Origin of the sequence: Ruminococcus albus AD2013 (assembly GCF_000526775.1) — a bacterium.
Taxonomy (GTDB): domain Bacteria; phylum Bacillota; class Clostridia; order Oscillospirales; family Ruminococcaceae; genus Hominimerdicola; species Hominimerdicola alba_A.
This window is the reverse complement of the sequence record NZ_JAGS01000001.1, coordinates 1,845,488-1,903,158: the sequence shown is the minus strand read 5'-3', so window position 1 is coordinate 1,903,158 and position 57,671 is coordinate 1,845,488. Positions and strand designations below refer to the sequence as shown.

50 protein-coding genes and 2 tRNA genes (2 of these 52 running past the window's edge) are annotated in these 57,671 nt (G+C 45.6%); 34 read left to right on the top strand and 18 right to left on the bottom strand.

The window, feature by feature from the left end:
* The 6 genes from hprK to murD all read right to left on the bottom strand — a co-directional run.
* Positions 1-57 carry the start of an HPr(Ser) kinase/phosphatase gene (gene hprK / locus N773_RS0108365; protein WP_024857370.1) on the bottom strand. 903 nt of this gene lie to the left of the window's left edge, so the window shows 57 of its 960 coding nt (coding positions 1-57); the start codon lies at positions 55-57; its stop codon lies off the left edge, out of view.
* A gap of 25 nt (positions 58-82) precedes the next feature.
* A complete protein-coding gene (locus tag N773_RS0108360) occupies positions 83-658 on the bottom strand; it encodes a hypothetical protein (protein ID WP_024857369.1) in 576 nt (191 codons plus the stop codon).
* A gap of 57 nt (positions 659-715) precedes the next feature.
* Positions 716-1,969, bottom strand: coding sequence for an aminotransferase class I/II-fold pyridoxal phosphate-dependent enzyme (locus tag N773_RS0108355; protein ID WP_024857368.1), 1,254 nt, complete (start codon positions 1,967-1,969; stop codon positions 716-718).
* A gap of 67 nt (positions 1,970-2,036) precedes the next feature.
* Positions 2,037-2,459, bottom strand: a complete 423-nt coding sequence (locus N773_RS0108350) for a hypothetical protein (protein WP_024857367.1) — start codon at positions 2,457-2,459, stop codon at positions 2,037-2,039.
* Between the two features lie 39 nt (positions 2,460-2,498).
* Positions 2,499-3,284 (bottom strand): hypothetical protein, encoded by a 786-nt coding sequence (locus tag N773_RS0108345; protein WP_024857366.1) that lies wholly within the window; start codon positions 3,282-3,284, stop codon positions 2,499-2,501.
* Between the two features lie 51 nt (positions 3,285-3,335).
* Positions 3,336-4,730, bottom strand: a complete 1,395-nt coding sequence (murD, locus tag N773_RS0108340) for a UDP-N-acetylmuramoyl-L-alanine--D-glutamate ligase (protein WP_024857365.1) — start codon at positions 4,728-4,730, stop codon at positions 3,336-3,338.
* Positions 4,731-4,925: 195 nt separating this feature from the next.
* Between murD and N773_RS0108335 the strand changes: the two genes are divergently transcribed.
* From N773_RS0108335 to N773_RS0108290, 8 genes are all read left to right on the top strand, one after another.
* The gene (locus N773_RS0108335; protein ID WP_024857364.1) at positions 4,926-5,885 is read left to right on the top strand and encodes a DMT family transporter; all 960 of its coding nucleotides are present in this window, start codon (positions 4,926-4,928) and stop codon (positions 5,883-5,885) included.
* A gap of 147 nt (positions 5,886-6,032) precedes the next feature.
* Positions 6,033-7,448, top strand: coding sequence for a sensor domain-containing diguanylate cyclase (locus N773_RS0108330; protein ID WP_024857363.1), 1,416 nt, complete (start codon positions 6,033-6,035; stop codon positions 7,446-7,448).
* 385 nt (positions 7,449-7,833) lie between these two features.
* Positions 7,834-8,298 carry a hypothetical protein gene (locus tag N773_RS0108320; RefSeq protein ID WP_024857362.1) on the top strand — a complete coding sequence of 155 codons (465 nt, stop codon included), beginning with the start codon at positions 7,834-7,836 and terminating at the stop codon, positions 8,296-8,298.
* Between the two features lie 406 nt (positions 8,299-8,704).
* A complete protein-coding gene (coaBC, locus tag N773_RS0108310; protein WP_024857360.1) occupies positions 8,705-9,895 on the top strand; it encodes a bifunctional phosphopantothenoylcysteine decarboxylase/phosphopantothenate--cysteine ligase CoaBC in 1,191 nt (396 codons plus the stop codon).
* 10 nt (positions 9,896-9,905) lie between these two features.
* Positions 9,906-11,981: a glycoside hydrolase family 36 protein gene (locus N773_RS0108305; protein ID WP_024857359.1), complete on the top strand. Its 2,076-nt coding sequence runs from the start codon at positions 9,906-9,908 to the stop codon at positions 11,979-11,981.
* A gap of 95 nt (positions 11,982-12,076) precedes the next feature.
* Entirely contained in the window at positions 12,077-13,414 is a 1,338-nt protein-coding gene (locus tag N773_RS0108300; protein WP_024857358.1) for a CCA tRNA nucleotidyltransferase, read from the top strand.
* A complete protein-coding gene (locus N773_RS20010; protein ID WP_024857357.1) occupies positions 13,404-13,898 on the top strand; it encodes a VanZ family protein in 495 nt (164 codons plus the stop codon). Before N773_RS0108300 ends, N773_RS20010 begins: the two co-directional genes overlap by 11 nt.
* A 336-nt stretch (positions 13,899-14,234) precedes the next feature.
* Positions 14,235-14,795 (top strand): GNAT family N-acetyltransferase, encoded by a 561-nt coding sequence (locus N773_RS0108290; protein ID WP_024857356.1) that lies wholly within the window; start codon positions 14,235-14,237, stop codon positions 14,793-14,795.
* 453 nt (positions 14,796-15,248) lie between these two features.
* Here N773_RS0108290 and N773_RS0108285 read toward each other — a convergent pair whose 3' ends face one another.
* Both N773_RS0108285 and N773_RS0108280 read right to left on the bottom strand, forming a co-directional pair.
* Entirely contained in the window at positions 15,249-15,986 is a 738-nt protein-coding gene (locus N773_RS0108285) for an ABC transporter ATP-binding protein (protein WP_024857355.1), read from the bottom strand.
* A 55-nt stretch (positions 15,987-16,041) separates the two neighbouring features.
* Positions 16,042-16,821, bottom strand: a complete 780-nt coding sequence (locus N773_RS0108280; RefSeq protein WP_024857354.1) for an ABC transporter permease — start codon at positions 16,819-16,821, stop codon at positions 16,042-16,044.
* Positions 16,822-17,318: 497 nt separating this feature from the next.
* On the opposite strand from N773_RS0108280, the gene N773_RS0108275 reads away from it, so the two are divergent.
* The 5 genes from N773_RS0108275 to nagA all read left to right on the top strand — a co-directional run bounded on the left by N773_RS0108275 (position 17,319) and on the right by nagA (position 22,892).
* A complete protein-coding gene (locus N773_RS0108275) occupies positions 17,319-18,551 on the top strand; it encodes an RNA-splicing ligase RtcB (protein ID WP_024857353.1) in 1,233 nt (410 codons plus the stop codon).
* Positions 18,552-18,559: 8 nt separating this feature from the next.
* Positions 18,560-18,724 (top strand): hypothetical protein, encoded by a 165-nt coding sequence (locus N773_RS22570; protein WP_196231614.1) that lies wholly within the window; start codon positions 18,560-18,562, stop codon positions 18,722-18,724.
* Positions 18,725-18,945: 221 nt separating this feature from the next.
* On the top strand, positions 18,946-20,580 hold the full coding sequence (locus N773_RS0108265; protein ID WP_024857352.1) for a hypothetical protein: 1,635 nt from the start codon (positions 18,946-18,948) through the stop codon (positions 20,578-20,580).
* Positions 20,581-20,682: 102 nt separating this feature from the next.
* Positions 20,683-21,747: an ATP-grasp domain-containing protein gene (locus N773_RS0108260; protein ID WP_242840367.1), complete on the top strand. Its 1,065-nt coding sequence runs from the start codon at positions 20,683-20,685 to the stop codon at positions 21,745-21,747.
* 11 nt (positions 21,748-21,758) lie between these two features.
* Positions 21,759-22,892, top strand: coding sequence for an N-acetylglucosamine-6-phosphate deacetylase (gene nagA, locus N773_RS0108255; protein ID WP_024857350.1), 1,134 nt, complete (start codon positions 21,759-21,761; stop codon positions 22,890-22,892).
* A gap of 100 nt (positions 22,893-22,992) precedes the next feature.
* Here nagA and N773_RS0108250 read toward each other — a convergent pair whose 3' ends face one another.
* Complete coding sequence (locus N773_RS0108250) at positions 22,993-23,238, bottom strand: AbrB/MazE/SpoVT family DNA-binding domain-containing protein (protein WP_024857349.1); 246 nt, start codon at positions 23,236-23,238, stop codon at positions 22,993-22,995.
* Between the two features lie 294 nt (positions 23,239-23,532).
* On the opposite strand from N773_RS0108250, the gene N773_RS0108245 reads away from it, so the two are divergent.
* Positions 23,533-24,093 carry a nucleoside recognition domain-containing protein gene (locus N773_RS0108245; protein WP_043537852.1) on the top strand — a complete coding sequence of 187 codons (561 nt, stop codon included), beginning with the start codon at positions 23,533-23,535 and terminating at the stop codon, positions 24,091-24,093.
* Complete coding sequence (locus N773_RS0108240; protein WP_024857347.1) at positions 24,094-24,612, top strand: nucleoside recognition domain-containing protein; 519 nt, start codon at positions 24,094-24,096, stop codon at positions 24,610-24,612.
* Here N773_RS0108240 and N773_RS0108235 read toward each other — a convergent pair.
* Genes N773_RS0108235 through N773_RS0108225 form a run of 3 tightly spaced genes read right to left on the bottom strand, consistent with a single transcriptional unit; the run spans position 24,605 to position 29,083 of the window.
* Positions 24,605-27,379 carry an AAA family ATPase gene (locus N773_RS0108235; RefSeq protein ID WP_024857346.1) on the bottom strand — a complete coding sequence of 925 codons (2,775 nt, stop codon included), beginning with the start codon at positions 27,377-27,379 and terminating at the stop codon, positions 24,605-24,607. The genes N773_RS0108240 and N773_RS0108235 overlap by 8 nt on opposite strands.
* Positions 27,376-28,509 (bottom strand): exonuclease SbcCD subunit D, encoded by a 1,134-nt coding sequence (locus tag N773_RS0108230; RefSeq protein WP_024857345.1) that lies wholly within the window; start codon positions 28,507-28,509, stop codon positions 27,376-27,378. Before N773_RS0108230 ends, N773_RS0108235 begins: the two co-directional genes overlap by 4 nt.
* Positions 28,510-28,537: 28 nt before the next feature.
* Complete coding sequence (locus N773_RS0108225) at positions 28,538-29,083, bottom strand: hypothetical protein (RefSeq protein WP_024857344.1); 546 nt, start codon at positions 29,081-29,083, stop codon at positions 28,538-28,540.
* 372 nt (positions 29,084-29,455) lie between these two features.
* Between N773_RS0108225 and N773_RS22220 the strand changes: the two genes are divergently transcribed.
* Entirely contained in the window at positions 29,456-29,623 is a 168-nt protein-coding gene (locus tag N773_RS22220; RefSeq protein ID WP_155250869.1) for a hypothetical protein, read from the top strand.
* A 484-nt stretch (positions 29,624-30,107) separates the two neighbouring features.
* Here the strand turns inward: N773_RS22220 and N773_RS22565 are convergent, their stop codons facing one another.
* A complete protein-coding gene (locus N773_RS22565; RefSeq protein WP_196231613.1) occupies positions 30,108-30,275 on the bottom strand; it encodes a hypothetical protein in 168 nt (55 codons plus the stop codon).
* Between the two features lie 265 nt (positions 30,276-30,540).
* Between N773_RS22565 and ymfI the strand changes: the two genes are divergently transcribed.
* The 4 genes from ymfI (at position 30,541) to ilvB (ending at position 36,207) form a co-directional block, all read left to right on the top strand.
* Positions 30,541-31,281, top strand: a complete 741-nt coding sequence (gene ymfI, locus N773_RS0108210; RefSeq protein WP_024857342.1) for an elongation factor P 5-aminopentanone reductase — start codon at positions 30,541-30,543, stop codon at positions 31,279-31,281.
* 267 nt (positions 31,282-31,548) lie between these two features.
* On the top strand, positions 31,549-33,129 hold the full coding sequence (locus tag N773_RS0108205; RefSeq protein WP_024857341.1) for an LCP family protein: 1,581 nt from the start codon (positions 31,549-31,551) through the stop codon (positions 33,127-33,129).
* Positions 33,130-33,286: 157 nt separating this feature from the next.
* Positions 33,287-34,405, top strand: a complete 1,119-nt coding sequence (locus N773_RS21825) for an ISAs1 family transposase (RefSeq protein ID WP_024856640.1) — start codon at positions 33,287-33,289, stop codon at positions 34,403-34,405.
* Between the two features lie 104 nt (positions 34,406-34,509).
* The gene (gene ilvB, locus N773_RS0108195; RefSeq protein ID WP_024857340.1) at positions 34,510-36,207 is read left to right on the top strand and encodes a biosynthetic-type acetolactate synthase large subunit; all 1,698 of its coding nucleotides are present in this window, start codon (positions 34,510-34,512) and stop codon (positions 36,205-36,207) included.
* Positions 36,208-36,302: 95 nt separating this feature from the next.
* Here the strand turns inward: ilvB and N773_RS0108190 are convergent, their stop codons facing one another.
* The 3 genes from N773_RS0108190 to N773_RS0108180 are packed head-to-tail and all read right to left on the bottom strand — an operon-like array spanning position 36,303 to position 38,943.
* Positions 36,303-36,947, bottom strand: coding sequence for a potassium channel family protein (locus tag N773_RS0108190; protein WP_024857339.1), 645 nt, complete (start codon positions 36,945-36,947; stop codon positions 36,303-36,305).
* Positions 36,948-36,982: 35 nt separating this feature from the next.
* The gene (locus tag N773_RS0108185; RefSeq protein WP_024857338.1) at positions 36,983-37,528 is read right to left on the bottom strand and encodes a hypothetical protein; all 546 of its coding nucleotides are present in this window, start codon (positions 37,526-37,528) and stop codon (positions 36,983-36,985) included.
* Between the two features lie 17 nt (positions 37,529-37,545).
* Positions 37,546-38,943, bottom strand: a complete 1,398-nt coding sequence (locus N773_RS0108180) for a TrkH family potassium uptake protein (protein WP_024857337.1) — start codon at positions 38,941-38,943, stop codon at positions 37,546-37,548.
* Positions 38,944-39,262: 319 nt separating this feature from the next.
* On the opposite strand from N773_RS0108180, the gene N773_RS0108175 reads away from it, so the two are divergent.
* The 12 genes from N773_RS0108175 to N773_RS0108120 all read left to right on the top strand — a co-directional run bounded on the left by N773_RS0108175 (position 39,263) and on the right by N773_RS0108120 (position 54,328).
* Complete coding sequence (locus tag N773_RS0108175; protein WP_024857336.1) at positions 39,263-40,309, top strand: ABC transporter substrate-binding protein; 1,047 nt, start codon at positions 39,263-39,265, stop codon at positions 40,307-40,309.
* 1 nt (position 40,310) lies between these two features.
* Entirely contained in the window at positions 40,311-41,819 is a 1,509-nt protein-coding gene (locus N773_RS0108170; RefSeq protein WP_024857335.1) for a sensor domain-containing diguanylate cyclase, read from the top strand.
* A 133-nt stretch (positions 41,820-41,952) separates the two neighbouring features.
* Positions 41,953-47,700 (top strand): DUF3320 domain-containing protein, encoded by a 5,748-nt coding sequence (locus N773_RS0108165; RefSeq protein ID WP_024857334.1) that lies wholly within the window; start codon positions 41,953-41,955, stop codon positions 47,698-47,700.
* A complete protein-coding gene (gene lepB, locus N773_RS0108160; protein ID WP_024857333.1) occupies positions 47,687-48,169 on the top strand; it encodes a signal peptidase I in 483 nt (160 codons plus the stop codon). The genes N773_RS0108165 and lepB overlap by 14 nt, the downstream gene beginning before the upstream one ends.
* Positions 48,170-48,310: 141 nt before the next feature.
* Entirely contained in the window at positions 48,311-49,111 is an 801-nt protein-coding gene (locus N773_RS0108155) for a transporter substrate-binding domain-containing protein (protein ID WP_242840366.1), read from the top strand.
* A 65-nt stretch (positions 49,112-49,176) separates the two neighbouring features.
* Positions 49,177-49,866, top strand: coding sequence for an amino acid ABC transporter permease (locus N773_RS0108150; protein WP_024857331.1), 690 nt, complete (start codon positions 49,177-49,179; stop codon positions 49,864-49,866).
* Entirely contained in the window at positions 49,853-50,581 is a 729-nt protein-coding gene (locus N773_RS0108145; protein WP_024857330.1) for an amino acid ABC transporter ATP-binding protein, read from the top strand. The genes N773_RS0108150 and N773_RS0108145 overlap by 14 nt, the downstream gene beginning before the upstream one ends.
* A 408-nt stretch (positions 50,582-50,989) precedes the next feature.
* A complete protein-coding gene (locus N773_RS0108140; protein ID WP_024857329.1) occupies positions 50,990-51,463 on the top strand; it encodes a glutathione peroxidase in 474 nt (157 codons plus the stop codon).
* 247 nt (positions 51,464-51,710) lie between these two features.
* Entirely contained in the window at positions 51,711-52,370 is a 660-nt protein-coding gene (locus N773_RS0108135) for an epoxyqueuosine reductase QueH (RefSeq protein ID WP_024857328.1), read from the top strand.
* A gap of 170 nt (positions 52,371-52,540) precedes the next feature.
* Positions 52,541-53,521 carry a dockerin type I repeat-containing protein gene (locus N773_RS0108130; RefSeq protein WP_024857327.1) on the top strand — a complete coding sequence of 327 codons (981 nt, stop codon included), beginning with the start codon at positions 52,541-52,543 and terminating at the stop codon, positions 53,519-53,521.
* Positions 53,522-53,611: 90 nt separating this feature from the next.
* A tRNA-Thr gene (locus N773_RS0108125) sits at positions 53,612-53,684 on the top strand.
* A 275-nt stretch (positions 53,685-53,959) separates the two neighbouring features.
* Entirely contained in the window at positions 53,960-54,328 is a 369-nt protein-coding gene (locus N773_RS0108120) for a hypothetical protein (RefSeq protein ID WP_242840365.1), read from the top strand.
* Between the two features lie 182 nt (positions 54,329-54,510).
* Here the strand turns inward: N773_RS0108120 and N773_RS0108115 are convergent, their stop codons facing one another.
* Positions 54,511-55,374 (bottom strand): phosphoribosylaminoimidazolesuccinocarboxamide synthase, encoded by an 864-nt coding sequence (locus N773_RS0108115; RefSeq protein ID WP_024857325.1) that lies wholly within the window; start codon positions 55,372-55,374, stop codon positions 54,511-54,513.
* 237 nt (positions 55,375-55,611) lie between these two features.
* Positions 55,612-55,700 (bottom strand) — tRNA-Ser (locus N773_RS0108110).
* A gap of 163 nt (positions 55,701-55,863) precedes the next feature.
* Here N773_RS0108110 and N773_RS21200 point away from each other — a divergent pair.
* Positions 55,864-56,343, top strand: a complete 480-nt coding sequence (locus N773_RS21200; protein WP_024857324.1) for a MarR family winged helix-turn-helix transcriptional regulator — start codon at positions 55,864-55,866, stop codon at positions 56,341-56,343.
* Positions 56,340-57,671 carry the 5' portion of an ABC transporter ATP-binding protein gene (locus tag N773_RS0108100; protein ID WP_024857323.1) on the top strand. The gene runs 396 nt beyond the window's last position, so the window shows 1,332 of its 1,728 coding nt (coding positions 1-1,332); the start codon lies at positions 56,340-56,342; the stop codon falls past the right edge of the window. Before N773_RS21200 ends, N773_RS0108100 begins: the two co-directional genes overlap by 4 nt.

Below are 57,671 nucleotides of genomic sequence, written 5' to 3'. Positions count from 1 at the left end.
TTCAAGCCCTAGCTGCTTTACTATCTCGCTGACTGTTACACTGAATATCTCTGCCATAGTTTATCAACTCCTTATTATTGTTTTATCTTGTTGGTTTAAGTTTGCTTTCAGGTGAAATAAACTCTCTTTTTGTCTTAATATAATATCTTGCTTGTAAAAGATGATCATCCCAATCCGCAACATAGTAATACTGATCACCGAGTTTTACCTGCAATGCTTCACCGAAACCGTCTTCTTCAGGATTTCTTCCTATCTTTAAATCCATTATTTTAGGATCTGAACTTTTCAATTCTTTATATCCCAAATTCTTAAACATAATCTCTTTGTTATAATATTTTTCAACGTTTTCATTATAAAAAGAAACTTCTAAATGATCATGATGAATACGTACTGATTTTATTGGCATATCATCATTAAATCCAAAACTAATTGATGCTGATTTGATTTCTGAATAAATATCTGCTAAGAACTGTGAAGATTCATATTCTTTAGCGATTCTTTTAACTTCTTTTTGATACGTTTCTTGATTTTGCTTAGAAAGTTTTTCATGATGCTTTTTTTTCAAATAATTAATTATTGAAGGAGAAAAATAAACAATCATGCATAATGAAATAAAACCGATGTAAAGACTTAATTCTATAATATCCATTTCTGTCATATCGTTTTCTCTCCCATCTTTCCATTATGTCAATAATTATGAATTATGCATTATGAATTATGAATTGATAAGTTCCTGCGCCGCCAGCATTATGCCCATCTTTCCGCTTGGGTAAGTTATGCCGCCCTGAAGCCATACTGCATAGGGTTCGCGTATCGGGGCATCGGCTGAAAGTTCGATGGAAGCGCCCATAGTGAATGCGCCCGCCGCCATGATGACCTTGCTCTCGTAGCCGGGCATATCCCATGCCTCGGGAGTAACATAGCTGTCAACGGGACTGCCTTTCTGTATGCCCTTGCAGAATGCGGTCAGGTTCTTCTCGTTTTCAAGCAGGATAGATGCGATGATATCCGTTCTTTTTTTACTGCTTTCTGGAAGGGTCTTGTAACCCAGCTTTTCAAAAAGTCGGCAGGCGAAAACGGAAGTTTTCAGGGCATTTGCTACTGTCTGCGGGCAGAGGAAGAAGCCCAGAAGTATCTCTCTGTTCATGTTCAGCGAACAGCCTACTTCTTTGCCCATGCCCACGCAGGTGAGTCTGTCAGCGCATTTTTCCACAAGGTCGGCACGTCCGCAGATGTATCCGCCTGTGCTTGCTATTCCGCCGCCGGGGTTCTTTATCAGCGAACCTACAATCAGGTCGGCACCAACGGCAAGAGGTTCCTTTTCTTCAACGAATTCGCCGTAGCAGTTGTCGGTGAGTATAATTATATCGGGATTAGCGTCCTTTGCCGCTTTGATAGCACTTGCTATCACATCAACGGTGAAAGAAGGTCTGAGGGAATATCCGCGCGATCTCTGTATGTAGCCGACTTTCGCGCCCTTTGCTGCCTTTGCAATGGCTTCAAGGTCGGGAGTTCCGTCCTCTTTCAGCTCGACAATGCTGCTTTTAACGCCGAAATCTCTCAGCGAACCGCTGCCATTGTCGCCCTCTTTGCCCACAACGCCCTCAAGGGTATCGTAGGGCGCACCTGTGAGAAAACACAGCTCATCATCGGGACGGAGTATACCGAAAAGCGCAGTGGAAAGCGCATGGGTGCCGTTTACAAAAGTGTGCCTTACTATGGCATCTTCGCCGCCCAGTGCCTGCGCGTAGACCTTATCAGCAGTATCTCTGCCGATATCGCCGTAGCCGTAGCCTGTAGTACCTTTCAGACAGCCCTCGCTCACACGGTTGTCGATGAATGCTTTCAGGACTTTCTGCCCGTTTATCTCGGCGATGCGGTCTATCTCCGCAAATACCTCCTTGCATTCACCCTCAGCCTCAGCAGCAAGGGTCAGTATTTTTTCATCTAATCCAAAAATGTTTGTCAATTATTTCACCTCATGTAGATCTTTCTCCGGCATAGGTTTCTCAACTTTGTATATCGCACCGTACCATCTAAAAATTATTGCGTCCGAAAGCTACTGTAAGAGCAGCGAAGATTGCCAGCAGAGTGAAGTTCACTCCACCTGTGCCCGGTACGAAATATTTTGACGGGTCATTAGGATCTATCATTATTTTTTTCTTGTACATATCAAATGCAGGACTTGAGGACGAGGAGTTTTTGAACTTCGCTTCGCAAGGATATTTTTTCCCTTTGTACTCGTATATGCAGCGAACGGTGAAGTCCCGTCTTTCGATGCCGTCGTCGTCCATATATTCATTCACATCATAGTCCACAGGCTGGACTTCAACTTCTAATGTACAGTTTTTAGGGCATTTTTTGCTCTGTATGCCGGTCACAAGCACTATTACCGTCAGCACGGCAAATATCAGTGCAAGAATTGTATTGATGTTAAATCCGGAACGTGTTTTTCTCATAAGATCCGCTCCTTTGAATTGATCTCCTGTTTTTGTTATTTAATGGCTGGGCTTTTCGTCCCGTCTTTCGAGAACTGTATCTATGCCCATGGCTTTGAAGCCTATCTCTTCATAATAGCTGACTCTGTGGGGTCTTGCAAAAAGCTTTACAGCTATGCCCTGCTGCCACAGCCTTTCGCCTATCCAGTACAGCAGAGTTCTCGCGTGCATCTTTCCTCTTTCCTCGGGGATAGTGCCTACCTGACCAACCAGTGCTATCTTGTCGATTATATATTGTATAGTCGCTGTGGTATAGTCTCCCATAAGGAATGACTGTGAAAGACCGCGTCTTATTCTGTGAGATGTATCCGTCAGCCACATCTCGTAGCTGTCTTCAAGTCTCGGAAAACACTTTGCAAGTATCTTGTACACATCGTCCAGCTTGGGAAGTTCGTCCACCTCCAGTGGGGGCAGCTTGCCTGTGGGAGAATATGTAAATTCGGTACGCTTTTCACTGCGGTACTCATCATCAAGGAGTACTGCAAGTTTTTCGCCGTACTGCCTTTCAAGTTCCACCGAGAAAGGTTTCAGCATACGCACGAAGCCCGAAAGCTCTTCCAGCATTTCCTCGGGCAGTTCTTTTCCATCAAATGTGGATATCATAAGCGCACTGTTGAACTCGGAGAACATACCGAGTCTTTCGCCTTTGTATTCCATGAAGAAGAACCGAAGAAAATCGTATTTCGTGCCGTATGCGAGAAAATGCGACTTTATTCGCCTGCTGTAATTATTGTCCCTGAGCCTGTTTATCAGCGCAAGGTCGATATCTTTTGTCTGATATATCATTATAAGTCCTCCGTTCGGGGGATAGGATCATTTTACTTTCCTATACTATACTCAGCTGAGTTCGTTTACCAGCTGTTTGAAATGTCTGCCTCTGTCCTCGAACATACGGTACATATCAAAGCTTGCGCAGGCAGGTGTCAGCGATACGATATCGCCCTCCTCTGCATATTCGCGGGCGGTGCGTACAGCTTCTGCCATATCCTTGACGGTGATTATCTTCAGTCCGCTGCCCTTGAAATTGGGTGCAGCTTCCACAGCGGCGCGTATCTTGTCCTTGGTCTGACCCATGAGTATCAGCACCTTTACCTTATCACAGATAGGTGCAGCCATAGGCTCAAAGCTTACGCCCTTATCGGAACCGCCCTGTATCATTATCTGCTTCTGGTCAAAAGCGGCAAGACAAGCCAGAACTCTCGTGGGGCTGGAAGCTATGGAGTTGTTGTAATACTTAACGCCGTCCAGTTCTCTTACAAATTCTATACGATGCTCAACGCCGCCGAATTCCCTGGCTATCTTAGCAACATTTTCGGGCTTGACCTCACCGTATGTCATAGCTATGGCAGTGAGATAATCCTCAACGTTGTGCATACCGGGTATCTTTATATCTTTCATATGTACATATTCGGTAACTTTTCCGCGCTCGTTGTAGCACAGCATACCGTCTTCACGGAGAAATGCGCCGTTATCGGGCTTTTCCTTGATGCTGAACCAAGCAAGGTCGCCGCGTACACGGTCTTCAAGACCATGGGTCACTTCATCGTCAAAGCTGAGGACAGCTCTTGAATATGCGTTCTGGTGGTCGAGAATATTGCACTTTGCAAGGGTATATTCCTCCATAGTGCCGTGAACGTTCAGATGGTTGGGGCGGATATTTGTAATGCCCGCAACATCGGGGCTCTCGCGCATGGAAATCAGCTGGAAGCTTGAAAGCTCGCAGACAGCCACATCTGTCTCGGAGATAGTCTCCACCAGAGGCAGGAGCGCCTTGCCGATATTTCCGCCCAGATGTACCCTCTTGCCCTCGGATTTGAGAAACTCGCTTACGAGAGTGGTTGTGGTGGTCTTTCCGTCAGAACCTGTCAGTGCATAGGTCTTGCAGGGGCAGAGGTCGAAGAAAGTCTCCATCTCGGAGGTGATGACAACACCCTGCTTTCTTGCCTTTGTGAGAACGGGGTCATTGTAGTACATACCCGGGGTACGGAAAACTATATCACAGTTGAAGAGTTCATCGAGATAATTCTCGCCCAGTGAGAATTCACAGCCCTTAGACCTGAAATCCTCTATCAGCATAGGGTCGAACTCGTCTTCTTCACGCTTGTCGCAGATAACACAGTTTATGCCTTTGGAAAGGAATACCTTTATAAGGTCGGTATGGCTCACTCCCACGCCGATGAAAGCGACTCTTTTATCCTTTATTGCATTGAAGTACTTTTGTGCCTTAGTCATTGTAATTTCTCCTTTATTTCAATGTCTTTATGTCACAGTCTTATCTGCAAACACAAATTATCTATTATATTATACACTATTTTCCCGCAAAACGCAAGGGGATAAAGAAAGAATAATGAAAAAAAGCGTCAGAAGGCATTTTTGAAGACCTTGATTTATACATAAATATGGTGTATAATCATTTCGGGTGATGAGATGAAAGGTTTAAAAAAGGAACTCGCAGTATTCGCGGGCGCATTGCTGTGCTGTTTTTTGTGGGCGAGCGCTGTTCCTTCGATAAAGATAGGATATAAGCTGTGGGATATCGGCGGGGACGAAACATGGAAGGTAATACGATTTGCTGGTATAAGATTTTTCCTTGCAGGGATACTTGTTATAGCTTTTGCGGGTGCTGCACGTAAAAAACTGCTTATACCTCGGAGAGATGAATGGGGCAAGGTAATGTTCCTGAGTCTTTTCCAGACCATAGGACAGTACGTTTTCTTTTATATAGGAGTAGCCCATACGACAGGTGTGAATTCGGCGGTAGTGGATTCCCTGACAAACTTTTTTGCCATGATGATCGCTTGTGTGGTAATGCGGATGGAAAAACTTACCATCAGAAAACTGACAGGCTGTCTGCTGGGACTTGCGGGAGTTATACTTGTGGAGATCCTGCCTGCGGGATTTTTTTTCCGCCCGGCCGGGGACGGGCTTGTGGCGCTTTCGGCGCTGTGCTATGGTGTATCTTCTTCGATGATAAAGAAATATTCCTCGGAACACGATACTGTCCTTTTCAGCGGCTGGCAGTTCATATTCGGCGGTGCGGTGATGACGGCAGTCGGTCAGTGCGGAATGATGGTATCGGGCGGCAGTGACGGGTCTTCGCCTGTTTCTTTCAAGGCTGTGGCACTCCTTGTCTATCTGGCGCTGGTATCAAGTGTGGCGTACACTCTCTGGGGGATACTTCTCAAAAACAACGATGTTTCAAAGATATCAGTTTACGGATTTATGAACCCTGTCATGGGAGTTATGCTTTCGGCGGTTCTGCTTGGTGATAAGCTTGGGATAAGATATGCGGCGGCACTTCTTCTGATAGGTGCGGGTATAGCAACTGTGAACATAAAAAAGCCTCACAAAATGGACGATGTGTCGAATACTAAAGACAAAGTGTGAAAAAATTATAGCTAAATTATCGGATAATACTTGAAATTTTTGTGACATCGTGATATAATATATGTAACACTCGACGGTAGGATCGCTGATCTGCCGTAAATTATTTGTCGGACATGATAGTAATGTCCGATGGAAATGGAGGGGCATATGGATTTCCAGAATGTTGTTGACAGTATATCCACAGCTGCCTGTGTAGTATCGGTTGAAACTTTTGAGGACGGCAGCTGCGGAAAGTTCAGGATAGTTACAGGTAATCGGGCTTATCTTGATACTATCGAACGTCCGATGGAAAACGTTGTGATGCTGACAAAAAAATTTGTACCCAACAGTGAGTATACGGAATATCTTAACCGCGACCTGAACTTTGAGGATTCATGCTATCGCGCGGCGGTGGAAAAAAAGCTGCTTCATTCTTACGCTCACCCTGCAAGATTTGATGTATGGTTCAATATGTCATTCCTGCCATTGGCAGGCGATGAGGGAAACCTGCATTACTGTATGTATATAATGGAAATAAACTTCAAGCCCGATGCAAAGAGGCTTTCTGCCATATCGGCGGATATCGCATCTGCGGTACTGGAGACCTGTATCAGGCTGAGAAGCGACGATGATTTCAGTACGATAATGAATGATATATGCGAGGATATCCGCGAACTTTGCGATTCGGAACACTGCTGTTTGCTTCTTATGGATAAAGCAAAGCGTTCCTGCTCGGTGCTTTGCGAGGCTTTTTCAAAGGACAGCAAGCTGCTGCCCATGGAAAAATATCTCGATGAAAACTTTTACAGTATTGCTGAATCCTGGAAGGATACCATTGCGGGAAGCAACTGCCTTATCGTCAAGAGAGAAAGCGATATGGAGGTCGTGAGAGAAAGAAACCCCGTATGGCATGATTCTATAACCAAGGCGGGCGGCAAGACCATTGTGCTCTTCCCGCTTGAATTCAAGAATGAGCTTCTGGGCTATATCTGGGCGTTGAATTTCAGTGCTGAAGCTGCTGACACCATCAAGGAGACGCTGGAACTTACTACATTCATACTGGCTTCAGAAATATACAGCTATAAGATGATGGATAAGCTTCATGTTCTCAGTTCAAAGGATATGCTGACAGGCGTGATGAACCGCAACGAGATGAACAACTATGTGGATGCGCTTATCAAGGGCAAGAAAGGTGAATCGGTGGGCGTTGTATTTGCTGACCTGAACGGTCTGAAAGTTATAAATGACACCAAGGGTCACACGGCAGGCGATGAACTGCTGAAAAAAGCGTCGGCGGCTTTGCAGGAGGTATTCAGTCCCCATGATATTTTCAGGGCGGGCGGCGATGAATTCGTTGTTGTGCTGACAGACGTTACGGAAGAAGAGCTATACCGGAAAACGGAGGAACTCAGGGAAACGGCGAAAAAATACAGCGATCTGGTCTTTGCGGTAGGCTACGCTTATGAGCCTGCTCTGGCTGAAGTAAGAACGGCATTACGCGTGGCTGACGAAAATATGTATCTCGACAAAAAGCACTATTACGAGATGCACCCCGAAAAGAAACGATCTTCTGTTGCAAAGTGATATTCGGATTAGCACAAATGTTCCATGTGGAACATTTGTACGATGATATGATGTAACACAGATCCAATGACGGTGAACGATGCAGTTTTCGGGAATAATAAACACATTCTGACGAACCTGAAAATGCAATAGATACAACAGGAAATAAGCTTTTGCCGCACTTACGGGTGCGGCTTTTTTATGCAAAGATCATTGACATATAATGCGTTAGATGTTATACTTAAATAAAAGTTTATATAAATTAGGAATGTCACTTCATACAGGGGTAATTATGATGGGTATATTACTTAATGTTAACCATATATTTAATACTGATAAGCTGACAAAAGACGAACTGCTGATTATCAAAAATGGAAAATTAATGAGAATTATAAGGTGATATACTATGTCTTTAGAAAAAAATGTTGAAATAAGAATTGATAGTGTGGATAATCTAATAGATTATTTGACTAACGATCTGTATTGCTCATCGAACAATTCTGTAAATCACATAGTTGATAAAAGAATAGGTGATATTTACACATTCATCAACGATAAGATAATTGCTACTATGTATTTTATGGAAAAGATTGATATTGAGCTATTGAAAAACGATTATGATGTTGATGTAAACTACTTTATTTCATTCGAAAGTTGCGAAGGTATTAATTCAAACGAAAGTATCCTTTACTTTATTGAAAGAATAATAAATGACTTTGAATCCGACCTGGTCTATATGTCAGGTTTCGAAAAGGCAGTAATAATTAAGCGAAACGGAAGCATTACGTTGGATGATTCATTTGATTATTACTGCGGTAAAGGAATGAAAAATGAGTTTCAGAAGCGTTTAGGAGTATTACCTTTTAACTAATCTGTTATGAAGCGAAGAAGCCGAAAAGAAAAATGCATCGAAGGATCATTTGAATTTGTATATGATAAAGAAGATCCCGAAACCATGAAAACTGCCGTTAAACAGTCGGTAGATTACATACTGAAATATGTGATACCTGTTTTTGATGAGATAGTTGATCTTAATTCTTTTCTTGAATATGGACGTAAAAATATATGTATTCCGGAGATCTGCTGCCATTATATGTTAAGCTAAATATAAGAACAGGGGTATCAAACTATTATACTCAAAAGCTGAAAGAGATAGATGAAGACGAGATATTGACCGACTGACAAAATGTCTGTTTGTTCTCTATTGCTAAAAAAATAAAAATGTGTTATAATAATAAACAATATATGGCGTGAAGCGGAGTGAAAGGAGATTTTTCATGTTACTTGACGGAAAATGCGTGGTCATCGGCGTTACAGGCTCGATTGCCGCCTACAAAATACCAAACCTTGCGCGTATGCTGAAAAAACAGGGGGCTGATGTGGAGATACTCATGACCCCGAATGCGTGCAATTTTATAAATCCCATAACTTTTGAAAGTCTGCTGGGGCACAAGTGTCTGGTGGAAACTTTTGACAGGAACTTCCAGTATTCGGTAGAGCACGTTGCGCTGGCGAAAAAGGCTGATGTTGTGCTGATAGCCCCTGCTTCGGCTAATGTCATAGGCAAGGTGGCTTCGGGCATTGCGGACGATATGCTGACAACAACGGTGATGGCCTGCACCTGTACAAAAATTGTCTCACCTGCTATGAACCACAATATGTTCCACAACCCGATAGTTCAGGATAATATCGAAAAACTGCGGAAATTCGGGTATAAGATAGTCGAGCCCGACAGAGGTATGCTGGCAAACGGTGACAGTGGTGACGGCAGAATGCCCGAGCCCGAGGTGCTTTACGAGTATATCCTGCGTGAGATAGCCTGCGAGAAAGACCTTGCGGGCAAGCGGGTGCTTGTGACGGCGGGTGCGACCCGTGAATCCATCGACCCTGTGCGCTTTATCACGAACCATTCAAGCGGAAAAATGGGCATCGCAGTGGCGAAAGCGGCGATGCTTCGCGGTGCTGAGGTAACTCTCGTTGCGGGTCATACGGAGGCGCAGTTACCGCCTTTTGTGAATTATGTGCCTGTTGAGAGCGCGGAGGATATGTTCAATGCGGTCACTCAACTGTCCGATAAACAGGACTTTATTATAAAGGCGGCGGCTGTGGCGGATTATACTCCAAAGACAACTGCGGATAATAAGCTCAAAAAGTCCGATAATGATATGAGCATCGAGCTGAAGCGCACTAAGGATATCCTCAAATATCTTGGTGAGCACAAGCGTGAGGGTCAGAAGATCTGCGGATTTTCAATGGAGACTGAGAATGTTATTGAGAATTCGTCCAAAAAACTTCACAGCAAAAATTGCGATATGATATGTGCAAATTCTCTCAGGACTGCGGGGGCGGGATTCGGCGTTGATACGAATGTCATCACAATGATAACAAAGGACGGCGCTGATGAACTGCCGCTGATGTCAAAGGAAGAAGCTGCCCACAGGATACTTGACAAGCTTCGTGACCTTTAAAGGCTGGATCATGAAAAGAATACAAATATTTGAAAATGGCATAAACGTCGTTTTTGAGATAACCGATGAAAAGCTGATAAAGCTTCTGCATTTCTCTGCACTGCCTTTTGATGAAAGCACAATGGCGTCAAAAGCAGGCAATACAGGGTTCAATTTGGTGGAAATGAAGATCAGCGGAATAGACAGTGCGGGAGAATGGCACGGCAATAAGTGCAGAATAAACGCATTGGGAAATCGGTTGAAATATAAGAATTTTAAAGATATTAACAACTCTATCGGACGCAAGCTTGAGATAGTCTGCTTTGATGAAGAAACGGGGCTTGAAACAGTTTCACATATGCAGTTCTACACAGGCACGCGTGCTGTGAGAGTGTGGACTGATGTCAATAATTGCAGTACTGAAAATCGGACTTTAGAGTATGTATCATCATTTTCGTTGGCTGGTATAGAAAAAGAGGGTCTTCAGCCGCAGGACGAAAAATTGCGCGTCGGGATATGTCACAACTCGCGGAAGAGAGAGCTGCAATGGCGGTTTTACAGCCCTGAACAGCAGAATTCATCGAAGGTCTTGGGCGTAACGAACGTCGGAAACCTGTCTTCAAAGGAGTATATACCGATGGGATATGCCGAGAATACCGAAGTTGGCGGGGCGCTGATGTGGCAGATCGAGCATAACGGTTCGTGGCACTGGGAGATCTCCGACCGTGAGGGGCATATGTACTTACAGCTTTCGGGACCGTCGGAGATAGGTTCGCATTGGTCGAAAATATTGAGACCGGGCGATAGTTTCAGATCTGTATATTGCGGAGTGTGTGCTGTGAACGGCGGATTCAATGAAGCCATTGCTGAAATGACGAAGTACAGGCGTCTTATAAGACGCAAAAGCCGCGATAACACAAATCTTCCGGTGATATTCAACGGCTGTTTGAACTGCCTTTGGACTGACCCTACAAATGAAAAAGAGCTTTCGCTTATCGATGCTGCGGCAGAAGTTGGATGCGAATATTTTTGCATTGATGCAGGTTTGTACGCTGATGATATTCGGTGTGACAGGATAGGTGGATGGCACGAGGATGGGAAAATACTTCCAGATAAACTGCGTGAAGTAACTGATCACATTCGCAAAAAAAGAATGATCCCCGGCGTAAGGGTGGAGATCGAAGCAATGGGTATAAAATGTCCCATGGCGGATGATCTTCCAGATGAATGGTTTTTCGTCAGAAACGGCAAAAGAGTGATCGACAAAAGCAGATATCAGCTGGATTTCCGCGTACCTGCGGTGCGTGAGTATTGTGATGCGGCAGTGGACAGACTGATAAACGAGTATGGATTCGGGTACATAAAAATGGACTGCAACATCGAGCCCGGCATTGGTACAGAAAATAATGCTGACAGCTTCGGTGATGGTCTGCTGGAACACGAAAGAGCCTATTTAGCGTGGCTAGACGGCGTTTTTGAACGTCATCCCAAGGTTATAGTCGAAAATTGCTCTGACGGAGGTCGGAGAATGGACTATGCACTGCTTTCGAGATGTTCGATACAATCTATCCCAAGTCAGGAAGATTACCGAAAATACGCCGCTATCGCTGCTAATGCGCCGTCTGCTGTGTGCCCCGAACAAGCTGCTGTACGGTCATTCCTGTCGGAAACAGATGACAGGGAAGAAGCTGTATTCAATATGGTGAATGCAATGCTATCACGAGTACATCTGAGTGGACACTTGGACCGTTTGGATTCAGAAATACAGGCTATTGTCAAAGAGGGTATAGAGGTATACAGATCTATACGCAGGGATATCGCCAAGGCTCTTCCTTTCTATCCACTGGGTGTGTCTGAATTTTTGGATAGTTGGTCTGCCTTGGGGCTTAGGTGCGATGGACGGATATACCTTGCAGTATGGCATAGAGATGGCTCCGAAAACTGCAGTATTCCGATAAACAATGGTTTAAATGATGTTAAAGTCAGATGTATTTATCCCTCTTACAATGAGGAAAAATATGCTTATGATCCAAATAACAGGACACTTACTGTTAGATTTGGAAGACCGAATATTGCGCGGCTGTTTATGATGGAGGAACGGTCATAAATTGCGAAATCATAAATAACCAGAAATTGTGATTAGATAATTGCCAAAAATTGCTTATGTGGAGAACAGGATAGTTGATTTAACAGGGAGGATTTATGGACATTAAAATACCGCGATATGTTGCTGCGGTGATAGATATTCTAGAAAAAAACGGATATGAAGCCTACATCGTCGGGGGCTGTGTAAGAGATGCTATGATGGGCAAGGAGCCCCATGATTACGACGTTTGCACCAATTGTACCCCTGATAGGATGGTCGAGATATTCAGCGGCTTTCACACCATAAAAACGGGTCTGAAACACGGAACTCTTACTGTGATGTCGGAGCATATGCCTGTTGAGGTGACTACCTATCGCAGTGATGGTGAGTATACTGATCACAGAAGACCTGATTCGGTAAAATTTGAAACAGAACTATGTGAAGATCTGAAACGCCGTGATTTTACTGTAAATGCTATGTGCTTCAATCCGAATGAAGGGACAGTTGATCTCTTCGATGGTAAAAATGACTTGGAAGACCGCATTATCAGATGTGTAGGAGTCGCAGAAGACAGATTTGATGAAGATGCCCTCCGTATCATGCGCGCATTAAGATTTGCGTCTGTTCTGGACTTTGATATAGAAGAAAATACAGCTGCTGCTATGCGCAAAAAATCTTATTTGCTCAACGCAATTTCTGCTGAACGTATATTTTCCGAATTGAAAAAGCTTCTCTGCGGTAAGGCTGTATGCAGGATAATGCTGGAATATTCGGATATAATCGGTGTGATACTTCCTGAGATCATACCATGTATCGGCTGTGAACAGCACAATATCCACCATTGTTATACGGTGTATGAGCACATATGCCGAAGTATTGATAAAATCGAAAATGACGAAGATCTGCGCCTTATTATGCTGTTTCATGATATCGGCAAGCCTCAGAAAAAGGTCACTGACGAGAATGGTGTCGATCATTTCAAACTGCATCAGCTAAGCAGCAGAGATATCGCTGAGACAGTGCTTACGCGGCTGAAATGTTCCAACAAGACCCTCAAAAGAGTGACCTCGCTGGTACTTGAACATGATAACCGTATTTTTCCAAAACGGCGTACTGTCAAGAGATTTTTAGCAAAATATGACTATGATTTTTATGTGGACTGGCTGAAAGTCCGCAGAGCTGATACTCTGGCGCAGTCGGACTATATGCGTGAGGAAAAGCTGGCAGAACTGGAACTTCTTGCAAAGCTTGGCGATGAGATAAAAGAGGAGATGTGCTGTTTAAAGACCGCTGATCTCGCAATTAACGGTCATGATATGATCGCAATGGGATTCAGCGGTGCTGATATAAAGAACGCCCTGAATACGGCACTTGAAGCTGTTATAGATGAGGAGATCGAGAACGAGCGCGAGACACTTCTTACATTCATAAGGGGGAAGTTTTATGGACAGTAAATTATTTAACTTCTTTAGATGGGTGATCCTGATAGCGATGTGCGTAGTTATATTTGTTTTTTCTTCATCACCTGCAACTGATTCGAGCAATCAAAGCAGAACTATAGTTATGAAGGTCATCTATTTTTTCTTTAAAGATTTTGATAATAAACCAATTTCCGAGAAGGCAGCTGTATATTCTTTGGTCACGACTTTTGTCAGGAAATGCGCGCATTTTTCGGAATATGCTTTACTTGCGGGACTTGCATTTTCGGCTTTTTACGGCATACGCAACCGTATACTGAGATTGCTGTGCTCTGTTGCCGCGGCGGCTTTGTATGCTTGTACTGATGAGTTCCATCAGACATTTGTCCCCGGGCGTTCGGGAATGATGCGTGATGTCATCATAGACTCAACAGGTGCTTTGTTCGGTGCTGTCGTCGCCTGCTGTATTGCGGTATATTTTACGGCATGGACTATCATCAGAAAAAACAGCTATTATTGAAATATATACTTTTGGCGTCTTACATTATGTAAGGCGCTTTTGGCTTGTATAAATATCTTGATATTTCGGAATATATTCTATCGATGTGACATTAACGTGTCTTGTGAATTGTATGATTTGCACATCTTTTGTTCATAATAAATCGAAATCATTGACAGCCTGTGTTTTATGATTTATAATATTATCGGGTATCGGATAAATGATATTCCCGATAAAAAAATATGAACGGGAATATAAAAGAAGAGTGCAGGCAAAGTGCCTGTATTCCGCAATTTTCGGTACAAGTGTAAAAATAGAACCATGAGAGATGTTTCAGAAGACAGAAAAGGAGACAATATGATATCATCTATTTTTGAGGAACAATTGACGATCGAGTTGGAGAAAGTATTGCTGAGACCCATAACCGCCGATGATGCGGAGGATCTTTACGAAATTTTCTCGGACAAACAGGTCATGAAGTACTATGACAGACTGCCATTGAAAAGCCGCGAGGAAGCTGACGATCTGGCGAAGATGTTTATGGACGGCTTAGCGGACAAGACTATGATAAGGTGGGGGATAGAAGAGAAAGCCGGCGGTAAGCTGATAGGTACCTGCGGATTTTTCTGTATATCCGAAGATGACAAAAAGGTTGAGATCGGCTATGAACTCAGGCGAGACCGCTGGGGCATGGGTATAATGTCCGAGGCGCTGGGAGCGATAATGAAATTCATCTTCACAAGAACGGATATCAACCGTGTTGAAGCCTTTGTTGAAGTTCAGAATGTGGCTTCGATGCGGCTTCTGGATAAGCTGGGTTTTGTCAACGAGGGTACTTTGCGACAGTACGAAAGGTGCAGAAATGAATTGATAGACGTGACTATCTGGAGCTGCCTGAGAAGTGACGGAGTGTATTAAGAACACACAAACTTGGGTAAGAATGCCAAGGAGAAGAGCTTTGGCTCAAGCCTTTCGCGAAAGGCTTGCGGGGAGCCACAGTCAGCAAAGCTGACTGTTGAGGGGCAGAGCCTCTCGGTCAAGGCGCAAAAGCGACGAGGTAATAAAGCCATAAATAGCAAACCAAACATCCGACCCAAAAAGGCGCGGCAATAAAGAAACTCAGAGCGTGGACAATATAAACGTCCACGCTCAAACTATTTGCGTAAAATTATTGCCGCGCCCGAAATCGGACAGCGAAGCGTATCCGATTTCTCGCCCCTCAGCTGCCGACACAGTCGCAGCTGAGGGGCGAAACCTCGCAAAGCTATCCACCACAGCAAATATTCGACCAGCCCAACAACAGCTATGTAAAAAGAAATCCCACAGCACCTCTGAATAAACATCAGAAATACTGTGGCATAAATTTTCGTATCATTTTGTCTTTTCTTCATATATGGCTGCGACTTCATCGATTTCGCCTGCCGCGATGAGTTCGCCGTGTTCAAGGAGTATGGCTTTGTTGCATATCCTCTTTACCTGATCGAGTGAGTGGGATACGAACAGCACCGTCACGTTTGACTTGAACATACTCATTATCTTGGCTTCGCTCTTTTTGCGGAATTTTGCATCGCCGACGGAGAGTACTTCGTCAAGTATCAGTATATCTGGCTCTATCTGGGTTGCTATTGCAAAACCCAGCCTTGTTTTCATACCCGATGAATAGTTCTTTATCGGTACATCGATGAACTTTTCCAGCTCTGCGAACTTTACGATCTCATCAAACTTTTTGTCAACGAATTCCTTTGAATAGCCCAGCACCGCGCTGTAAAGGTAGATGTTTTCAGCCCCTGTGTACTGTGAATCGAAACCCGCACCAAGTTCAAGCAGAGGAACGATCCTGCCGTGTCTTATGACTTCGCCCTCGGTCGGCTTGAAAACTCCTGCTATGACTTTCAGCAGTGTACTTTTGCCCGCACCGTTCAGACCGAGGATACCTACACGGTCGCCTTTTTCTACTTTGAAATTTACATTTTTAAGCGCCCAGAATTCGTTGTATTTCAGCTGACCTTTCAGCATTTTTATCACGTATTCTTTAAGGCTGTCAAGTTTTTCCTGACTGAGGTTGAACTTCATGCCGACGTTCTTTACCTCTATCGCATAATTAGACATTGAGTTTTCCTTTCATTATGCCCTCTATGCAATCATGCAAAGAGGGCAGATGTTTTTATATATGAAGAATAAAATTATCCTGATGTTTCTTGAACATCAGTACGCCGACTATGACGGAAAGCACACTTACCGCCGCAGGCATTATCACCCATGCGGGAGAAGCGAACATATTCTCGCCGTATATTGCGGCTCTGAAATCCTTGATTATCGCATACAGCGGATTCAGCTTGAATATCCACTGATTAGCATTGATCTTTTCAGGTACATAGAATATCGCGCAGGTGTACATTATAAGCATCAGCGCAACGTCCCAGAGATACTCCAGGTCACGGAAGAATACTGACATTGTTGAAAGTATCATTCCTGCCCCGAATGTCAGCAGGAAAAGCATTGCAAGCGGTACGATCGCTGTGAATATCCACAATGTAGGCTTCACGTTGAAAACGAACATAGCCCCCACAAGCACTATCAGCGATATCGAAAATATCACAAAATTGAAAAGCACGCCCGATAGCGGATATATGTACTTTGGCACATATACTTTTTTTATCATGCCCGCGTGCTGCCGTATGGACTTCATAGCGTTTTTGGTTCCCGTTGAAAAGCAGGTGTAAAGCAGTCTGCCTGTCAGTATGTACACGGGAAAGCTCTTATCGCCTTTCTGGAAAAATTTGCCGAATACCAGTGAAAGCACACAAGTCGTCAGCACAGGTTCCAGCAGAGTCCATAAAATACCGAGATATGAACGGCGGTATTTTAGCTTGATGCCTTTTTTTACTAACTCTTTCAGCAAAAATCGGTATCGTTTGAAGTTTTCTATCTGTTCCTTAAACATATTTTACCTCTCGATCGGTCATGCCTCCGGCACAACATCTTTATATATATTACCATAACGGCATTTTATTGTCAACTATTTATTCTCACAAAAAAGCAGTGGCACTCCGATGTTTTTTGTGGAAAAATAGGCGTTTGTGACAGCTGGCAGTTATCCTGCGGAATAGATGTTTCATACTTTTGCAGATGTATTCGGAAGTTGGCAGAAAAATTTATATCGTAAACTATTGACAAATCCTATTTCTTCGGGTATAATAAGCCATGTCAGCAGGACAAATATAAAAACTATGAAAGGACGGTGAGTCAGATGAAAAAGATATATCAGTTTAGTAACGCAAACAACATAATATTACAGGGGACTCGCCGGTGCAGTCAGCGTTAAGCTGGAAAAATTTAGCATACAGGGTGTGTTTCCATATGGGAGCACACCTTTTTTTATGCCGTTTACTATAATTGCACCGACAGCTTAAACAATTGACAGACACAAAGGAGATAAATATGTTTGAATTAAACGGAAAGTACGGCACCGCAAAGGTATTCACCGATATATGCGATGAAACTGCCGTATCACAAATAATAGAACTTATGAACCAGCCCATGTCCGAGGGACAGAGGGTGCGCATAATGCCCGATGTCCATGCGGGTGCGGGTTGTACCGTGGGTACTACCATGACCATAACCGACAAGGCTGTGCCGAATCTTGTGGGTGTGGATATCGGATGCGGTATGGAAACAGTTAAGCTGAAAGAGAAGCACATCGAAGTTCAGCAGCTGGATAAGCTGATATACCGCGAGATACCCTCGGGGTTCGATATACGGAAGAAGCCTCACCGCTTCAATAACAAGATAGACCTGACCGAACTTTACTGCTACGATCATATAGATCACGATAAGGCGATACACAGCCTTGGTTCTCTCGGGGGAGGAAATCACTTCATCGAAGCTGACAAGGGCAGTGACGGCGGGGTGTACATCGTTATACACTCTGGTTCACGTCATCTGGGGCTTGAAGTTGCAAAGTTCTATCAGGAGGAAGCATACAAGCGCCTGAACGGCTGTGCAAAGCCCGATATCGATGAACTTGTAGCCCGTCTGAAAGAAGAGGGCAGGGATAAGCAGATCCAGACCGAGATAACCAAGCTGAAAAACACCAAGCGCACTGATGTTCCAAAGCAGCTTGCATATACCGAGGGTGAACTTTTTGAGCAGTATATACATGATATGAAGATAGTTCAGCAGTTCGCCATGCTGAACCGTCAGGCGATGATGGACGAGATAATCGACGGAATGAGCCTGCACGTAAAGGAGCAGTTCACGACCATACACAACTACATCGATACGGATAATATGATACTGCGAAAGGGTGCAGTGTCGGCACAGGCGGGGGAAGTTCTGCTTATCCCCATAAATATGCGTGACGGCAGTCTTATCTGTACAGGCAAGGGAAATCCCGACTGGAATTATTCCGCACCCCACGGCGCGGGCAGGATACTGTCGCGTTCAGCGGCAAAAGCTCAGCTTACACTGACGGAGTTCAAGAGAGAAATGAAGGGCATATACAGCACTTCGGTAAGCTCCGCGACCATAGATGAAAGCCCGATGGCGTATAAGAGCATAGATGATATCGTGAATAATATAGGCGATACCTGTGAGATCGAGGATATCATCAAGCCGATATATAACTTCAAGGCAGGGGAAGCCGAGGAACATGGAAGATCGAGAAAGAGATAGGAGAGCATATGGAAGAGAAATTTATACCTTATGAAAAGATGAGCGCTAAGGAGCGTAGGAAGATAGATAATATGCGGCGGGGGACATGGGGCGGAACAGTACCTGTGACGAAGAAAGTGCCGAGCGGGAAGATATATTCGCGTAAGATAAAACATAAGAATTCTTTGGTTTGACGACTTGATTTCGCGGCAGAACAGGTGCGCCAATAACAAACGCTGCCGCGAATTAAAGCGCGCGGTTTATGCGACTGCGTCGGCATATGCCTCGCGCTAGCAGGCTTGACCCAAAGCTCTCTTCCTTGGCATTCTATCCCAGCTATGCTATCGCTTTACTTTTGCTTTAATATATGATATAATTTCTATGTTTGAAAATCGCTCAAAAGGAGGAAACGAAATTGAGTAAGGCAGGCAGCTTTATAAAGAACATTCTGTTCTCAATTCTCGGTATATTTGAATTTGTAATGTGTGTCGCCGGGATAGGTGCCAATATTTCGCCTGCCAAAGGCGAAACCCCCTTTGAACCGCTTATAGCTGTTGTACCCTGGGCGGTCATGTTCGCTCTGCTTTGCCTGATAAGTATCGGCGGTCTGGTCAGGGAAGCGTCCGGTAAAAAAATGGTTCTTACAAGCAATATCTTTATGCGGCTGTTTACCGCGGGTACAGGTCTGTCGGTGATGTTTCAGATGACAGAGGACGATGTCACGCTTGAAGAAATGCTGCTGCTTCAGCTGGTGTGTATCGTTCTGGGAATATCTGCCATATTGATAGGTAGAAAAGCCGACAAGCTTTCGCCTGCGGAATCTTTCACTTCAAAAATTACTATTGATAATTTTGACATTGAAAAAGCCGAATGGCACTACGATGCTGCATCAGACGAATATCACCACTGCAATATCTCACCTGAGGTTGCCTACGCTGACGACGATCTTATATACGAATACGCTTCAATGCCTATGGCGTATTACCTGATGTGGCTGCTTGACAGAGATCTGGTCAGCAAGGAGTTTTTCAGCCTTATTCCCGCAGAAGTTATCGAAGCGGTTAGGAGCGGAAAGGAAAGCCCTGTTCTGTTGCTTGAGTGTACCGACTACTGTTTCAGCAAAGATATGATAAGTGAGGAAGTGTATAATTTCACCAACACATATTACTGGAGCAGTATGCGCAGAAACGGTTTTGGCTTTGGGTATGATTCACAATGTGCAAGCTATCAGTTTGATTATTTTGAGGTTGTGGGTGACTGCCGCTACTACTATGTAAATTCCTATTCTCAGGTTTTGCGTACAAAGCTTGAAGAAGTTCTCGACAGGCGTTTCAGGGAGTACAATAATTACGTTCCCAATAAGGAACTGGAACACGGCGTGGAAACCAGTTTAAGGTACGGCTGGGAAGTCGATGTTGATATTACTAATGGTGCGGATCAGCTTGATCTTGAACGCTGTCTGGCGGATTTCAAAGAGCCTTCTGCTGATAAATATGAAAAGGTAAGACATAGCGTTTTAAGGCACGCTGAGTATTGCTACGGTTCTTTCGATGATACTGATGAGGAGCTTTTTGATCTTTATGTTATGTATTATATGACGGTGTATCACAGTGAAAATGGCGAGCCTGCCTACACTTTGCGCGGCGGCTATGATTACGGCGACAGTGAAGATTTCTCGATGACTGTGCAGGGTGATACCGTGTATGTTCCGTTGTCGGACGGTTCGGAAATACCTCCGTATTCCGAGAGAATGGAGATGGCGCTGGCACTAAGGGATGCTGACCCCTCCGATGGCAGAAGTGTTGCGCTGATACCCTTTGAATTCGGCGGTACACAGAGTGAGGACAATACTGTATTCATGCCGACCGTATGCGCGGATATCAAGGAAAAATGCGACAGCAGGATAATCTGTCTGACAAAACAGGGCATGGTACTTGACTATAAATGCGAACCGAAATACAAGGACGACAGGGTGACAGGCTTCACTGTAACTGCCAGAGATTCTGAGGGCAAACCTGTGTTCTATGACAGTGTTGAAATCGGAGAATAAGGTTGGGCATTTAGTGTACCATTTAAAATAGCGGTCAAACGATATTTAGCTTGGTGCATTCTTTCCCCCGCCGCAGGCGTGGGAAAAGAATGCTTCCGGAATATGGATAACAAGATCACAAACAGCAAACTATCATCAAGGAGATATGACATGAAAAACGGCAAGAGAGTAATATGGTTCAATCACTGGTTCAGCCAGGCTTATAATTTCATTGAACTGCTGAAACGTGATGAACGCAACTACATGATCGCATCGGCTAAAAAGCCTGATTTTGTTTTCGGTGCATCGGCGGACGAAAGGTACATCGAACCCAACGGTGTAAACGGAGAACAGTATGCCGAATGGGCACTGAGTTTCTGCAAGGAACATTCGGTTGACGTATTTTTCCCGAAACGATGGAGGGCGGCGGTCATAAGCCATATCGACGAATTTACGGCGATAGGCACCCGCGTTACTGCTGACGGCAACACCGAACAGAATGATATGCTTGACAGCAAGATGAAGTCATGCGAATTCATGCGGTCGAATGAACTCTGTGCAACGCCCTACATGGAGCGCATCACCACTGTTGAGGGCTTTGAGCGGGCATATGCGATGGTAAAGGAAAAGTACGGCAGGGAGCATAAGGTATGCGTAAAGGCTGACCGCGATGAGGGCGGTATAACTTACAGACGGCTTTACGATGATGATGCGCCGAAATCCATGCCCGAGGATATAAGCTATCAGTCCTACCTTGCCGACCTTAAAAACCGCAGTAGGATATACCCCACAGTGGTAATGCCGTATTTAAACGAACCCGAGATAAGCATTGACTGTATGAGGACGGAGAGTGGGCTTATCGCTGTGCCGAGGTGCAAGATCGACAGCCACATAACCGCTCTGCGTTTTGATAAGGAGTTTATCGATATCGCAAAGCGTATCTCTGAAAAAGTCATCATAGAATATCCCTACAATATACAGCTTCGTCCACTGAACGGCGAACACGTATTCATGGAGATAAACACCCGTATGGCGGGGGGATGTTACAAGGCTGACGCTGTGGGTGTGAACTTCCCTCAGCTGTCTGTAAGCTATGCTTTGGGGGATAAGATAGACACCGAAGCCATTTTGAACGGTCTGCACGATGTTCGTGTGGGCGAAGTTGCGGGCTTCATCGTTATGCCGTAGGCGGTGGTGATATGCTGATAAAGAATGGTCTGGTATTTACCGAAAAATGCCGCTTTGAACACCTTTCGGTGCTGACGGAAGATGGAGTTATCACGGGGGTGCTTCCTGCTTATGCGATGATAAAGTACGGCGGTGAGGTGGTGGACGCTTCAGGCTGTTATGTTGTCCCGGGACTTACCGACATACATTTTCACGGATGTGCGGGGCATGATCTCTGTGAGGGCACTGCGGAAGCTATCTCATCTATAGCCGAATTTGAATATTCACAGGGCGTGACGACTATCTGTCCTGCTACCATGACTTTGCCCGATGAGGATATTGCAGAGATACTCCGCACAGCAGGGGAGTACACAAAAAATTCTGCTGACAAGGACAGGGCAAAGCTGATAGGCGTTCATCTGGAGGGACCTTTCATATCTCCCGAAAAATGCGGCGCACAGAAAAAAGAACTGATACAGCCGCCCTCGGCGGATAAACTGCGGGCATGGCAGTCGATCTCAGGCGGTCTTATAAAGCTGGTGACGATAGCCCCCGAAACAGATGGTGCAATTGAATGTATACGTCAGCTTTCGGGCAGTATGCGATTTTCATTGGGACACACTTCATGTGACTACGATACAGCAGTTGAAGCCTTTGGGGCAGGTGCGGATCACATCACACATTTGTACAATGCTATGCCGCCTTTCAACCACCGCGCACCATCTTTGATAGGCGCGGCATTCGATACGGCGGGAGTATTCGCCGAGATCATCTGTGACGGCGTTCACGTTTCCGAAACCGCGGTAAGAGCGGCTTTCAGGCTGTTCGGCGATGACCGTATGATACTCATAAGTGACAGTATGGAAGCTGCGGGCATGCCCGACGGTGAATATCAGCTGGGGGGACAGCGGGTATCGGTGAAAGGGAACCGCGCTGTGCTTTCGGACGGTACTCTTGCGGGAAGTGTGACACCCCTTGCGGATTGCCTGCGTACTGCGGTGGAAATGGGGATACCCCTTGAAAGCGCCCTTAAAGCCGCGACTATCAATCCATGCCGTTCCATAGGCGAGGATAAAAAATACGGCAGCATATCCGTCGGCAAAGCGGCACATATTCTGCTGCTCGACAGAAAAGATCTTTCCCTAAAAGCCGTATATACCCGATAAACAAAAGACCCGTCGGCAGCAAGCCGATGGGTCTTGAACTTTTATGCTGGTTCTTATGTTGGATCAGATTGCATAGAATAAAGCAGAGGGTGTTCTTTAATTACTTAGCGCCCTTGATCTCGGAAATGCAGTTTGTGCATATCGATTTGTCCTTGTAGTCAACAAGGTTCTCGGTAGCGCCGCAGAAAATACATTTTCTCTGATACTTTTTAAGAATGATCTTGTCGTCCTCGGTATAGATCTCGATAGAATCCTTAACTGCGAGATCAAATGTTCTTCTGAGCTCGATGGGAAGAACGATCCTTCCCAGATCATCGACCTTTCTTACGATTCCTATGGATTTCATTTTCTCAATTCCTTTCCCGGATAGATTTTCAGCCGTTTCAGACTGACTATATATGGTATATACATTATACCAATTTGTACAAAGCTTGTCAAGCAAATTTGAACGGTATGTCAATTGTTTGTCATTCAAAAAAGTGATTTCAGCGAAATGCACATCAAAATATTACTATATTGAATATTTGCGGCGCTGAAAGGTATATTTTTACTTGTAAAATTTGTAAATTTTCCCGAATGAGAATAAGTAAATAATTAGCAAATAAATAAAAATATTAATCTAAAAGAGAAGAGGGCTGAAATGTTGGCATTTGTACTGGCGGTAATGCTTGTTTTATCCGTGGCCGCAGGATTTTCTGATGGCGGCTGGGCAGAGATCTCCGATGCGGCATTGGGGCAGTGCGTAAAAGCAGTGGAACTGGGCATATACCTTGCGGGTTCAATGGCACTATGGTGCGGGCTTATGCGGGTAGCCGAAAGATCGGGGCTGACACGTTTTATGGCGCGGGCAATGTCTCCGCTGATAAGGCTGATTTTTGGCAGGCTGGATACTGATTCAAAAAAAGCTGTGAGCCTTAATCTCACAGCGAATCTGCTTGGCTTGGGAAATGCCGCTACACCTACGGGTATCGAAGCCGTCCGACGGCTTGAAAAAAGCTCACGCCCAAAACGTAATACCGCACTTATAACAGTTATCAACACGGCGTCGATACAGATTATCCCTGTTACGGCAGCAGCACTGCGCTCTGCACACGGTTCTGATTCACCTATGGAGATACTTCCCGCTGTACTTGTCACCTCGGTATGCTCGGCTGTGGTGGGAATAGTGACCGCATCAATCCTGTTTTCGGAGGAAAAATAAATGACCTTAACAAACATGACTGTACCCCTTATCATCACATTCATACTGTTGTTCGGAATGTTCAGGCGTGCCGATTTGACAGGGGAGTTCACCGCAGGGGCATCAGAGGGCTTGAAGACCGCTGCGGAGCTTATACCGATACTTGTGCTGGTAATGACAGCTGTGGGAATGTTCGGTGCTTCCGGGGCTTCTGCACATCTGGCAGGGGTCATCTCCCCACTGGCTGAAAAGCTGGGCTTTCCGCAGGAATGTATTGAACTTGCGCTGATTCGTCCTGTATCTGGGAGCGGGGCTATTGCATCTCTCGATGAACTGTATACACGTATCTCCCCCGATAGCTTTGCAGGCAGGACGGCGGCGGTGCTGATGTCTTCTACCGAAACCACATTTTATACAATAGCGGTATACTCTTCCGCCATGACAAAAAAACTCGGCAGCCGCGTTTTTATCGCAGCTGCCGCAGCAGATATTACAGGTTTCATATTGTCGCCTTTGATGGTCAGGCTGTTTATCAGGTGATTATCTTCACGGCACTGCCGAGGGACTTATCCTTTGTGACCACTATCTGTCTGTCGATCTTTTCTTTGAGTTCGGGCACATGGGAGATTATGCCCACGAGCCTTGAATTTTCAGCCAGACCGTTCAGTGCTTTTATTGCCTGATCGAGGGTCTCGTCGTCCAGCGTGCCGAAGCCTTCATCGACGAACATCGAATCTATCCTTACGCCGCCCGAAGACTGCTGTATCTCATCTGAAAATCCCAGCGCCAGTGCAAGAGAAGCCATAAAGCTCTCGCCGCCCGAAAGGGAGCGTATGCTTCTGGTACTGCCTGTAAAATGGTCGTTTACGTCGATATCCAGACCTATCTTGGTATTGCCGCGGCTGGTACCGCTTCGTATAAGTTCGTACTGTCCGTTGGTCATCTGTAAAAGTCTGACATTGGCATGGGCGAGTATCCTGTCAAAATACTCCATCTGAGCGAATACCTCAAGGGTCACACGCTGTTTGCCTGCAAGAGTGCCGTTAACGGTGCTGTTGAGGGCATTTTTTATGCTGTACTCTCTGCTGAGTGCGCGGTTGCTGGCAAGCTCTGAGCGTATTTTTTTGAGAGTATCCTCGGCGGAAGAAAGACATTTTACTGTCTCGTCGCGCTTATCAAGTGCCGATCTTGCGCGTTTTGCACACTCTTTCATCGACAGATCGAGAGCTTCGCAGTCGGGGCGATTTTTACGTTTTGTCTGCTCTTTCAGTTCGCTCAGGTGTCCTGAAAGTTCTGTACGCTGTTTTTCAAGCTGAGCAAGTTTGTTATCGGCATCGGATATAGCTTTTTCAAGGGCTGACTGCTTGGCTTTCAGCTCCGAGATATGCTTCATCGCTTCGGCTTTGTCAGCACACGGCAGAGAATCGAGCTGTTTTTTAGCTGTAAGCTTTTTTTCTTCTGCCTTAGCGGTCAGCTCTCTCAGGCTGCCCTGCAAAGAGGAGATGTTTTTGCTGTTTTCCTCGATGCGTTTTTCGAGTAGGGCTGATTCCTGTTCGGCGGCAGTTTTCTGCTTTGCCTGATTTGTCAGCTCTTTCTGTGCAGATATCAGTTTTTTCAGTTCATCATTTATCTGTTTGTAGTCGTTGCGTGCGTTTTCAAGAGCCTTTTCGGGGGTACAGCCCTCGGCATACTTTCCTGCATGAGCCATAGCGGATTCCACGGCTTTTTCGTGGGCTGATCTTGCCCCGGCATGATATGATGCCGCTTTCAGGGCTGTATTTCGGGCTGTATCCAGCTCGGCAGAAGCCTTGTCAACTGTCTGCTTATCGGGGGCTTTTTCGGATATCGACGCTTTTTGGGGGTGATGCACCGAGCCGCAAACAGGGCAGGGCTTGCCCTCTTCAAGTTCCTTTGCCAGAAGTCCCGCCTGTTCTGCAAGATAAAGGGCAAACAGCCCGGAATAGTGCTTTTCAAGGCGTTCCATTTCTTGCTGTGCAGATTCGTAAGCTTTACGGGCAGACTTCTCCTTTTCCTTTAGTTTGTCCGCTTCGGAAAATTCCACACCTATGGCTTTTATGTGTTCCAGCTCGCTGTTCAGTTTATCCGCTTTTCCTGATGTTTCAGCCAGCTTTGCGCCGATATCGCCCAGGTCGGTGATGAACTTTTTAAGCTCTTCGCGTTTTTTGGTATCAGCCGAAAGCTGTCCGTTAAGGGCTTCAAGCTTTTTGTTTTCGGCATCAGCGGCTTTACTGAGTTTTTCGGATTCTTTAAGAACAGCTTCCGCATCATCGTAAAGCTGAAGCTGTTTTTCTTCCGCGGCTATCTGACCTATCAGCGCTTTGTGCTCGGGGAGCTTTTCGTGCATGGCTTTAGCATCTTTTTCGGCTTTTTCCAGCTCGGGCAGAAGTTCCTGCATATCCTTTTCGGAATGTTCAAGCTTGTGGAAAAGCTCTGTCAGCTTTTTGCCGTTTTCAAGAGCGAGGGTGGCGGTCTTATGCTGTTTGTCCGCCTCCTTGTATTCATCTGCCGCTTTTTTAGCTTCGGCTTTTTCATATTCAAGAGCTTTTTGGCAGATATCTTCGATATCCGTATCGGCGGCAGATTCGGGATTCTGCGCCGCGAAACTTATCTCTTCACGGTACGGGTCTTCTGCGCCGAGCCTTATATTTCCAAGCAGTGAGCCTATTTTCAGCTCCGAGTCCTTGTAGCTGCGGTAAACGGCGTTGGCTTCTTCTTTCAGCCTTTCCTGGAGAACTCTGTATTTCCCTGTGGAAAATATTGCACTGAGTATCTTTGTACGGCTTTCGGTTTTTGTGTTCAGCAGTTCTGCGAAACTTCCCTGAGCAATCATCGCTACATTCCGGTACTGTCCGTGGTCAAGTCCGAGTATAGATCTAATTCTGTCATTGACCTCGTTTTCGCCCGAAGCTATGGGCTTTTCCTGACCGTATACGTATATCTCGATGGTGGTGTTGAGGTCGGTCTCACCTTCGCCGCGCTTTTTCGGTATCTTTTGACGAGGTTCGCGGTGTACGAGATATTTAGTTCCGCCGTAATCGAAAAGCAGTTCGGCATAGGTGATAACACCCGGTTCGGCGTACTCGCTCCTGAACATATTGACAGTTCTGCTGTCGCCGCTTGCCTTGCCGAAAAGGGCGTAGCACACACCATCGAATATGGTGGTCTTGCCTGCACCAGTATCACCCGTAATGAGGTAAAGACCCTGTCCGCCCAGCTGTTCCATATCTATCACGGTCTTTTCGGCGTAGGGACCGAAAGCCTGCATTGTAAGTTTCAGCGGTCTCATAAGCTGTCCCCCCATATACTGTCTATCAAACCTTTGATGTACTCCGTTTGCTCATCAGTCATATCATCGCCATTCTGCTCTTTGAAAAGCTCGGCTACAAGCTCAAAGGGAGTTTTGCTGTCGGTGTGCACGGCACCTGTCACCTCGGATATCGTCTGGGTTCGTTTGTTATCAAAACTCAGCTGAACGATATTGTTGTAGACTGTCCTTAGCTTCTGCATGACGTTTGGTATGTCGGTATCATCGGTCAGGGTTATGAAGTAGAAGCCGTCGGTATCGAGGTTTTCATAGTAACTGCGCTCCATAAGCTCGTTATATTCTCCTCTCAGCTCCATGACATCGCGCATGGGCACGAGGGGAACGGTATTTATCACGGTATCGCCTTTTTCACGGATATCAACTATCGTTACGGATTTTTTGTGGCTTATCTCCGATGCCGAATATTTCAGCGGTGTTCCGCAATAGCGTATATTTTTGCCGATATTCTGCGGACTGTGGATATGCCCGAGTGCAACGTAGTCGAAGCCTTCAAAAACCTCTGAACCGATATTATCCAGCGTTCCCACGGAGATATACTCCGAATCACAGGTGATTGCACCTGTGATGAACTGATGGCACATCATTATGCAGCGCCTGTTTCTGTCGATGCCGCTTTGCTCGATGACTGCGCTCATCATATCGGTGTAGGTCTTTATCTCCTTATCAGGACAATATCCGCGTACAAAGGAGGGTTTGATAAAGGGAACGGAGCAGATGTCCAATTCTCCGTACTCGTCCGAAACTGTATTCACGGCACCACTGCCCTCATAGCAGGCGCATATATGTATATCGGCATCAGCCAAAATTTCGCGGCCGTAGTCTATCCTTTCGGGGCTGTCGTGATTTCCGCTGATGATAAAGACTGAAAGCTTGTTCCTGCGGAGTTTTGTGAGAAACTCACCGAACAGCTTCACGGCTTCTGCCGAGGGTGCGCTTTTGTCGTAGATATCTCCCGCGATGAGTATGCCGTCACATTTTTCAGCCGAAGCGATATCAGCTATCTGTGAAAGTATGTAGCGCTGATCTTCGATGAGGGTGTAGCTTCCCAGCCTTTTGCCAAGATGAAGATCGGAAACGTGTGCGAATCTCATTGATATCCTCCTTTGCAGAAAAATCAGCCTACTTGTTTTTGTATACCAGCTTGTCCCTGAGGTCTAACTTATCGTAACCCCATTTGAAGCCGATATAAGCCGAAAGCGGGAAAAGTGCCAGATATGGTAGTATCAGCAGGAAAACTGCGGGGCTCATATCCTTTATGTCAGCGGAATGTGCAAAAATATCCAGTATCGGGAAAAGGCAGGCGTTTGCTATCTTGAATACAGCAAGAAAATCAAATGCGCCGCTGAATTTGGATACGGCAAGTATCACAGCTGTCATCGCAAAGGGCAGCATAGCGATAAGCCCTGTTTTTGCTCCGAAATTTCTGCCGACATTGTCTCCGTGTAGAGTATCGGCATTGGCGGCTTTTGAACCTTCTTTCATGCCATAGTCGGCGAGTATGCAGACCACGCACATTATCCCCGTGAAGCCGAACATAATGTTTGCGAGAATGCCCATAGCCTTAGATATCGCCCAGAAAAACAGCATTACGAATATCCCGAAAAATTCGGCTTGAAGCCCTTTCAGCAGACCGTATACAAGGGCGTTTTTTCTATTGTATTTCATATAAGTCACTCCTTGCAAGAATGTGATGTTTTGATCTTACGAATGTTATGTTTTTAATTATAGCATAAATGCTTTTTCAATACAAGGGCTTTTTTGAAAGCTTTTGATTGAAGTACAAAAAACTGTACATGATGCGGTTCGAGAATAATCAGGGATCATCAGGATATACTATTGTATATTAAGGTTATCCCGCTGATACACCATAATAATTGGTGTTATATCGTATCTTGAAATACTTGGCGGTTATCTTTTTCATCGCCGCAGGCGGGGGAAAAGGATAATATCAGCAGGATATTTCATTGATATATGTCACTTTGTGGTGGTGTGTTAAAGGGATAGCCATGTTATATAGAAACGAGAGGAGAATTTGCAATGAACGATAAGGAAAAAAGACCTCTGCCCGTTGACCCTGTTGACGGTACGCGTGTGTATATGCCGCTTGGCAAGCGGTTTTCGGTGGGGGAAGAGCTTGGTGAAGCAGACTTTGAAGATCAGATTGAGGAAGAACAAAGGGGTTCGGGGGAAGATATTTTGGGATAGGTGTGATACCAGTGGATGAAACAGGTGCTTTCACTATCAGTGATTTTATGCGAAAAGTTGTACGTTTTTGTACAACTCTTGCAGAAATATGTCCGAGTTAAAATATAAATCATTTGTTTACACAGGGTCTGAGGCGTGAAGTTGGGTAAAATAACAAGAAAATGAGGATAGAGTGCCAAGGAGAGGAGCTTTGGGTCAAGCCTTTCGCGAAAGGCTTGCGGAGAGCACGAGAGGCAGAGCCTCTCGGTCAAGGCGCAAAAGCGACGTGGCAACTATCAAAACAATAGCAGACTATCTTCCGACCACAAAGGCGCAGCAATAACAAAATTAAAGAGCGTGGACAATCAATCGTCCGCGCTCTTTCTATTGGCGTATATTTATTGCTGCGCCTGCCGTCAAACAGCGACAGCGTTTTTGACGGCTCGACCCGAACGGAGAGAGGGGCGAGAAAACCGCAGTACGTCTATTAAATGCAGACACGGATTTAATTGAAGTACTTGGGATATTTCGTTCTTATCATAGGTACTGCGGTATCAGGTCGCCCCTCTCTCCGTTCGGGTCGAGAAATCGGATTCGCTTCGCTGTCCGATTTCGGGCGCGGGCGGTCTGTGCGTCCCGCAAGAAAGTGCAGAGCGAATGTTTTGTGTTCCATCGGATTTTTGTGACCGCCCGCTTTTTTACAGGACGGGAAGTTTTATGCGCTATTGCCTTTTATGTTGCCACGTCGCTTTTGTTCCTTGACCGAGAGGCTCTGCCTCTCGAGCTCTCCGCAAGCCTGCTGGCGCGAGGCTTGATCGCGCGCTTTGTTTCCTTGGCATTCTTTTATACGTACTTGCATTAAATCCGTTTCCGTGGTATAATACATTTGACTTCGTTTGGTATTTCCAAGCATAATCACACCGAAAGGACAGGATATCATGGGCAGGATAAAAAAAGCCGCCATAGTAACGGGCGGTTCGGGCGGGATAGGCAGTGCTGTCAGCAGAAAGCTGGCGCAGGCGGGCTATCTCACGGCGATAGCATATAATAAAGGTAAGGAAGCGGCTGGATCCCTTGCGGCTGAACTGAGAGGCGCAGGATTTACAGCGGAGGCTTTTCATTACGATATAGCAGATGCGGACAGCACAGCGGAGTTCCTGAGTGAGGTTGAAAAAAGCTTCGGCGAGTGCGAACTGCTTGTAAATAACGCAGGCATAGCGGATATCGGTTTGTTCACCGACCTTACCGATGAGCGGCTTTACGAACTGATGAATACGAATTTGTTCGGGCATATGCGCCTGACAAAAGCTGTTCTGCCGCAGATGATACGCAGACATTCGGGAAGTATTGTTAACATATCCTCGGTGTGGGGAGAAAGCGGTGCTTCCTGCGAGGTGGCTTACTCTGCGGCTAAGGCGGGGCTGATCGGTTTCACAAAGGCACTGGCAAAGGAGTGCGCCCCCGGGGGAGTGCGTGTCAACTGTGTAAGCTGCGGTCTTATCGATACTAAGATGAACAGCACCCTTTCTGATGATGACCTGAATGCTGTCATCGATGAGATACCTATGGGACGTATGGGCACACCCGATGATATTGCAAATGCTGTTATGTTTCTGGCGGAAGAGTCTTCCTCGTACATAACGGGTCAGGTGATACGTGTAGACGGCGGCTGGCTGTAAAGTAATATATAAGTACATTGAGCGCTGTTCTGTCGTAAAAAGCAGGACAGCGCTGTTTTTATGCCCTTCTGTGAGAAAGAAAAGTAAAAATTCGGTGAAATAGTAATGAAAAAAGCCCTCGGCGGTTTGACAAACGCAGGGTTATACTATATAATAGTGATATTCGTGAAAATAGTTATATAAAGCGATATTTGTTCTGGTATCCCTGAATTCTCAGGGGAATGCAGAACATATCTCGTTTACGTGTAAAATGTCAGGAGAGCGATTATGGACAGAGATGAAAAGTTCCGACGTCCCGCAGACCCCTATGAGGAAGAGTATCAGCGACAGCTGGAAGAAATTTCTCGGATCGCAGGGGATACGGGCGGCGAAATAGATCTCAGCATGGGCAGTGCTGATGATGTTTTCGCCTCGGAATATCAGCGATACGGCACACCCCCGCAGATGGGCGGTCAGCCATATGGCGAAGAATATATGAACAGACAGTATGCACAGGCGCGTACAGGCGGTGGAAACAGACAGCCCTCACGCGCAGGTGCTTCACGTCAGCGCAGAGAGGATAACGGCGGACAGTATCCCCGTCCGCAGGTACAGCCGCAGTACGGTGCTGAAAGTCCGCGGCAGAATTATCCCGATGATGATATGAGAGAAAGACGTCCATCACGCGGCGGCAGTGAGGGTCAGCGGAAAAGACCTGCCCGCGGCGCAGACAGTGAAAGGACAGGTGCTGACAGGTCAAGGGAAAGAAGAGAAGAACGTCCCGCACCCCGCAGAAACAGCGGTCAGCCGACTAAGAAAAAGTCGGAAAATCGTGCGAAGCCACGCGCTTCCGAAGAACTGCGTTTCGGGTCACGAAACGGCGGCAAAGTACCCGCCCACGAGAAAAGCAACCCCGTAGGCAAATTTTTCAGGACGCTGATAATACTGCTTCTTGTTATATTCATCGGCTTGAACGCACTGCTTTACTACTACATCACCCTTGTGAACCGCAGGGGCCGCGGAGACCGTACTTTCACAGGCGGTTCGATGAACAGCAAAAGCGTTACGAATATCCTGCTGATAGGTTCGGATACCCGAAGTGAAAAAGAAAACGGCAGAACTGACAGTATGATACTGATGTCGGTAAACAAGGATAAAAAGACCATCACCATGACATCTTTCATGCGTGATATGTATGTTGAGATACGGGGCAGAAGAACAAACGGCGAGGATATCGACGTATGGGATAAACTGAACGCGGCGTATGTCTATGGCGGTGCCGAACTGCTGATGGATACCATAGAGTATAATTTCGATATCTCGGTCGATGATTATGTTTATGTGGATTTCTTTGCATTTATCGACATAGTTGACTCCATCGGCGGACTTGAGATAGATATCACCGATGATGAAGCCGCCGGTCTGGAAGACCCTCTGGGCGAACAGAACCACTATCTTAAACAGCCCGAGGATACCGATACCCTCGACCACGGCGGAAAACTTCTGTTGAACGGCAACCAGACCCTTGCTTATGCAAGACTGAGATATGTCGGCAATGCTGATTTCCAGCGCACTGAAAGACAGCGTGAGGTAATAAGCAGGATAATCAAAAAGGTAAAGGCATCCGACCCGCTGACGATCAACCGTTTTGCAAAGGCGGTATGCTCGAACCTTTCAACGAATATGAGCCGCGCCGAGATGATGCTTTCGGCTTATAAGGCTATATTCTCGGTGAATTACGAGATGAAGACACTGCGTATACCTGACGAAGGAAATTACAGCTTCGGTATGCACGGCGACCAGTCAACACTCGATGTAGATATAGAAGCCTGCCGTGATCTTCTCAGAAGAGAGATATACGGCGGATAAAAAAGATGCAAAGCACTTCTGCTGACATACAGCGGGAGTGCTTTTTGTATGAATCACGGAAATCAATTTTCAAAAAATCAGGTTTCAAAAGTTACATTTATATTTCAGATTGTACAAATTACTGGACAGAGCACCTGGAAAATGATATAATATAGGCATGAATAATGGAATAACCGAGTATTTTGAAGATATTGAATTATATGAGGAATATGACGGCTATTTTTGCAGTATCCCCGATATCATTACAATAGCAATTCTTGGAAGTATCTGTGGACTTAGAAACATTCATCAGATTCATCAATGGGCGACAAATGACAGAGTAAGCGAATTCTTAAAGGAGAAATTCGGAATCGATCATGTCCCTTGCTATTATTGGATATTGAGCCTGCTGAAATATGTCAAGCCCGAATCGCTCAACCGCTGTTTTGCGGATTGGGTCTATTCATTTATGCCCGAAAAGTCCAAAAGTATGACGATCTCTCTTGACGGGAAAACTGTTTGTTCGACACTTAAAATGAGTAAGATCGAAAGTCCTCTGCACATCATCAGCGCACAGGTATGCGAACTTGGATTGACCCTGGCACAACGCAGCACGGACGATAAAAGCAACGAGATACCTGCGGTGCAGGAGCTTCTGAAAGAACTGAAAATAAAGGGTAATATAGTTGTTGCGGATGCACTGAACTGTCAGAAAGAAACTGCTGAGATTATCGTAAAACAAAAGGCAGATTATCTGCTTTGCGTTAAGGATAATCACCCAAATTTGAAGAAAGATATCGAGGATTATGTGCAGGACAGTTCTCTCAGAGACACTATGCAAACAGTTTCAAGAACGGAGAAAAACCGTGGCAGAGTTGAAACAAGGACAGCGTATGTAACAACAGATATCAACTGGCTGGAACAGAAAAAAGAGTGGAAAAATCTGAAGTGCATAGGAGCCATTCATACTGAATTTGCAACGAAAAAAGGCACTTCGAGCGAATGGCACTATTACCTTTCAAGCCGCGAAATGACAGCGGAACAGCTCCTTCATCATGCAAGAATGGAATGGTCAGTTGAGTCAATGCACTGGCTGCTTGATGTTCATTTTGAAGAAGATTGGTGCAGAGTCGAAAACAAAGACGTTCAGCAATGCCTGAATATGTTCAGAAAAGCTGCGATAAATTTAATCAAGAACTTTAAAAATCGGAACAATTCTAAAGCCGCCATATCCAAACTTATGTTTGAATGTCTTATGGAGCCGCTGATGATTTCGAGGGTGATTTTTGAAAATTGATTTCCGTGTGTATGAATGCCGCCCCCTTGACAATAGCGTATAAATATAGTATAATAAATAATTAATTACGATATTTTTTGAGATCATAAAAGGAGAGATCCATCATGCAGCTTAACGGTTCTGACGTTATCGTTGAATGCCTTGTAGAACAGGGTGTTGACACTATTTTCGGTTACCCGGGCGGTGCAGTGCTGAATATCTATGACGCACTCTATAAGAATTCCGACAGGATAAGACACATCATAACAGCCCACGAACAGGCAGCCTGCCATGCGGCGGACGGATATTCCCGTACCACAGGCAAAACAGGTGTTGTTCTGGCAACTTCCGGTCCCGGTGCGACTAACCTTGTTACAGGTATCGCTACTGCCTATATGGATTCAGTGCCCATGGTAGCTATCACAGGTAATGTTACCAGAAATCTGCTGGGTCTTGACTCTTTCCAGGAAGTGGATATCTGCGGTATCACAATGCCTATCACCAAGCATAACTTCATCGTGAAAGACCCCGAAAAGCTCTCCGATACCATCAGAGAAGCTTTCCGCATTGCCAACGAAGGCAGAAAGGGTCCCGTACTTATAGATATCCCCAAGGATATAACTGCGGCTATGATAGAGTATGAGAAGAAAGAACCTCTGAAGTCCGAGTATAAGGATCCCGATACTTTCGAGGCTGAGATAGCTGAGGCTGCCGAACTCATAAAGAAGTGCGAAAGACCCTTTATCTACGCAGGCGGCGGTGTTGTATCCGCTGATGCAGTCGATGAAATGAAGGAGTTTGTAAGAAAGTGCAATGCTCCTGTTGCTCTGTCGCTGATGGGTCAGTGTGCTTATGACAATACCTCCGAAAATTACATCGGTATGCTGGGTATGCACGGAACAAAGGCGGCTGCCAAGGCAGTCAGCGGCTGTGACCTCATGATCGTTCTGGGTTCACGTTTCTCTGATCGAGTTCTCTGCAATCCCAATACTTTCGCTAAAAATGCACATATAATCCACATTGAGATAGACCCTGCCGAGATAGGCAAGAACATCGAGGTATACCACCACGTTACAGGCGATGTCAAGAAGGCTATCGCAAGATTGAATGAACTTCTGCCCGATATGTCTCACCCCGAGTGGTTCAATGAGGTTATGGGCTGGAAGAAAAAGTATGCTCTGCATATGGTTCCTATCGAGAGCGATGATGAAGTTCTCCCCGATCAGGTTATCTCAGCACTGGACGATCTTACCGACGGTAAGGCTATAATCTCCACCGAAGTTGGTCAGCACCAGATGTGGGCTGCACAGTACTACGATTTCAAGTGCGCAAGAAGCTTTGCTTCCAGCGGCGGACTTGGTACTATGGGTTATGGTCTCGGCGCGGCTATCGGCTGTAAGATCGGCAATCCCGACAGAACAGTTGTAAATATCGCAGGTGACGGCAGCTTCTTCATGAACTGCAACGAGCTTTCCAGCCTTGCAAAGCACAAGATACCTCTGATAGAACTGGTATTCGAGAATGACGTTCTCGGTATGGTTCGTCAGTGGCAGAGACTTTTCTACGGCAAGCGTTTCAGCCAGACAAATATCGAGCGCGGAACAGATTTCATGAAGCTTGCAGATGCTTTCGGCATTGAGGGCGTTCGTATAACCAAGAAGGACGAGATAGTTCCTCAGCTGAAAAAAGCCCTTGAATACGCAGCAGCAGGCAAACCTGTTCTCGTTGATGTAGTTATCAATAAGGATGTTAACGTTCTTCCCATGGTACCCGCAGGCGCAGATGTTAGCCAGCCTATCATGGAGATAGATCTTGAAAGCTAAATAGAATAATTACAGCCCGTGAGCGATGCTCGCGGGCTTTTTGCATATCAAAAAAGCGAGAGTTCAAAACTCTCGCAATTGTTAATGATAATCAATTATTTTCTCATCTTGCGTATGTTTTCCATCGTGCCCATAACGAGGAGTCTTTCGTCTTCTGTAAAGCGATGGTCGATGGTAGCCATCTTGAAATCGTTGTCCTGCTTTACTGCAAGTACGTTTATGTGGTGTTTCTGGCGGACATTGCTCTCCAGCAGGTTCTTGCCTATCCAGCTTTCGGGAACGCTTATCTCGTAGATAGCATACTTGTCGTTGAGGTTGAAGTAGTCGAAAACGCCCTCAGAACCAAAACGAACTGCAAATCTCTCGGCAGTTTCTTTTTCGGCGTATATTACTTCGTCAGCACCGTTGCGCAGCAGGAATTTTTTGTGGATATCGCGGTTTGCTCTGGCGAAAACGTAATTCGCTCCTAGTTCGTGCATAAGGCAGGTAGTTTCCAGGGAAGCCTGGAAATTATCGCCAATGGCACATATACACACATCAAAGTTATTTACGCCCAGCTCTTTAAGAAACTGAGCATCGGTAGCGTCACCGATGCGTGCATCGGTGACATATTTGAGGACGGAATTGACCCTATCCTCGTTGATGTCTATTGCAAGCACCTCATTGTCCATCGCTGTCAGCGACTTTGCCATGTGCTTTCCGAAACGTCCCATACCTACTATAAGAAACGATCTTGCCATATTTTTACTCCTTTTTCATATCTTTACTTTATCTGTCAAAACTCAGCTTCGTTGAGCACCCAGTCTTTCAGTTCATCAAATTTTTTTTCTCTTTGTTTCTCTTCTTGTTCCTCTTTCTCTTTATCTAGACTGCCGATCCCTGGACGATTCCACATTGAATGGTACAGATCTTTTCTTACCAGCATATTGCCTCTCAACAGGTAGAAACTATGTAAACTTGCATCACACACTAAACAAGTACCACAAAAAAAGTCTAATCGATTATCCGATAAAGGTTTATGATATTTTTTCAATTTTATAAATGTTCTGCGAGCAGTTCCGGGTGTCTCGAACAGCATATATTCCAGTTGCTGATAATTGTTGTCATCAGTTTCTGTTGGCGAATAACATTCGGTATATGGCACATTGAGAATCTTTCCATTACGTTTTTCTATAGCAGTACCTGTCAAGTTCTCAATATCCTCAACGGTATACTTTTTGCCTATATACTCACATGAGTATAATGCAAAAATGACAAAGATAATCATAATGACCGTCAGAACTTTTTTTGAAAGGATATGAGGTTTCTTATTTTTTTCCATATATCTGTCACCCTTCTTTACAGCATTATCTTCTCCTCGGGCAGCTGACTCTTGTTCGATGCATAGTTGTTATGCAGGGATACTATAAAGGTTATACCTCCGACGCGTCCGAAGAACATTATCATTATTACGATGAATATGCTGATATCGGAGAGGGAAGTAGTTATTCCCATTGAAAGTCCTGTGGAACTTATGGCACTCACAAGTTCAAATACAACGGGCGTTAGTTCAAGACCGTCAACGCCTGTTATAATCATGGCTGAAACTGCTACCAGTACCAGATAAAGTGTGGTTATACAGCTTGCATTGCGCACAGTGGTATCGTCAACTCGTCTGCCGAAGAATTCAACGCTCTTCTTTTTTCTGAATACTGTGGTTATAGTCATCATCATTACTGCAAAGGTAGTTACCTTGATACCGCAGGCAGTAGACCCGGGGGAACCTCCGACGAACATGAAGCATATAAGCAGCATGATGGAAGTCTGTCGAAGATTGGCAACTGTCACTGAAGCAAATCCTGCATCACGCCCCGATGTCACCAGCATAGATGAAGCTATCACCTTTCCGCCGTATCCCAGGTCGCCCATAGTAGCGTCATTGTGCCATTCAAGCAGTGCCATATCCAGCATACCGAACAGATAGAACAACACTGTGACCACGAGTATGATCTTGGTCTGGGCGGAGTATTTTTTGATATGGTGCTTGTGGGTGACGATATCAGACCATGTAAAAAATCCGATGCCGCCAACGACCAGCAGTATGATGATCGGGATATTCAGGATAACGCTGTCATTAGCCGTTATCAGCGAACTGCCCGGTTCAAAGTAGCCCATAAGGTCGAGTCCTGCCGTGCAGAATGCGGATATAGAGTGGAAAAGGGAGAAATAAATGCCCTTTGCCCAGCCCAGCCGCGGCACGAACCAGAAACACAGTGCAGCAGTTCCCAGAGATTCAAACAGGGCAGTACCTTTGAGTATAAAACGGGTCATCTTGACAACGCCGCCCGAAGATACACTGCCTATGGATTCTCTCATGGTCGCACGCTGTTTCAGACCGATCTTTTTGCCCATAAAGCTGAGCGCAAAGAGTCCGATGCTCATAAAGCCGATACCGCCTATCTGTATGATAATAAGTATGACTATCTGTCCGAAAAGCGACCAGTATGAATAAGTGTCGTGAAGCGTCAGACCTGTTCCGCTCAGCGCCGATGTAGTTGTGAAAACGCAATGATTAAGCGGTGTGTGCACTCTCTCCGTAGTGCTTATCGGCAGACAAAGGAGCAGCGCACCTACAAGAATAACTATAGAATAGCCGAACATCAGCGACTGCGTGAATGACATTTTGCGCAGTATATGGTGTTCAAATATATGGGGAAGATGAGGGTGTTCCCCTTCATTCAGTTTTAATTTCATCATTTGATCTATTCCTTATTAAAACAGATAAGCAGTTTGTTTTATAAAACCGTGTCTACATAGCTAATATAGTTTATCATATTTTTGTTGATAAAATATTACACGTGATGAATAATTTATTAACAATACAAATGGCTGCTGTTGCTGATGAACTATACTAAAGTGTGAAGAAGGGGATTATGCTGATATTTTTAAACTTTAAAAAGAAAATATATTAATTTAGTTGAAAAAAACTATTGTATATCTTGGAAAAGTGTGATATAATATTAATTAGTAATTAATGATAGCCTATGATCGGCTGAATGGCGGGAGGTGACAGTCTTTGAAAAAGTTCATATCAGCAGCGATATGCACGGCGATGCTGTTCTGCCTGGCAGGTTGTGAACAGAAAGAGTCTGATACTGTCACCGAGTTTGAAGCTGCGCCTCCTTTTTCGCCGCTGACGGAGATAAAAGAGGGCAGAAAAAATATATACCTTATTATAAAGACACTTAACAGCGATTACTGGGATGTGGTAGTCGATGGTGCTAAGGCGGGCGGAGAGGATTTTGACTGCAATGTGTATTACAGCGGCAGTTATATCGAGAGCGACTGGGAATCGCAAAGCAGACTTATGAACGAGGCTGCTGAAGCGGGTGCTGATGCTGTACTGCTGGCACCCAATGATTCTGTCAAGCTTTCGGCTGATATTGAAAATGTCTACTCAAAGGGTATAAAGCTGGTGTTGGTGGATACCATTGCCATCACCGACAGCTACGATGTATGTTTTATGACGGATAACCTGATGGCAGGGCAGCTTGCTTCTGCCGAGATGCTTGATCAGCTTCACAAAAAAGGGTACACCGATAATGAGACTGTGCAGGTAGGCGTTCAGGTGTGTGCGACTGCGACCCAGACGATAAATGAACGTCTTGCAGGCTTTTTGCAGTATTGGTCAAACAATGCCCCTGATAACTGGACGGTGATATCGGATATCAAGTTCAATGAGGGCGATGTGGACAGAGGCTGTCAGTGTACAGAAGATCTGCTGAACAATTATCCGGATATCAAAGGTGTGTTCGGCAGTGATAACGTGTCAACGACTTCTCTGGCGGCTACCATAAAGAAAAAAGAGCGGACTGATATTGTCGTTGTGGGTTTTGATTATTCGTCCGAGATAGCCTCACTGATAAATTCGGATGAATATACGGCATCATCGGTGCTGCAGAGACAGTTCAATATGTCTTACGATGGTGTAAAGACTGCTCTTGACCTGATAGATGGCGAAAAAATGGAGCAGAAATTTGTCGATACGGGGATAACAGTTGTAAATTCAAATAATCGCAACTCTCCCGATGTTCGCGAAACACTGGATCATAACAGAGGATAATATGAATAAAACGATCACCGAGACAGGTGAGCTTAATCGAAGCGGTTCGTTTATCAGGATGATGATCGTGTATTTCGTCATATGTCTGATAGGGCTGGCAGTGATGATAACCTCGATCAATGTACTGATGAAGGAGCATGATAAAAAGCTCACAGGTAAGATCTGCGATCTTGTCGCAGAAAAGATGAACAATTCAATTAAATATATGACGACCTCAGCACAGAATATGTCTGCTATGCTCACCGCGCAGAAGCACAGAGATCTTCAGGCGCTTTATGATGAATTTGCTGATCTTGAGGGCGATGGCTATGTGAGTATGGGACTTATCGATGACAGCGGAAAAGTATATGCTTCCGATCAGCAGCTTGCTGAATTTGAAAAGTGGCACCTTATTGATACTGCACATCAGGCTGCCCCTGTTTCAATATCTTCCCCTTATCGTTCGGGACTTACCGGAGAGCCTGTAATAACTCTTTTTGCTGATATGAAATACGGCGCCGGTAAAAAAGGCTGGCTATTTCTTACATATCCGCTTAAAGAGATACAGAATATGGCTTCGACCGAGACACTTGCAGACGAAACTGAGATATGGCTCATGGATACCGAGTCGAACAATGTTATACAGTGTTCCGGCGGAGATGAGCATGGCAGCGGAAGCTGGGCGAACGCTATGCTGATATTCGAGCGGAATATCGACAAGAGAGATGTGGGAAAGTACAGCGAGTGGATGCAGTCTATGAAAAACGGCGAGCGTTCGGCGGGTGTGGTATACAGGATAGGCAGCATCAGATATTCGCAGGTGTATGCAGATATCAATTTCATGCACGGCTGGAACGTTGTGGTAAGGATACCCAGCAGTGCCATGTCTTCGACGATGGAAAAATTCAGGGGCGTAGTAATACTATATATATTGACACTGCTGTTTTCGACGACTGTATTGTTTGTTCTGACCCACAGGCGTGATGCTGCTGACAGAGAGATACTTAAAAATCTTTCGATACACGACCCTCTCACTGATGTTATGAACAGAAGAGCGCTGGATGTTGCGGCGCACAATTATTTCCAGAATACGCTGAAGCCCGATTGTGCCGTTCTGTTCATCGATGTGGATTACTTCAAACTGGTAAACGACCGCTACGGTCATGACGCGGGCGATAAGGTGCTGGTGGAATTTGCGGCACTTCTGAAAGAACTGTTCGGGGATATTGGTCTTATCTCCCGTTACGGCGGTGATGAATTCCTTGTGTTTATCAAGAATGCTGACAAGCTGAAGATAGAATCAAAGGTCAGCGACCTTAAACGCAGGGTGCATGACATCAAGCCCATCACACGCAAGGAAGGCGATGATTACAGCATCAGCTGCAGCTGCGGCGGTGCGCTGTGTCCCCATGATGCAAGGGATTTTGTAAAGCTAAAAGCCTGTGCAGACCGAGCTCTTTACAGGGTAAAGAACCTTGGCAGAGATGACTACGGCTGGTATGACGGTAAGAAAAGCTCGGAAGAAAAGTAAAGAGATACAGGCACTTTTGTTGGATATCGACATAAGTGCCTTTTTATTGGTTTTTAATCGTTGACATATCTTTAGAATAGTGGTATAATCTTAACTAAGTATAAACAAATTGTATCCTTGAAAGGAGAGCTTTATGGAAAAGCTAGTTACTTTCAGCGCAGCAATGACTGCGCACATAAATTACGCGATGCAGCGCAGTTCTGTGCCTGTTTTCCGCAGTATAGTTATGACAAATACTTCGGACAGAACGTTAAAAAACGTATTCCTCAGACTTGCGTTTGAACCCGATTTTGCGCAGGATTATGAATCATCTGCCATAGACCTTGAACCCAATGTTCCTGCTGAGATATCTCCGATAGAGGCAGTTGTGCGTCCCGAACTGTTTCTGGCGCTTAATGAAAATACCGAGGGGTATGTTCGCATTGAAGCCGTTACCCGTACCGATGAGGGTGAAGAGATACTCGGCAGAGAGGTGAAGCAGCTTGAGCTTCTCGCTTACGATACCTGGACGGGTGTGAACTTCATGCCCGAGATGGCTGCGGCGTTCATAACACCGAATCATCCTGCGGTGAAAGAGGTGCTCTCAAAGGCAAGTGCTATCCTTGCTCAGATGAGCGGAGAAAGCGGATTTACAGGATATCAGAGCTGTAATCCCGGTATCGTCAAACAGCAGATAAATGCCATATATACCGCGCTTGTTCAGGAGAATATCACCTGTACTGCGTCTGCGGGTTTTGATAGATCAAATAAGGTCGCACTGCCCGAAAACGTGCTGGCACAGAAAAGCGGTACCTGTCTTGACCTCGCTGTGCTGTTCTGTTCATGCCTTGAAGCCGCAGGTCTGAACAGCCTGCTTGTAATGACTTCGACCGATGCTATGGCGGGCTGCTGGCTGGAGGAGGACACTTTCCCCGATAGCCTGCAATACGATATGACCGCCCTTACAAAGCGTATGGCAAGCGGTGTAGATGAGATATCACTTATTGAGTGTACCGATATTTGTACAGGAAATAATATTGATGCAGATACATCGGCTGTACACGCGGCGGATACACTGGCAAAGGCGGCAGATTTCTGTTTCGCTGTCGATATCGAGAGAACCCGCGCCGGCGGCATAAAGCCCCTGCCTTCGAGGATATTTGACGAAAACGGCGTGTGCAGGGCAGAGGACTATGGTCTGCCCGAAAGAGTCCACGGCTCGGCGGGAGAAATAGCTTTTGACACGGCGGCTAACGGACAGCCAAGGGAGGTCACAAAGCAGATGGTCTGGGAAAGAAAGCTTCTCGATCTCAGCCTGCGCAACAGCCTGCTTAATTTCCGCCCGACTTCATCGAATGTTCAGCTGATGGTGGACAGCATAGCTTCACTTGAGGATGAGATAGCCGCCGATGAGACATTCAAGATAATGCCCGTACCTGCTGATTTTAAAATGGAGATGGCGGAAAGCAAGATATATGAGACGGAAACTCAGCGCGAGAAGATATCCGAGATAGCTGCAGGAGAATTCCGCTCAAAGCGTCTGCGAACTTTCCTTACCGAAGCCGAACTTGAAAAGACCATGAAGAAGATACACCGCATGGCGAAGGTCAGCATTGAGGAAAACGGCGTAAATACCATATATCTGGCGCTGGGATTTCTGCGCTGGTACGAAACGGACAAGAGCGAGCGCCCGCGTTATGCCCCTCTGGTGCTGGTACCCATCGATATTATTAAAAAGGTACAGGACAAGAGTTTCTCGATACGTGTACGCGATGAAGATACACAGGTGAATATCACTCTGCTGGAAATGCTGAGACAGTCCTTTGGTATAGATATCAAGGGGCTGGATCCTGTTCCCGAGGATGAGAGCGGCGTCGATATCCCCCTGATATTAAGCACTGTTCGCAAAGGCGTGATGTCCCGCAACAGGTGGGATATCGACGAGTATGCATTCATCGGACAGTTCAGCTTCAACAGGTTCATAATGTGGAACGATATCCGAAACCGTGCTGACGAACTGGCGCAGAATAAGGTGGTTGCAAGCCTTATCTCTGGCAAGACCGAGTGGGAGGGAAGCGATATCACGGTGTCGCCTAATGATCTGGACGATATCGCACCAGCAGACCTTGCTGTGCCTGTGGCGGCGGATTCTTCTCAGCTTGCGGCAGTAGTAGCATCGGGTCAGGGACAGAGCTTCGTTCTGCACGGACCTCCCGGAACGGGCAAATCCCAGACCATTACCAATATGATAGCCAACGCCCTGTATCACGGACGTTCAGTGCTTTTCGTCGCAGAAAAGATGGCGGCTCTGTCGGTCGTTGAAAAGCGTCTTGCAAAGATAGGTCTGGGACCATTCTGTATCGAGCTTCATTCAAACAAAGCGCAGAAGCGTGCCGTTCTCGACCAGCTGAATGAAACTCTAAATGTAGGCAAGATAAAAAAGCCCGCCGATTATCAGGCACAGGCGGATAAGCTGAAAGCCCTGCGTGCTGAGCTGAACGGTGTTATGGACGAGATACACAAGCCGCGCAACTTCGGCATATCCATGTACGATGCGGCTGTAAGATATGAGCAGAACCGTGCTTTCGACGGCAAGCTTGCTTTCAGTGATGAACAGATAAATGCCATGACACCCGATACCTATACCGTATGGAAAGAACTGTCAGAAAGTCTTGCCAATCTCGGCAGACAGTTTGGCAAGATAGGGGATACTCCTCTGAAATTCTGCCGCCTTACCGAGTGCGGACTTACTACTGGCGACGAGTATCGCACTAAGCTAGATGAACTTAGCGATGAGCTTGCAAAACTGGAACAGAGCGGTATTTCAGCCATTGCGGGCATAGACGAACCAACTTTGGCACAGCTGATGAGCCTTGCGGATATTTGTTCTGCTGTGAAAAGCGAGAAAGGCTTCGTGCTTTCTGCGGTGCTTAATGGTAACCGCTGGGATATGTTGGCGCCCACGATAAATAAGACTATGGCTTCGCTTAAAGAACTGCAAAGCTGTAAAGCCGATATAGTTAAGGATTTTGAAGACACCGTATTCGGCTACGATGCGGCAAAAGCCCAGACCGAATGGAAGACCGTTCAGGCAAAGTGGTTTATACCCAAGCATTTTGGCAGTAAAAAGCTGGTAAAGGAACTTGCCGCCCACGCTAAGAATACGGGTGCTGTCACCAAGGAAAATATAACAGAACACTACACCAAGCTTGTGAGGACTTCACAGCTGAAAACCGAGCTCGATAACTCGCAGGCTGCGGCGCAGGAGATTTTTGGCGCACTCTGGCAGGGCGAAGGCTCGCAGTATGATACACTGGCAGATTCTCTCAAAAAATCCGTAGCTTTACGCGAAAAGCTTAGTGCTGCTCCCCTCGATGCCGCACAGAAAACATCTGTTGCCGCTGAACTGGGCGATAGCAGTATGCCTGAATATAATGGTGAAAATCTGTCAAAAGTGCTGAACGAGCTTGAAAGCACTTACAAGACAGACACAAATCTTCTGACACAGGGCACGGTAAACGATGCCCGTGGACGTATCTCTGCGCTTACGACAGAAATGCCCCGCCTGAAAGACTGGTCGGTGCTCATGAGTTTCTGTGAAAAGCTGGATAAGGCAGGGGCCGCAAATATAGCCGAAGCATATCTGGACGGAAAAATGGACAGCAGTGAGCTTGTTCCCGCTTTTGACTGCGCAGTAGCAAAAGCTGAAGTTAGCCTTACTGTCAGAAACAGCAAGGCTCTGTCGGGATTTACCGGCACGCTCTTTGAGGACACTGTGCGCCGCCTTAATGATGCCCATGAGAGTTTCAAAAAGCTGACTATACAGCAGTTAGCGGCAGAGCTTTCAGCGAAAGTTCCTGCGCCCGGCGAAGGTGCTAAAAGCAGTGAACTGGGTATACTCCAGCGTGCTATCAAGAGCGGCGGGCGCATGATGAGCATACGCAAACTCTTTGACAGCATACCTAATCTTCTGCGCAGGATATGCCCTGTAATGCTGATGTCGCCAATATCTGTGGCACAGTATATCGACCCGTCTTATCCTAAGTTCGACCTTGTCATATTCGATGAGGCTTCTCAGCTGCCCACCTGCGAGGCGGTTGGTGCTATCGCACGCGGCGAGAATGTGATAGTCGTGGGTGACCCCAAGCAGATGCCGCCCACAAGTTTTTTCTCCTCCAATCAGGTGGACGAGGAAAATTATGATAAGGAAGACCTTGAAAGCGTGCTGGATGACTGTCTTGCACTCTCCATGCCTCAGAAACATCTGCTGTGGCACTACCGTTCACGCCACGAGAGCCTTATTGCGTACAGCAATTCAAAATACTATGAAAACAAGCTGTATACTTTCCCCTCGCCTGACGATCAGGTCAGTGAGGTAAGCTGGGTGAACGTTGAAGGCTTCTATGACAAGGGCAGCACAAAGACCAACCGCGCCGAAGCGGAAGCTGTCGTTGCCGAGATATGCAGACGTCTGCGTGACCCTCAGCTTATAAAACATTCCATAGGTGTTGTAACTTTCAGCCTGCCTCAGCAGAGTCTGGTTGAAGATGTCCTGGCGGATGCTTTCCGTGCAGAACCTCAGCTTGAACAGCTGGCAGATTCCATGTACGAACCTATACTCATCAAGAACCTTGAAAATGTACAGGGTGATGAGCGTGATGTAATACTGTTTTCCATCGGCTACGGCCCTGATAAGGAGGGCAAGGTCAGCATGAACTTCGGTCCTCTGAACCGAGACGGCGGCTGGCGCAGACTTAACGTTGCGATTTCCCGTGCAAGGGAGAAAATGGTGGTATACTCTGTTATTCGTCCAGAGATGATCGATCTTTCACGTACACGTTCCGAGGGTGTTGACGGTCTGAAAGGCTTCCTTGAGTTTGCCGCAAAGGGCAGGTCTGCACTTCCTGTACGTGCGGGCAGCGGAAGTCTTGGCACGGGCTTTGAAAAACTGGTGGCTGCCGAACTTGAACAGCGCGGTTTCAAGGTCAAGTGCAGTGTTGGCTGTTCGGACTATAAGGTCGATGTAGCAGTTGCAGACCCGGATGACGAGAACAGCTATATCCTCGGCATTAACTGCTGCGGAAGAAAATACTACGAAAATGGCACAGCCTACGACCGCACGGTTTCGCAGCCTTCGGTGCTGAAAGGTCTTGGCTGGAATGTCATGAACGTTTATATTCTCGACTGGCTCACCGATAAAAACAAGTGCATAGCGGCTGTGATAACCGCGATAAATGAAGCGATAGAAGCTAAGAACGCTCCCGCGCCTGTTGAGGAAGAACCGCCTAAAAAGGCTGAACCTCTTGTTTTTGAACGAGAGGAACAATCTGCACTGGCTGATGAGTGCGAGGAGTATGTACCTTTCATACCGCCTGTTCAGGGCAAGTCCGAGGAATTCAACGAACTGGCTACAAATAAAATAGCTGATTGCATAAACACTATCCTCGATGCTGAAGCACCTATCAGCAGGGAAGTTCTGCAAAAGAGGGTCATGACTGCCTGGGGCGTAGCAAGACAGAGCAATCTTGTAAAAGGCACATTCGATATAGCGTTGGAGAAATCCCGCGGCAAGTCTGTAAGGTCGGGCGAGACAGAATTCATCTGGCGCGATGATCAGTCACCTGAAAGCTATGAGCTGTGCCGTGCTAAGTGTGCGTCCGAAGTCCGCAGAGATATCAAGGATATCCCTCCCGAGGAACTGGGAAACGGTCTGATACTCATACTTTCAAGGCAGATAGCCATGCAGCGTGAAGACCTTATGCGCGAAACGGCGCATCTGTTCGGATTCACGAGAGTGACTCCCACTCTTGAAGTTGCTGTTTCACTGGGAATAAGGTCAGCAAAACAGCGTGGCAGGATAGTTTTCGCCGAGGACGGAAAGGTGACATATGTGGAAGAATAAGGCACTGTTGTCGGCAGGCATTGTCGTGACGCTGACAGCAGCTGCAAAGGCTGCGCTGAAAGTGTACATGGTCGCGGGAAACAGTATGACACCGACTTTGCATCATGGCGACCTGGTGGTGTGCGTAAGGTGCAAACGTCCTGAAAGACGGAAAATAGCCCTTATCCGCCGCGGAGATTTTGTAATGGTCAAGCGTATAATAGCCATGCAGGGAGATGATATCCGCATTGAAAACACAGGTGAAGTTCGGCTGAACGGTGTGAAACTCGATGAACCGTATCTCTGTGGAAAACTCACACCCGATGTTCCGCTGTCGCTGACTGTTCCAAAGGGCTGTATATTCGTTATGGGCGATAACAGAGCCGATTCCGTTGACAGCCGCTCATATAAGGTGGGATATCTGCACAGACGCTCTGTTATCGGAATAGCCGTCGCAGCTATTACACCCTCGGGCTTTCATAGCTTATGAATATATGCAAATATTTGACAAAAAGCAAAAAATGATTTCAAAATTATTAAACTTCTTCTAAATGGTTGAATATCACTTGTATATATGCTATAATATCCACGAGGGTAAATTATTCCAAATGTAAGAATAAGAAAAGAAATAATGAAAGGATATGTTCTTATGAAAAAAGCATTTGCGACAATGGCAGCAGTAGTTATTTCAGCAGCTGTGATGACAGCCTGCGGCGGTAAAGTTCCCGAGAATACAGTTCATTCCATCGATGATCTTAACGGCAAGACGATAGGTGTGCAGCAGGGTACAACAGGTGATACTCTGGCAAGTGATATCGATGATGCTAAGGTGGAAAAATATAACAAGTATGCAGATGCTGTACAATCGCTCAAACAGGGCAAGGTGGATGCAGTCATAATCGACAGCGATACGGCTTCGGCATTTATAAACAAAAACGATGATATCGAGCTTCTGGACGAGGGCTTTGCCGATGAGGAGTACGCTATTGCGATGAATCTGGATAATACCGCTCTTCAGGCTGAGATAAATACCGCTCTCGATGAACTTAAAAAAGATGGCACGCTTGATGCTATCAAGAATTATTACGACGGCGAATCCGCAGGAGAGAATAAATTCACTCCCGATGCGAATGCCGATACAAGCAAGGGCAAACTGGTAATGGCAACTAATGCCGAGTTCCCGCCTTATGAGTATAAGGAAGGCTCGGATATCGTTGGTTTTGACGTTGATATGATGACCGCTGTCTGCCAGAAGCTGGGTTATGAGCTTGAGATAGAAAATATGATTTTCAATTCCATTATACCCGCAGTCAAGTCGGGCAAGGCTGATGTTGGCGTTGCAGGTATGACAGTTACCGAGGACAGACAGCAGAACGTTCTGTTCAGCGACTCTTACACAACTACTCATCTTGTAGTAATGGTAAGAAAGTGATCCGTAGATAAATACAGCGGGCTGTCCCGTCGATCGGGGACAGCCCTTGAAATTTGGAGGAAAAAATGGACTTTGTACAAAGCTTCAGGCAGAACTTTATAGAAGGTGATCGCTGGAAGTATCTTACTGACGGTCTGGTGGTCACACTGGAGATAACAGGCGCAGCCGTGCTGTTGGGTCTGCTGCTCGGATTTATCGTAGCTATAATAAGGTGTACATATCTTAAAACAGGCAAGATGAAAATCGCGGATGCCTTATGCAGATTATATCTCACGGTAATACGCGGTACGCCTATGATGGTTCAGCTGCTCATAATATACTTTGTTGTATTTGCCAGCGTGAACATTTCAAAAACGCTGGTGGCGATAATCGCATTCGGTATAAACTCGGGTGCCTATGTGGCTGAGATAGTCCGCGGCGGTATAATGAGCATCGACAATGGTCAGATGGAAGCAGGCAGAAGCCTTGGTCTGAATTACAGGCAGACTATGACCAGTATCATCATGCCACAGGCACTAAAGACAGTTCTTCCCGCACTTGCCAACGAGTGCATAGTACTGCTGAAAGAAACATCTGTTGCAGGTTATATAGGTATCTATGACCTTACAAAAGGCGGCGATGAGATCCGTGCACAGACATATTCACCGTTCCTGCCCCTGATCGCGGTAGCGGTGGTATATCTGGTGCTGGTAATGTTCCTGACATTCCTTGTGGGCAAACTTGAGAGGAGGCTGTCTTCAAATGATAGACGTTAAGGGTCTTAAAAAAAGTTTTGGTGAGATAGAGGTCCTCAAGGGTATCGACGAACACATCGAAAAGGGCGAGAAAGTGGTTATCATCGGACCTTCGGGTTCCGGTAAATCGACGTTTCTGCGATGCCTTAACCTTATGGAAAAGCCCACCGCAGGCGAGATACTTTTCGAGGGAAAGGATATCACAAAGCTTAAAGAAAAGGAGATAGACCATGTCAGACAGCGTATGGGCATGGTGTTCCAGCATTTCAATCTGTTTCCGCATATGAGCATCAGAAAGAATATCACTTTTGCTCCCGTAAAGCTGGGTCTTATGACAAAAGACGAAGCTAATGCCAAGGCTGAGGAGCTTCTGAAAAGAGTAGGTCTGCCGGATAAGGCTGACGAATATCCTACAAGACTTTCAGGCGGACAGAAACAGCGTATAGCCATAGCAAGGGCGCTGGCTATGAATCCCGAAGTCATGCTTTTTGATGAACCGACATCGGCACTTGACCCCGAAATGGTGGGTGAGGTGCTTGAACTAATGAAACAGCTTGCAGATGCAGGTATGACCATGGTCGTGGTAACTCACGAGATGGGCTTTGCTAAGGAAGTTGCATCCCGCGTGCTGTTCATGGCTGACGGCTATGTAATGGAGCGGAATACACCAAAGGAATTCTTTGAAAACCCCCAGAATCCCAGACTCAAAGAATTTCTTTCCAGGGTGCTCGTCTGATATATATGACATAATGATATTGAAAGCAGTCACAGAGATGTGGCTGCTTTTTTTCGTCAGAATGGCTAATTGAAAATGAAGCAAAATTTGTAAATAAGAAGGTAAATATGACCGAATTATGCAGTGATATATATTAAAATTTTAACCTTTTTCTTAATGAAATTTTGCTCAAATAATTTAACATATCGCCTAATGGATGAAGAAAACGCCTAGATACGCACTTTTATCAACATTGAACAAATGGTAACGTTTACTTAGGACATTTTGACTTTACTGCTAAGTTAATCACGATATTATTTAGAGAAAATTCACAATTAAGTATCAATAGTTACTTGACTGTTTTGCCTTTGTCAGATATAATTATAGCAACAGGAATATAACAATTACTCGCAGAACGGAGGTTTTGTTATGGGCATATATGATATTACAGTGAAAGACGCAAAGGGTAACAATGTTTCAATGTCAGAGTACAAGGGTAAAGTGCTTCTGGTAGTCAACACCGCAACGCGCTGCGGATTTACTCCGCAGTATGAGGGACTGGAAAAGCTGTATGAAAAGCACAAGGACAAGGGGTTTGAGATCCTTGATTTCCCATGCAACCAGTTTGCGAATGAAGCCCCCGAATCCGAGGAAGAGATAATTGCTTTCTGCTCGGCGCATTTCGGCGTGACTTTCAGACAGTTTGCCAAGATCGATGTTAACGGTGAGAACGAATCGCCGCTGTACACCGCACTGAAATCCAAACGCGGAGGTGTGCTGGGCAACAATATCAAGTGGAATTTCACAAAGTTCCTCGTTAACCGTGAGGGTGAGGTAGTGGAGCGTTTTGCTTCTGCAACAACTCCCGAAAAGCTTGAGAAGAAACTGCTGGAAGTACTCTGATAAGATCTATACCTATACGGCTCGGGTCATGGAGCGTTTCACACGGGATATGATTCGTTGTATTCCCCACGATCCTGAGTCGTGTGCGTTCATACGATGATTTCGGTGAATGCTGCTCGGACTGTGAAGTCTGCTGTGCAAAGATCAACAGCTGCGGATGGCATTTTGTGCTATGTATACCGCTTGACACAGCGGTGCAGGGGTGATATAATCTATACATAAAATCTTTTAGCAGCGAGGTAAGTACATGGAACAGAAGGTTAAGATCAATTATCAGCGTAAGCTTGACGATATTATCCGCGGGCTTGATCCTGCTTCACCACCGCCTAAGCTGCTGTTGCACAGCTGTTGTGCGCCGTGTTCATCCTATGTGCTTGAATATCTTTCGCAGTATTTCAGCATTACAGTGTTTTACTATAACCCGAATATATACCCGCCTGAGGAATACGACCACAGGGTTAAGGAGCTTGAACGCCTTATCACAGAACTTCCTGTGAAGAATCCTGTGACCCTCGTTGAGCGCGGTTATGACCCGAAAGAGTTTTACGATGCGGTAAAGGGACTTGAAAATATCCCCGAGGGCGGCGAGCGCTGCTTTGCCTGCTATCGTCTGCGCCTTGAACGTACTGCACAGCTTGCAGAAGAACTGGGTGCGGATTATTTTACTACCACTCTCTCGATCTCGCCGTATAAAAACGCTGCCAAGCTCAATGAGATATCCGAGGAACTTGCGCAGATATATCCGACAGCGGCTCTGCCTGCTGATTTCAAGAAAAAGAACGGCTACAAACGTTCTGTTGAGCTTTCGGAAATATATGGACTTTATCGACAGGATTACTGCGGTTGTGTGTTTTCAAAGCGAGAGCGTGAGGAATCGAGAAAAAACGTAACGCCTGATGAACATTGAGTTCATCGGGTGTTTTTACTATTTGATCCTCCGGTTATAGTATATGTAATTTCTTCCGATTTCAGGAATAAGGTTGACAAAGTACCGCAGATGTAGTAAAATGTAGAGGTACAACAAAACCCATCCTTTTTTGGTAAAAGAGAAAAAGTGTAAAAATTCGGAGGACTAACATGAAAAAGAAAAGCATAGCATCATTCCTGACAGCCCTGGCTGTTGGTGCAAATACAGCGGTATGGGTATCTGCTGAAAAAAAGACAGAGTATAATGTTCGCACAGCGCTTGTAAGTTCAGATCTCAGTCTGCAGTCGTGGGATGAAACTTCGGTATCCGAAGGTCAGAACACCATTACATTCACTACCCCAAAGGACGGCAAGGGCGATTATACAACCATCAAGGGCATAAGCTTGTTTGTTATTGACCTTGAAGACAGCTATTTTGATATAGGCGCAGTCAAGGTCGATAGTATTGTTGTTGACGGCAAGCCCTTGGATTTTAAAGCTGATTCCATCATATATGGTGCAGATGACGGCACGGATAATAATGATTTCCGTATCGAGCTTTTCAACAGCTTTGGTGAGACCAAGAACGATCCGCCTTTTGATGCTTCATCTGTAACTGTTAATGAAAAGATCGAGGTTACTTTTACTTTCAGTACCGATGGTTACAGCGGTGGCACCCGCAGGATAGGCGGAAATATTATAGAAAAGAAAAAGTCTTCCAAACCTCAGCCCATTAATGGCTGCAGTGTGAGCCTGAACAGGAACAAAGATGATGGCAGATCTTCACATGACGATGAGATCAGCTGCACAGTCAGCGGAAGTGAATTCTATGCCGATGTTGAGCGTGGTTTCTATGATGTTACCATAAGCAAGTCAGGTTATGTCACAAGGACAGTCAGAAACGTTCCCGCAGGCAAGGATATGCCAGAGGAACTCAAGGATATTGATCTCAGGGTCTACGGTGATGTCAACGGCGATGGCAAGATAAACGTTACAGATCTCTCTCTTGTTGCGGCTTATGTAAAGAAGCTCAGGATGTTCAGTGATGATTATCAGTTCAATGTAGCGGATGTCTCTCATGATGATAAGGTGAATATATCCGATATTACTAAGATCGCGGCTGCTGTAAAGGGACTCAAAAAAATAAAATAAAAAAATTGAAAAAAGGTCTTGACAAATCAAGATTTATGGTGTATAATATATAAGTCGGTTGACGAGAGTGATCAAAACGACCGACTGTTAGCTGCTATGGCTCAGGTGGTAGAGCACATCCTTGGTAAGGATGAGGTCCCCAGTTCGAATCTGGGTAGCAGCTCTTTTATGACCGATATCCATTGGATATCGGTTTTTGTTTTGCCTGAATATTTGAATAATAAAAAATATGGTTATCCCCTTAACACACCACAAGTAAGATCACTGCACCAAAGCAGCCAAAAGCCTTAAATACGCACTGTTTCCCAGCTTACGACGGTTGAATTTGTAAAGGAGAAACGCATATTAAATTAATTTATGATGACTTTGATCAAGTCTGGACTGTCTTTCCGTGCAAAATTTCATAAAATAGGTGATATTATGACGATTGAAAATATAATGAAAAAATATGATAGTATGACAATAGATAAATTTAAGGATTATTTATTTGTTGATGTAGGTGATATTGATATCATTGTTGGATTTATAAAGGCGAATGATGAAACAAAAATACAGGAATATTCTGATATGATCTGCAACTATAGCGGTTATAAAGGTATTTTTTTAGATGGAAATCAGTATATAATTTCAAACGATAAAAATGAAGTTCATATCATAGATACAGTTGCGGCTGAATATGCAAAAAATTCATTAATCGAGATGGTTTTTGAAATTGATGAATTTATATTCCTTATTCGCCATAAAAAAGAATATATGGAATGGTTCAAACAAAACACGAAATGTATTCTATTTGATAACACATACTAAAGGCATACGGGCTTGCTCTTAATACGGCGGTTATCTTCACCCGCCGCAGGCGGGGGAATGATAACTACGACACGATATTACCGTGTTATATAGCACTTTGTAATGGTGTGTTAAAGGGATAACCATGATAAAAAATGTCCCGCAGCCATTTCTGACTGCGGGACTGTTTGTATCTTGTAGTATTACTTGTAAGAATCTCTGCCTGTGATCTTGGTGTAGCATTCCTTGTAGAGAGCGGCAGTCTTCTCTGCGATCTCTTCGGGGAGCTTGGGAGCGGGTGTAACACCGTTGAGCTTGTTCTCGATGAGCCAGTCACGAACGAACTGCTTGTCATAAGATCTGGGAGAAACGCCTGTCTTGTAATCCTCAGCAGCCCAGAAACGGCTGGAGTCGGGAGTCATTACCTCATCGCCCAGGGTGAGAACGCCGTTCTCGTCATAACCGAATTCAAACTTGGTATCAGCGATTATCAGACCCTTCTTCTGAGCGTCTTCATAGCACTTGTTGTAGATCTTAACGCAGATATCAGCGATTCTGTCAGCTTCTTCAGTGCCGATCTCAGCTCTGAGTCTGTCCATGGTGATATTCTCGTCGTGACCTTCGCTGTTCTTTACAGAAGGTGTTACCATAGGCTGAGCGAGCTTTTCAGCAAGCTGATATTCGCCTTCAACGGGCTGACCGCAGAATGTCTTGGTCTTCTGATATTCACCCCACATACTGCCGAACATATAGCCTCTTACGATGAACTCGTAAGGGAGCATCTTCAGCTTCTTGGACATGATAGTTCTGCCCTCGTACTGCGCCTTGTCCTGTGATATTTCAGCAGGCATCTTGGAGATATCGTCTGTGATGATGTGGTTGGGAACGATATCCTTTGTAAGGTCGAACCAGTAAAGTGCTATCTGATTGAGAGCCTTGCCTTTGTTGGGTATGGTGGAATCAAGAATAACATCGAATGCGGAAATTCTGTCGGTTGTTACCATGATAAGCTCTCCACCGTCTGTTTCGTATACCTCTCTTACCTTGCCTGAAATGATCTTCTTCATAATGAAACACCTCGAACCTTTCTGTTTTAGATAAGTATATCCAAATGTTCTGATGCAGCCGATATGACATAGTCATTATCGCTGCTCATGATGATACTTTTCTATTATATCACAGTTGAAACGGATAATCAATCCTTTTTATGTTCAATTTTCCGTGATTGTCTGAATTTTTTATAGTTAAACCGCTATACAAACGAAAAGCTCCCTCAATGAATCAGTTGAGAGAGCTTTATAAAGCGCAGATGGAGAGATTTGAACTCTCGCGACGGTATTACCGCCCTACCGCATTTCGAGTGCGGACCCTTCAGCCACTTGGGTACATCTGCGTACTGTACTAAAACAGCTTAATTATTATAGCATACTTTTTCAGAAAAATCAAGGGGTTTGTAGAAATTTTTCGGGCGGGAAGAATTTTTTGAGAAATGGTTGACAATCCGGTCGTGAAGTGTTATTATTAGTTAGAAAACTAACTAATAAGGAGGAAAGAGCGTGGGTCACAAAAACGATCATACAAAAATGCCTCGTATGCTGCTTGAAAGACCCGATGCAAAGCCGTCGATGTTCATCAACGACATATCGCGGCTGTTTATGCACCGCGTAAGGCGGGAATGTGAGCGCTGCGGTATCTCCCACGGGCATCACAAGCTTCTGATGGAACTATTCCAGAATGAGGGTGCGACTCAGCTTCAACTGGTACAGCGAACTCATCTGACTGCGCCGACTGTTTCGGTGGCGCTGGGCAAAATGGAGAGCGAAGGGTTGGTGCGCCGTGAAGCTGATACCGAGGATATGCGTCAGGTGAAAGTTTACCTGACAGAAAAGGGACGCGAAAAGGTCGATCAGGTGAGAAGCATATTCCGCGGGGCTGATGCTGATATGGTGAAAGGTATCCCGCAGGAGGAGCTTGATGCGATGATGGCTACTATGCGTAAGATACTGAAAAATCTGCTGGAGGAGGAAGATAAGTGAAGCTTGCAAAATACATAAAACCTTACCTGCCTTTTGTACTTCTGGCACCCCTCAGTATGGTGGGAGAAGTATCCATGGATCTTTTACAGCCTAAGCTAATGTCCAAAATAGTGGACGATGGTGTTCTGGGCAGTGATTACGGGCTGATAATAAGAACGGGCATATTAATGCTGTGTACCGTCATATTCGGAGCTTGCTGCGGCTCGGCATCCGCGTTTTTTGCTGGGTGCGCCTCGCAGGGATTTTCAAGAGATGTGAGGAATGACCTCTTCAAGCGGGTGATGGGGCTGTCATTCCAGCAGACGGACAAATTCACCACAGGTTCCCTTGTGACAAGGATAACCGCCGATGTTACAGCGATTCAGCAGATGGTGGATTTCCTGATACGAGGATTTGTGCGAAACATAATAATGTTCATTGGCGGAGTAATAATGATGCTGACCCTTGCTAAAAGTTTCGGTACGATAATCGCGGTAGCACTGCCTGTTGAAGCCCTTATCGTTATACTGATAATGCGCAGGGCAAATCCGCTTTATGCCATAGTTGCAAGCAGGCTTGACAGCGTTAACTCGGTCATGCAGGAGAATGTCACGGGCGCGAGAGTAGTCAAGGCATATGTCCGTGAAAAGCACGAGCAGGAGCGTTTTGAGGGCGCGAATATGGGCTTGACGGAAGCTAACCTGAAAGTTCAGGAGCTCATGGCACTGCTTTCGCCTGTACTTATGGTGATAATGAATTTCTCGGTGATGGCGGTAATTTATATCGGCGGCTGGCAGGTTCAGGCTAAGGAGATGAAAGTCGGTGAGGTAATGGCGGCGATAACCTACCTCACGCAGGTGCTTCACGGCATAATGATGATATCCATGATGTTCCAGACCATGGCAAGGGCGAGCGCATCAGCAAAGCGTATCAATGAGGTGCTTGATACCGAGCCTGTTATCAGGGACGGCAACGGTGGAGATATCGGTACTAAAAAAGGTACAGTTATTTTCAGGGGAGTTACCTTTGCATACCCCGAATCCAGCGGTGAGCCCGTACTTACGGATATCGATCTTGATATCCATGCAGGGGAGAACATAGCTATCCTCGGCGCGACGGGTTCGGGAAAATCCTCGCTGGTGAACCTTATACCCAGATTTTACGATGCAGACCGGGGCGAAGTTCTGATTGACGGCGTGAATGTCCGTGAATTCGGGCTTGAAGACCTCAGAAAAAGGGTCGGTATTGTTTTGCAGAAGAGCGAGCTTTTCTCCGCAACGGTAGCCGAGAATATCCGCTGGGGTAAAGATGACGCAACCGATGAAGAAGTCAGAAAAGCCGCTGATATC

Coding starts and splice junctions, on each gene's coding strand:
- N773_RS0108245 (WP_043537852.1), top strand. CDS start 23,533: ATGTTGGCATTTGTACTGGCGGTAATGCTTGTTTTATCCGTGGCCGCA.
- N773_RS0108275 (WP_024857353.1), top strand. CDS start 17,319: ATGTTTGAATTAAACGGAAAGTACGGCACCGCAAAGGTATTCACCGAT.
- lepB (WP_024857333.1), top strand. CDS start 47,687: ATGTGGAAGAATAAGGCACTGTTGTCGGCAGGCATTGTCGTGACGCTG.
- N773_RS0108155 (WP_242840366.1), top strand. CDS start 48,311: ATGAAAGGATATGTTCTTATGAAAAAAGCATTTGCGACAATGGCAGCA.
- N773_RS0108205 (WP_024857341.1), top strand. CDS start 31,549: ATGGACAGAGATGAAAAGTTCCGACGTCCCGCAGACCCCTATGAGGAA.
- N773_RS0108170 (WP_024857335.1), top strand. CDS start 40,311: ATGAATAAAACGATCACCGAGACAGGTGAGCTTAATCGAAGCGGTTCG.
- N773_RS22220 (WP_155250869.1), top strand. CDS start 29,456: ATGAACGATAAGGAAAAAAGACCTCTGCCCGTTGACCCTGTTGACGGT.
- N773_RS0108350 (WP_024857367.1), bottom strand. CDS start 2,459: ATGAGAAAAACACGTTCCGGATTTAACATCAATACAATTCTTGCACTG.
- N773_RS0108130 (WP_024857327.1), top strand. CDS start 52,541: ATGAAAAAGAAAAGCATAGCATCATTCCTGACAGCCCTGGCTGTTGGT.
- N773_RS0108285 (WP_024857355.1), bottom strand. CDS start 15,986: ATGTCTAATTATGCGATAGAGGTAAAGAACGTCGGCATGAAGTTCAAC.
- ymfI (WP_024857342.1), top strand. CDS start 30,541: ATGGGCAGGATAAAAAAAGCCGCCATAGTAACGGGCGGTTCGGGCGGG.
- N773_RS0108280 (WP_024857354.1), bottom strand. CDS start 16,821: ATGTTTAAGGAACAGATAGAAAACTTCAAACGATACCGATTTTTGCTG.
- ilvB (WP_024857340.1), top strand. CDS start 34,510: ATGCAGCTTAACGGTTCTGACGTTATCGTTGAATGCCTTGTAGAACAG.
- N773_RS21825 (WP_024856640.1), top strand. CDS start 33,287: ATGAATAATGGAATAACCGAGTATTTTGAAGATATTGAATTATATGAG.
- N773_RS20010 (WP_024857357.1), top strand. CDS start 13,404: ATGGACAGTAAATTATTTAACTTCTTTAGATGGGTGATCCTGATAGCG.
- N773_RS0108235 (WP_024857346.1), bottom strand. CDS start 27,379: ATGAGACCGCTGAAACTTACAATGCAGGCTTTCGGTCCCTACGCCGAA.
- N773_RS0108140 (WP_024857329.1), top strand. CDS start 50,990: ATGGGCATATATGATATTACAGTGAAAGACGCAAAGGGTAACAATGTT.
- nagA (WP_024857350.1), top strand. CDS start 21,759: ATGCTGATAAAGAATGGTCTGGTATTTACCGAAAAATGCCGCTTTGAA.
- N773_RS0108335 (WP_024857364.1), top strand. CDS start 4,926: ATGAAAGGTTTAAAAAAGGAACTCGCAGTATTCGCGGGCGCATTGCTG.
- N773_RS0108360 (WP_024857369.1), bottom strand. CDS start 658: ATGACAGAAATGGATATTATAGAATTAAGTCTTTACATCGGTTTTATT.
- N773_RS0108135 (WP_024857328.1), top strand. CDS start 51,711: ATGGAACAGAAGGTTAAGATCAATTATCAGCGTAAGCTTGACGATATT.
- N773_RS0108330 (WP_024857363.1), top strand. CDS start 6,033: ATGGATTTCCAGAATGTTGTTGACAGTATATCCACAGCTGCCTGTGTA.
- murD (WP_024857365.1), bottom strand. CDS start 4,730: ATGACTAAGGCACAAAAGTACTTCAATGCAATAAAGGATAAAAGAGTC.
- N773_RS0108345 (WP_024857366.1), bottom strand. CDS start 3,284: ATGATATATCAGACAAAAGATATCGACCTTGCGCTGATAAACAGGCTC.
- N773_RS22565 (WP_196231613.1), bottom strand. CDS start 30,275: ATGGAACACAAAACATTCGCTCTGCACTTTCTTGCGGGACGCACAGAC.
- N773_RS22570 (WP_196231614.1), top strand. CDS start 18,560: ATGGAAGAGAAATTTATACCTTATGAAAAGATGAGCGCTAAGGAGCGT.
- N773_RS0108185 (WP_024857338.1), bottom strand. CDS start 37,528: ATGGAAAAAAATAAGAAACCTCATATCCTTTCAAAAAAAGTTCTGACG.
- N773_RS0108120 (WP_242840365.1), top strand. CDS start 53,960: ATGAAAAAATATGATAGTATGACAATAGATAAATTTAAGGATTATTTA.
- N773_RS0108165 (WP_024857334.1), top strand. CDS start 41,953: ATGGAAAAGCTAGTTACTTTCAGCGCAGCAATGACTGCGCACATAAAT.
- N773_RS0108150 (WP_024857331.1), top strand. CDS start 49,177: ATGGACTTTGTACAAAGCTTCAGGCAGAACTTTATAGAAGGTGATCGC.
- N773_RS0108190 (WP_024857339.1), bottom strand. CDS start 36,947: ATGGCAAGATCGTTTCTTATAGTAGGTATGGGACGTTTCGGAAAGCAC.
- N773_RS0108290 (WP_024857356.1), top strand. CDS start 14,235: ATGATATCATCTATTTTTGAGGAACAATTGACGATCGAGTTGGAGAAA.
- N773_RS0108320 (WP_024857362.1), top strand. CDS start 7,834: ATGTCTTTAGAAAAAAATGTTGAAATAAGAATTGATAGTGTGGATAAT.
- N773_RS0108250 (WP_024857349.1), bottom strand. CDS start 23,238: ATGAAATCCATAGGAATCGTAAGAAAGGTCGATGATCTGGGAAGGATC.
- N773_RS0108305 (WP_024857359.1), top strand. CDS start 9,906: ATGAAAAGAATACAAATATTTGAAAATGGCATAAACGTCGTTTTTGAG.
- N773_RS0108225 (WP_024857344.1), bottom strand. CDS start 29,083: ATGAAATACAATAGAAAAAACGCCCTTGTATACGGTCTGCTGAAAGGG.
- coaBC (WP_024857360.1), top strand. CDS start 8,705: ATGTTACTTGACGGAAAATGCGTGGTCATCGGCGTTACAGGCTCGATT.
- N773_RS0108145 (WP_024857330.1), top strand. CDS start 49,853: ATGATAGACGTTAAGGGTCTTAAAAAAAGTTTTGGTGAGATAGAGGTC.
- N773_RS0108115 (WP_024857325.1), bottom strand. CDS start 55,374: ATGAAGAAGATCATTTCAGGCAAGGTAAGAGAGGTATACGAAACAGAC.
- N773_RS0108230 (WP_024857345.1), bottom strand. CDS start 28,509: ATGAGATTCGCACACGTTTCCGATCTTCATCTTGGCAAAAGGCTGGGA.
- N773_RS0108180 (WP_024857337.1), bottom strand. CDS start 38,943: ATGATGAAATTAAAACTGAATGAAGGGGAACACCCTCATCTTCCCCAT.
- N773_RS0108240 (WP_024857347.1), top strand. CDS start 24,094: ATGACCTTAACAAACATGACTGTACCCCTTATCATCACATTCATACTG.
- N773_RS0108300 (WP_024857358.1), top strand. CDS start 12,077: ATGGACATTAAAATACCGCGATATGTTGCTGCGGTGATAGATATTCTA.
- N773_RS0108260 (WP_242840367.1), top strand. CDS start 20,683: ATGGATAACAAGATCACAAACAGCAAACTATCATCAAGGAGATATGAC.